We start from the raw sequence: 57,671 nt of genomic DNA, 5'->3' as shown, positions 1-57,671 counted from the left end.
CTGGCTATCATCTGCAGGCAGAAAACGCTGAACAATGTGCCCGGCGCCGAATACATTTACAGCAACACCGGCTATACCCTGATGACCATCATCGTGCAGCGCGTGTCCGGCAAAGAAATGAAAGACTTTTCACGGCCGGCCATTTTCGATCCCGCCGGCATGCAGCAATCCATCTGGCGCTCCAGCTACAAGCTGATGGTGCCGGGCAGGGCGATGGCCTATTCCACCATCGGCCCCAAATACCTGAACGACATGCCCAATGAAAGCGTGTACGGCCATGGCGGGCTGCTTACCACGGCCGAAGAACTGCTGCGGTGGACGCAGTTTTATACCACCGGGAAACTGGGCAACCCTTCGCTTTTCCCGAAACAGGTTACCACCCGGCCGCTGAACAACGGCAACCCGCACAATTATGCCGCGGGCCTGGTGGTCACCAAACTCAACGGAAAAGAAGTGATCATGCACAGCGGCGCTACCGCCAGCTACCGCGCCAACCTCGAGTATTTTCCCGAACTGGGGCTCACCTTCGCCTTTCTGAGCAATACCTCGGCGTTCGATCGGGACTCAACCGTTCCGTTTATCCTTGCCCGCAATATTTTTATCCCCGAGCCGAAACCGAAAAAACCGCAGACGGCCGTTCCGCCACTGGCCGTGCCCGAAGAAACCCTCCGGAATTACACCGGCTGGTACCAGTTTTCACGCGACGGGCGGGGACTGAAATTATCCATCAAAAACGGGCAGCTTTACGCCGGCAACAACACGGCGCTGTACCCCCTCGGGAAAAACCGTTTTAAAAACGAACGCGGCGGCGTGTACGAATTTGCTGAAGGCAGCTTTTCGGAAATCACCCCCGAAAAAGATACCCTCCAGTACAAGGCAGTCGACTTTGCAAACATCAATAACGACGGTGCCGCAGCCCGTTACACCGGGGAATATTATTCCGAGGAGGCCGATGCCCGGGTAACTATTGAGGCAGAAGGCACCACCGTGTGGCTGGTGCAGAAAGCCAACTCAAAACTGACGCTCAACCCGCAGTATAAAGACGGGTTTGAAACGCCGTACGGCCCGCTGTATTTCGAGCGGAACGAACAGAATAAAATCTCCGGCTTCAAAATTTCCATTTCCCGCGCCCGGAACGTCAGTTTTACGAAGGTGAAATAACCCATAATTGCGTATTTTTGATGCCTTATGCATCAAACAGATTTCCTGGTAGTAGGCTCCGGGATTGCAGGGCTCACTTATGCACTGAAAGTGGCGGAGCAATGTCCGGATAAAAAAGTGACCATCCTCACGAAGACGCGCGAAGACGAGACGAATACGAAGTACGCGCAGGGCGGCGTGGCCGTAGTGAATGATCTGGAGAACGACAGCTTTGAAAAACATATAGAAGACACCCTCATCGCCGGCGATGGCCTCTGCAACGAAAAGATCGTCGAGATCGTGGTGAAGGAAGGGCCGGAACGGGTGAACGAGCTCATCGAATGGGGCGCCCGCTTTGACAAAGCGCCCGATGGCGAACTCTCGCTCGGGAAAGAAGGCGGCCACTCCGAATTCAGGGTGATCCACCATAAAGACGTAACCGGCCGCGAAATCGAACGCGCACTGCTCGACGCCGTTCGACGCAAAAGCAATATAGAGCTTATCACCCACTGTTTTGTGGTAGAGCTCATCACCCAGCACCATCTTGGTTACCTGGTGACAAAATCCACGCAGGACATAGAATGTTACGGCATTTATGTGCTCAACCTGCAGACCAATAAAATCGAAAAAATCCTTTCGCGTGTAACGCTGCTGGCCACCGGCGGCAACGGGCAGGTGTACCGCACCACCACCAATCCTGTGATTGCCACAGGCGACGGGGTGGCCATGGTGTACCGCGCCAAAGGGCGGATCGAGAACATGGAGTTCATCCAGTTCCACCCCACCGCCCTGTACCAGCCCGGCGAAAGCCCCGCTTTCCTGATCACCGAAGCGGTGCGCGGCGATGGCGGCATCCTCCGCAACAAAAACGGCGAGGACTTTATGCACCGGTACGACGAACGGCTCTCGCTCGCCCCGCGCGACATCGTGGCCAGGGCCATCGACAGCGAGATGAAGATCACCGGTACGGAGCATGTGTACCTCGACTGCCGGCACATGGACCTGGAGAAGTTCATCCATCACTTCCCGAACATTTATGAAAAATGCCGTTCCCTCGGGATCGACATTTCAAAAGATATGATCCCCGTTGCGCCCGCCGCCCACTACAGCTGCGGCGGCATAAAAACGGACGAGCACGGCCGCACCTCCATCGGTAACCTGTATGCGGCCGGGGAATGTGCCAGCACCGGGCTGCATGGCGCTAACCGCCTCGCGTCCAACTCGCTGCTCGAAGCCATGGTGTTTGCCCACCGCTGTTATCTCGATGCCGTAAAAGCCATCGACAGCACCAGCTTTAAGCAGGTGCCCGACTGGGATACGCTGGGCACTACCGCCCCCAAGGAAATGATCCTCATCACGCAAAGCCTCAAGGAGCTGAAGCAGATCATGAGTGACTATGTTGGTATCGTGCGCACAAACGTGAGGCTGGAAAGAGCGATGCGCCGCCTCGACATCCTGCATCTCGAAACGGAGGCTCTCTACCGCGAAACCGCCGTGTCGCCCCAGTTGTGCGAGCTCCGCAACCTCATCACCGCCGGTTACCTCGTGGTAAAAGGCGCGATGTTCCGTAAGGAAAGCAGGGGCCTGCACTACAACACCGATTATCCTTACAAATCAGAATTAGTCCAGAATATCATCCTGTAAAGGTTTAAAGCGAGCGTGGTTCATGTATTACATTCTATTGGCATTCTGTTACAGCATTTCGGTTCTTCCCCTGTGGCTGCTTTACATCATCAGCGACGGGCTCTGTTTTATCCTGTACAACATCGCGGGGTATCGCCGCAAAGTGGTGCTGGAAAATATGCGGCAGGCATTCCCGGATAAAACCGAAAAGGAAATCAGGCAGCTGGCCAGAAAATTTTACCGCAACCTTACGGATATGATGGTGGAAACCATCAAACTGCTCACGATGAGCCGGCGATCGCTGATAAAGCGCTTCGAGTGCGACCTGACGGTATTCCACGAGCTGTATGCAAAAGGCAAAAGCTGCCAGCTGCACCTTGGTCATAATTTTAACTGGGAATGGGCTAACCTGTTTTGTATGCAGGGGGTGGACTATCCTTTCCTGGTGGTATTTATGCCCATTACGAACAAAGCGGTGAACCGGATGTTCCTTCACTTCCGTGAAAAATTCGGCACCAGGCTGATTCCGGCCAACGACATGCGCAACAGCATGGCCCCATGGCTGCGCAAACAATACCTGATCGGGTTGGTGGCCGACCAGAACCCCGGTAACCCGCGGCGCAGCTACTGGTTCCCGTTCCTGAACAGGATGACCGCGTTTTATAAAGGTCCCGAAATGAGCGCCCGGCGCTTCGACATTCCGGTGGTGTTCGGTAAAATCGCCAAGGTGAAAAGGGGCTATTACAAAGCTGAGATCAAACTGGCCTTCGAACATCCCCGCGAGGAACCGGAGGGAAGGATTACCGAGGCTTTCGTGCAGTATCTCGAACAGCATATTCACGAGCAGCCCGAAACCTGGGTATGGAGCCACCGCCGGTGGAAACATGTGTACCGGCCTGAAAACGACGAGCTACGCGGGGGGCGGGCGGAAGAGGAAGGCGAGAATGGGGAATGAAGACATATCTTACTTAAAGCCCACGCTCACCGGAAAAAGCACAAGGAAGCCGGCGTAGATGGACGAACGAATAGCTTTGCGACCGCCATTAACCATGGTGAAACATACAAAAAGGGTGTACCGTTACCGGCACACCCTTTTGTTTTTATTCGTTGGTGAGGATTATGCTGAGGGTATTTTCAGCTTCTGGCCCGGGTGAATTAGATCCGGATTTTTGATCTGGTCTTTATTCGCCTCGTAAATCTGCTGCCAGGTGAGGCCCGGGTAGTTTTTGGCGATTTTGCTGAGGCTGTCGCCCGCTTTTACTTCGTACTCCTGTTCTGCGCCTTCCGCTACTGAAATGTTCAGTACCAGGTCGCCGGAACGCATTTCGGGATCAAGTTTTTCGTAGGTGCTCCAGATCTGGTCTTTGACCGCACCGGAGGGAGCGGTGCCGGTTACATACAGCACGCCTTCCTGTTCAGCCACCTGTAAGCCCGTTACACCGGCGCTGGTAGCCTGGTTTACCAATTCTGCATATTTATCTTGTAATGCCATGATCGTACTTTTTTAAGGTTAATGTTGGAATGAAAAGCCGGTTACTGCAGGGTGAGTTTGTTCACCACCTTTTTAGGTTTGGATTCGTTAGCCGCCTGCATTACTTTTTTCAGGTCTGCTTTCGGAATGGAGCCCGTCAGCGTCACTTCTCCGTTGGCAACGGTCGCGGTTACACCGGTGATGCCGGCTGCTTTGAGCGAAGAATCCACGCTGTTGCGCACCAGGTCGTCCGGGTTGATCACAACCGGGGGCGGCGGCGGAGCGGGTGGGGTTACCATCACGTTGTTGGTCACAGACTTAACTCCTTTAACTCCTTTGGCAGCATCTTCAGCAGTGGTTTTTGCAGCCTCATCCATCACTTCCCCGCTTAACGTGGCCACACCGCCTTTTACTTCGGCAATGACGCCCGGAGCGGCTGTCGCCAGCTTGTCGTTCACCTCTTTCTGGAGTTTGGCATCGCTTGGTTTGCAAGCGCACAATAGAATACCCATCATCATTGCGAGACAGGCGAGTAAAAAGGATTTGCGCTGTTTCATACGATTAAAATTTTATAGGAATTTAGCGAATCCAGCCGGGAATAGCAATTATTTCTTTGTTTAAATAATTGTTACGCAACAAGATATATAGTAAATGAACGCGTAAAAAAATATATGTGTATAAACCAAAAGATATATTCAATGCGCTTTCTGGGGGTTGGGGCAAGCATTTTGAATGCCCGGATAACAGCCGTTATCCGGTTTGTATTATATTAACAGGTTTGGAGCAAGGGTATAACGGGCTTGGCCATACGCTTTTGGAATTAAGCGTTACAACCTGCATTTGCCCTGAAACAAAATCGCCGGCAGCAAAGCCACCGGCGATTCGTATCTAATATGTTGTATCCTTCAACGGGCCTAGTTCAGCACGTTCTTTTCCTGAACCACGGTAATCCCTTTCTGATCTTTCAGTTTGTTGAAGCCGCCGTTCACATTGCGGAGGTTGTGAATACCTTCCTGTTTCATGATGGAACAGGCGATCACGCTACGGTAGCCCCCCTGGCAATGTACGTACAGGTTGTGGTTATCGTCAAAATCCGCCAGCGCACCGGCACGGTCGGTGAGGTCGCCAAGGCTTATGTTGATGGCTTCTTTCACATGCCCGTCCGCATACTCCGCGGGTTTGCGCACGTCTACCACCACCAGGTTTGGATCGTGGGGAATGTCCATGGCCAGCTCATCCGGGTCCACGGAAATGATCAGGTCCCTTTTCTCACCGGCTGCTTCCCAGGCTTCATAACCGCCTTCGAGATAACCTTCCACTTTATCAAACCCGACACGGGCGAGCCTTACGATGGTCTCTTCCTCCTGGCCTGCGGCAGTTACCAGCACCAGCGGCCGGTCGAATTTCAGCAAACTGCCGGCCCATTCGGCAAAGCGGCCTTCCAGCCCGATGCTGAGGGAACCCGGAACAAAACCTTCCGTGAACACATTGGCGTTACGGGTGTCGAGAATCATCGCGCCTTCCTGCACCTTTGCCTTGAATGCCTCGATGGATAAAGGCTTCAGGCTTCTTTCCATCACGGTATGCATGGCGTCGTACCCTTCTTTATTGATCTGCGCATTGATCGGGAAATACTGCGGGGGCGTGCTCAGGCCATCGGTCACCTCGCTGATGAACGCTTCCCTGCTTTCCGCCAGCAACGCGTAGTTGCTGCTTTTTTCTTCCCCGATGGTGCTGTAAGTGTTCGGGCCAAGGTTTTTACCGCAGGCGGAGCCGGGGCCATGAGCGGGGTATACGATTACGCCGTCGGGCAGCGTCTTTATTTTTGTCTGCAGGGAATCATAGAGAAAACCCGCCAGTTCCTCCTTGCTGAGGTTGCCGCTGAACAGGTCGGGACGGCCCACATCACCCACAAACAGCGTGTCGCCGGTAAAAATGGCGTGCGGTTCCCGGTTTTCATCCAGCAACAGGTAGCAGGTCGATTCCAGTGTGTGACCCGGCGTATGCAGCGCGCGTACGGTCAGTTTACCGATGCTGAACTCCTCGCCGTCTTTGGCGATATGCACGGGAAAATTGGTGCTGGTTTCCGGCCCGTAAACGATGGGCGCTTTGGTGGCGGCCGCCAGGTCGAGGTGGCCGGATACGAAGTCTGCGTGAAAATGTGTTTCGAAAATGTACTGAATGGTGGCGTTCCTTTCGCGGGCCAGCTCGAGGTAAGGTTCAATGTCGCGCAGGGGGTCAATCACTGCTGCCACACCCTCGGATTCTATAAAATATGCGGCTTCCGATAAGCATCCTGTGTACAACTGCTTAATGAACATATGGTTTTTGATTTCGACAAAAATACGAAGAAGTTCAGAAGTGACCGCTGACGGATGTCAGCGGCAGGTAAAACCATGACCAGCAACCGGTTATGGCATAAAAAAACTGCCTTCCGTTGGAAGGCAGTCTTATCAGTATGGTGCAGGCACAACAGTGCCACGGAATTGAAAAAGATTGGAGATAAATTATCTTATCCCACCAGCTCTTCGACGAATTTTGCTACTTCGGCAATACGTTGTTTGTTGATGGTATAATGAATAAACTTACCATCCCGCTCAGTGATTACGATGCCGGCCCTTCTCAGGATAGCCAGGTGCTGGGATGCCACAGATTGTTCCAGACGCAGCTTCACGTAAATCTCCGTTACTGTCATGCGCTTATGGTCTTCCAGCAGCTTGATCATCTGCTGACGCAACTTGTGGTTGATTGCTCGCAACACCATCGCGGCCTTCTTAACGGCAATGTAATCCAATTTGATCTGATCTTTTTCATTGTTACCCCTAGAAATAATAAGAGTATTAGAAGAGGTAGTTAATAATTGTTTTTCCATCGCAAAATAGTTTTAAAAAATAAATGAAATGACAGGGATCAACGGACAGTAAAACGCGACTATTAGACAACAATCACGGATATTGATTACACAAAATTATAATATCTGTCACAATAAAAAAAATTTCTATACCTTCTTTTTTAATATATAAATCGGAAACAGCCGCTTTTTCACGTATTTTGACACTCTCATGACACTTTCGGCGGCGAATTACTGTCGTTCAAACCCGTCTCAGATTATAACGCGTTTTGATGCGTAATATGATGCAGGGAAATGCTAAAAATCTGCTAAAAAAATAATGAATGTTAGGGCTTTCCGGGGTGGAAGAAGGCTTTGATGTAATAAGGGGAGAAATAGGCCACATCTTGAAAATCCTTATCTGCAAAGGCTTTCGCGGCCAGGGGGATCATATGTGCAGCGGAAATCTGGTATGAGGGAAATTCAGCATTGGTGCGTTGTCCTAACAATTCATGCCATTTCGGGGCTCCGTCACCGAAAAACAGGGTCTTTTTTTTGGCAATAAATGACGCAAACGAGTCTGTATCCAACACCATCGCCTGTGGTTCGAGCACGGGCTCCAGCCGGTGGTTGTACACCGCGGTGAATACCTCCATCCGCCGTGCATCGATCATGGGAACATAAAATACATCTTCATCTGACTGCCGCATGCCGCAGGCCATCATTTGCAGGGTGGAAACGGCGATGAGGGGTTTCTGCCAGGTATAACAAAGGCCTTTGGCGGTGGCAACGCCTACACGAAGGCCGGTATAAGAACCGGGGCCGGCGCTCACGGCAATGGCGTCGAGCTGGCTGTGATGCAGGTCATGCGTGGTCAGCAGCTGTTGTATGAACAGGGTGATGGTGGCCGCATGGTCGCGCTGCTCCATATTCTGCAGCGTTTGTAATTCTTTGCCGTTGTCTGAAAGCGATACGGAACCGATTGCCGTAGCCGTGTCTATATGAAGTATGCGTGCCAATGTTGTCGTTTTATAATTGCGCTTCGTATTCCGCCTGCAACAGCGGACTGATCTGGTACCGTTCGTTCCCTGTTTCGGCATAAACGGCCTGTAGTATTTCATACACGTTGCGGATGCCGATTTTTCCGCACCATTCGAAGGGGCCGAACGGGTAGTTGGTGCCGAGCTTCATGGAGGTGTCGATGTCTTCCCGGGAGGCGGTGCCTTCCCCGGCGGTAAAATATGCTTCGTTGATGATCATGCACACCACCCGCGGCGTAACCATGCCGGTGGCGGGTTTGATGATGCTGTAAGGCCAACCCAGCTCCTGCATGAGCGGGTCCAGCTGTTTAGTGCCGGCCAGCGTGGCCACCTCCAGCCGCGGCATCGCCATAAAACCGGGCAGAAAATTGCAGCCGTAAATGTGCGGGTATTGCGCCCAGATGTCGGGCGAAGTTTTGACTAGGCAGGCCAGTACGGGAATCTCCGGTTTCATCGTATACAACATGAGATTTTCCGCGCGCTCATCGAGGCTCAGGTCTATGACCAGGTCGGCCCCGCTGTGCTGCGGCTGCAGTTCCTGCTCCCAGCGTACGGTATGCCCGGCAAAATCCCTGCTGCGGCGCAGTTCTTCCCAGCGTTGTACATCGCCTGTAACCAGTACTTCCATACGTTATTTGATGGCGATCATGGAAATCTCCACGTTCACGCCTTTCGGCAGCGCGGCCACCTGAACGGTTTCGCGGGCGGGAAAATAACCGGAAAAGTACTTGCCGTACACTTCGTTGATCTGGGAAAAATCATTCATGTCCGTAATAAAAATGGTGCTTTTCACCACGTCGGAAAAATCCATGCCCGCTTCGCTGAGAATGTTGCGCAGGTTCTGCATCACGCGGTGCGTTTCCACGATCACATCATCCGTTTCCAGCTTGCCGCTTTCCGGGTTCAGGGCAATCTGGCCTGAAATGAACAGCGTGCTGCCCGCTTTTACGGCCTGGTTGTAAGGCCCGATAGGCGCCGGGGCATTGGTGGTGTTGATAATCTGTTTTTCCATATGTGGCAAAAATAAGGTTTTAGGCGCGGCCGGGCAATTGCCGCAAGAATATTGGGGCCGCATATACAAAATGCTTATATTAGTATTCTAGTCAACCAAAGTACCATATCCCGCAAACATTATCTGCCCGATTATGTATGTCAAAACCCTGAATGGTCTTTCTCTCAATGGCGCCTGGACACTGCAGCTTTCGCTGTATGCATGCTGGGTGCTGGGTTTCGCCGCCACCTGGTTTTTCACAGGCGATGCGCTCCCGGAGATTCCCTTCCTGCTTGCCGCTATTTCCCTGGTTTCCCTTGCTGCTGTTATAGTGTACGTACTGGTACGCCGCCAACACGAGTTCAGGCTGGTACCGAGAATCAACATCTCGCTGGAAACTTTTCTCCTGGCTTTTTCCATGGCCCTGGCATTGGTGGTGGTGAAAGATGCGCTGGCGTATATCCTGCCGCTGCCGGCCTGGCCCGAGTTGTCGTTTACCAGCATTCATACCAGCTCCTTCGCGGTCATCCTTGTGTCTGTAGTGCTCGCTGCTTTCATGGAAGAAATGCTCTTCCGGGGCATCATCATGGAAGCGCTGCTGCACCGTTACTCCGGCGGGATAGCGCTGCTGCAAAGCTCGCTGCTGTATATGCTGGCGCATCCGGATCCGGCGCAGATGCCGGGCTCCCTCTTGCTGGGACTGCTGGCCGGGTTCTTTTATCTCCGCCTCCGCGATCTCTGTTCCTGCTTCCTCATCCACCTTATACATAATGTGGCTACGGCAGTAGTGGCGCTGAGCGGCGGTTCGTTGCAGTTCGCTATCAGCGACCCCTACACGTATGTCGCGCTGGTAACCGGCTGCGCGCTGGCATTGGCAGCAGGTTTCTTCATCCTGCGCAACATCACGCCCGCCGGCCACCCGAAAAAGCAGGTCTTACTGGCCAAATAACAGCTTCGCCAGTTTCGCGTCGTGACCGTACACGTCGTCGCGGAAGTTGAGCGTGCCCTCGCTGTTCACCCAGGCGGTGAAGTAGCCGATAAACACGGGCAGCTTATCTTTCAGCGTCACATACTTTTCCTTTCCCGCATTCATCGCCGCGTCGATTTTGGCTTCGGTCCAGCTGGAATCATTCCGGAGCAGCCATTGCGCCAGGCGCTTGGGCTCCGATACCCGGATGCAGCCATGGCTGAACGAGCGCCTCGCCTCATTGAAGAGGCCTTTGGACGGTGTATCGTGCAGGTAGATATTGTATTCGTTGGGGAACAGGAATTTTACACGGCCGAGAGAGTTGGAACCACCGGGTTTCTGGCGCACCACGTACGGGAAGTTGCGCCCGGAATATTTGCTCCAGTTGATGGAGCCGGGAGAAATCGCTTTCCCGCTGCCTCCCACGATTTCCATGTTGTGCCGCGCCAGGTACGACCCGCCGCTGCGTTTGATGCCGGGTATCACCTCGTTGCCGAGGATGCCGGGAGGCACGTTCCAGTACGGACTGAACACCACGTATTTCATCTCGCGGCTGAAGATCACCGTGCTGGTGCCGGGTGTGCCCACCACCACGTTACAGCTCCAGGCCAGTTTACCGGCCTCATAGGCGTGCATTTTGAACTCGGGGATGTTGACGAGGATATAATCGGTCGATACCTCCACCGGCACCCAGCGCAGGCGTTCCATGTTCAGCAGCAGCTGGTGCATGTAATGTTGCAGCGGGCGGTTCAATGCGGCGAGCGTCTGCGGGGTGATGATGCCGTCCGGCTTGTAGCCCATGCGGGCCTGGTAATGCCGGAGGGCGGAATCGAGCACGGGGGTGTATTGAATGGACGTATCCTTGTCCTGCATATCACCGAGCAGTTGCAGGCGTTTTTTCACACCGGCGATCACCACGGAAGAATCTCCTTTTTTGTAGTTTTTCTTTTTGGCTTCGAGCCGCAGCGAATCCCACTGCGGGTTTGCTTTTACGACGGTGGCCAATTTCTGCAGCTCGTCTCGCAGCAGTTTGTACTGGCGGTTCACCGGTTCGTCTTCCGTAATGCCTTTTTGGGGATTGGCGATAACGGTATTGAGCAGGCTTTCCACGTCGATTTTTTTACGGGGGATGAACCACTCCAGGTCACGGGCATTGTCGCTGGTCATGCCGCCCCATACCTTGTTGGCATATACGAAAAACTGCCCCGTAAAGGTCAGCTCGGTGATAGGTACGATGGTGTCGTTTCGGTTGAGGGAGTCGCCCTGCGCCGCCAGTGAATCGTAGAGGGCGAGGGCCCGGCTTTTATCGAGCGAACTGTCTTTGATGCCGCTTTCTTCATCGCTCCGCATCATGTTCATGAAGCCGCCGGCCTGTTCGGTCACGCCCTGTTCGTCGATCCAGGCGTAGTGGAAACCGCGTTTTGCATAAAAATCACGGATAAGCTCCGCGTAGGGGGCAAATTCCGTGTGCTGGGCCAGGAAGGCGCCGATCTGGTTACTGTCTAGCGTACGCGCGATATATTCCTCTTTGGCGTAATGGGTGGTGTCGCGGTTCACCGCTTCGGGAGCGGGTTTCTTTTTGTTGGTCTGGCAGGCGGTCACAAACGCCAGGGCGAGCAGCAGGGGGTAGATTTGTTTATGCATCATAGCGGTATAACAATTTAATGCAGTGTATGTTGCGCAAAAGTAAGCAACAATCCTGCAGGAATAAAAAAAGGGAACAGCGGCGCTGTTCCCTTTCAATATCCTCCTGGTTGTTATAACTTGATTTCTTCGTCGTTGGCATCAAAAAAGCGGTATTCGGTGAGGTGGTAGTTGGAATCTGCTTTGAGCTTGATCCACTTTTTATACGTGAAGTACCACTTCCATTGCCGTGATCCGAGCCAGCCCTTGGTAAGGTACGCATACAGGATGGGGTGCATGCGGATAGTGAGGCCTTTGTGCTGGTGGTTGAGCAGGTACTGGAGGTTCTTTTCAATGTCTTCCACAATGAGCATGGAAGCGCCGATTTTGCCAGTGCCTTTGCAGGCGGGACAATCTTCGGCCACTGAAATGGTGATTTCCGGTTTCACGCGCTGGCGCGTGATCTGCATCAGCCCGAACTTCGAAATGGGGAGTATCGTGTGTTTGGCCCTGTCCTGCACCATGAATCGCTCCATGGCTTCGTACACGGTCTTTTTGTTTTCGGGCAGCTTCATATCGATGAAGTCGATGATGATGATGCCGCCCAGGTCGCGCAGCCGCAGCTGGCGTGCAATTTCGGCCGCCGCTTCGAGGTTGGAGGCGAGGGCGTTCTGCTCCTGGTTGTTGCTCGAACTTTTATAGCCGCTGTTCACGTCTATCACGTGCAGGGCTTCCGTGGCTTCGATGATGAGGTACACCCCGCTGTCGAGGTTCACGGTTTTACCGAAGGATGCCTTTACCTGGCGGGTTACGCCGAAGTGATCAAAAATGGGGGCGCCGTTGTGGTAGTAGGTCACAATGTCCTGCTTCTCGGGCGCTATTTTCTGGATATACGTTTTGGTATCCGTATAAATATTTTTGTCGTTGATCACGATGCGGTTGAAGCTCTCATTGAGCAGGTCGCGCAGGATGCTGGTGGTTTTGGTCTGTTCGCTGAGGATCTTCTGGGGAGCCTGTCCGCTGCGGAGGTTTTCCTGGATGGTTTTCCAGGTGTTCACGAGGGTGGTGAGGTCTTCGTGCAGTTCCGCCGTTTTTTTGCCTTCCGCCGCAGTACGCACGATCACGCCGAAGTTATGCGGCTTGATGGCTTCCACTATCTTCTGCAGCCTTTTGCGTTCTTCCGAAGAATGGATCTTCTTGGAAACGGCCACGATGTTGTTGAAGGGGGTGATCACGATAAACCGGCCGGGCAGGGAGATTTCGCAGCTGAGGCGGGGGCCTTTGGAGGAAATGGGCTCTTTGAGGATCTGCACGAGGATGTTGGGTTTGCCGCCCAGCACTTCGGTGATCTTGCCGGTTTTGATGATTTCGGGCTCGTTTTTGAACTTGGCGAAATCGAAAGACTCGGATTTATCGGAAATGGCTTGTTGGGTAAACTTGAGAATGGAGCGGATGTACGGGCTTAAGTCGGTGTAGTGGAGAAAGGCGTCTTTTTCAAATCCCACATCCACGAAGGCTGCATTCAGTCCAGGAATCAGTTTCTTTACTTTGCCCAAATAAAGGTCCCCCACTGCAAAATTAGGGTTGCCGCTTTCGTGGTGCAGCTCGACTAATTTTTTATCTTCCAGCAATGCTATTTCAACACCGGATGGTGCGGCATTTATAATCAATTCCTTATTCAAGCGTCAAAATTTTGTCCATAAATACTTCACTTTTATGCCGTCCTTTTTCTACAGGCAAAAGTACAGCATGCCCAAATGATACCGGCCTGGTGCCGGCGGTTCACACGAGAGAGGATTGCAAAGGGTTTAGTGATATATACAGGGTGAAGTCCGGATTCTTAAAGGGCCGATCTACGAAACAACCTGCATGATATTAGCAATTTAACGATTAATGCTAAAATCATGCAGGATTGTATAAAAAATTTATCGAGTCCGCCTCCGGCTACTTATACCTGTGCAGTATAAATGGCGGGGAAACAGGAGAATTATTTCTTGCCTTTCTTATGACGGTTCTTTCTAAGTCTTTTTTTCCTTTTGTGGGTTGCGATTTTATGTCTTTTTCTTTTCTTTCCGCAAGGCATACGCTTGTATTTTTTTTAATGTTTAATAATATTACTGAATACTCTTAATATAACCGTCTATTTCCGCCGCCAGGGCCGGGTCTTTGATCAGCTTGCGGCACTGACGGAGCAGTTCCACCGCTTTTGCGTTGTCCCCTTTGCTCTGATGGGCCACCGCCAGCAGAAACAGCGCTTTAGGCTCTTCCGGGTGGCGCTGCAGTACGTTTTCCATCCGCTCGATGGCTTTGTCGAACTGGCCGGAGGTGATACTGAAGTTGGCCAGCGTGAGCTGTGCGTCCAGGAAATCCGGGTTGCGCTCTGCCACTTCCCTCAAAATACCGATGCCCTTCATAGGCTCCCCGGTATTGGCGACCAATACTGCTCCCTTCTTTATCTTCAGTGTGTCATTGTTTGGTTCAAGCGCGATAGCCCTGTCCAGCAATTCTATGGCCGTATTGGCCTGCCACATTCTAACGCCCGCGTCTTGCGTATGCGAGAGATGGTCCAAAAATAAATTGGCTGCAAAGGTGAGGCTTTTTCCGGAATTTTCCAACTTGGCAGATTCCGCGGCATAATAGGCGGCAACGGGAAGTTCGTTGAGGCCGTCCCAGATCGTGTAAAGTTGCTGATAAGCAGCGATTTGCTGGCTTTTGACATCGCCGCGCACAACGGTATTTTCAAGACTGGTGATCTCCACCAGCTTGTCGGCAGGAACTTTTGACTTTGCTTTCTTTAACAGGTCTGAAAAATCAGCAGCGGCGACCGCCTGACCCATTCCCTGCGGCATGGCACCCCCTGGCGCAGCAGCATGTTCATGCTCATGCACCTTTGGCGTAATACGGCCAAACGCAAACAATGCCGTTACTATAACGACAGCCAGGCCAAGAACGAGTAGTTGATTTCTTTGCATCGCACCCTAAAATGTTAGGATGCAAATCTAAGAACTTTTGAGCTTCTTTACTTCGGCAACAAACTCTTTAGATGGCTTAAATGCCGGAATGTAGTGCTCGGGAATTTCCACGGCAACATTCTTCTTGATGTTACGGCCTATTTTGGCAGCCCGTTTCTTCGTGATAAAACTGCCAAACCCGCGGATGTAGATATGCTCGCCATTTGCTAACGCCTCCTTTACTTCCTTGAACATGGCTTCGAGTGTTACTAACACATCTACTTTGGGGATGCCGGTTTTTTCAGCAATGTTGTTAATCAAATCAGCTTTTCTCATAATGAAGCGGAGGATTACTTGTTTTCAAAGTTATTAAAAAAAATTTAATTGCTGAATTTTCAAGCAAATAAAATTTAATATTTTTTGTTATAGATAGAACACTCTAAAAATACGTTTATTTGTGCTCCCGTCAAAGCCTAAATCCCTGCAATTCAGCACGAATAAAGGCTTCCGGGACACGAATATATAGAAAAACATCGACATATATAAATTATTTTGTGCAAATGACCGATACAAAGAGATTTTTTACTGACTGTCTCATGACCTGGAACCGGTTCCAAAACACCCGGACCATGCCCTGGAAAGGTGAAAAAAATCCCTACCGCATCTGGCTTTCCGAGATAATTCTCCAGCAAACCCGCGTAGAACAGGGCTGGCCATATTACGAACGGTTCATCTCCGCCTACCCCACCGTCGAAAAACTTGCCGCCGCGCCCGATGAGGAAGTATTCCGCCTCTGGCAGGGGCTCGGTTATTACGCCCGCTGCAAAAACATGCTGGCGGCAGCCCGTACCATCGCCGGTGCTTATAAAGGGCAATTCCCGCAAACCTACGAGGGCATTACCAAGCTGAAAGGCGTGGGCGCATATACCGCCGCGGCCATCGCCTCATTCGCCTTCAGCCTCCCCCACGCCGTGCTCGACGGCAACGTATACCGGGTACTGGCCCGTTATTTCGGCATCGACACGCCCACAGACACCACTCCCGGCAAAAAACTGTTCACGCAGCTGGCCGGTGAAGTGCTGCACCGTGAACAGCCTGGCGAATACAACCAGGCCATCATGGATTTCGGCGCCGTGGTGTGCAAACCGCAACAGCCGGCCTGTAAAAGCTGCCCGCTGGCTGCCCGTTGCGAAGCCTTCCAGAAAGGGCTCACAGACCTGGTGCCGGTGAAGTCGAAAAAACTCGTCATTAAAAAAAGATACTTCCATTACCTGCTGCTGCACCAGAAAGACCGTTTCTTCATCCGCAAGCGCACGGGGAAAGACATCTGGGAAAACCTGCATGAATTCGTGCTGATCGAAACTTCCGCCCCCGCGGCAGACGAAACCGTGCTGGAATCGGCCGATTTCCGGCGCCTCATCGGCAAATACCCCTACAAAATAACCGCTCCCGCTGTGGAAATAAAGCAGCAGCTCACCCATCAGACCATCCATGCCCGTTTTCTGCAGCTGGCCGTGCCCGCTGCATTCAAAACGCCGGAAGGATACCTGCAGGTATCTGAGGATCAATTAAAAAATTACGCTTTCCCGAAGATCATCGTGGATTACCTGCAACGTTGACGGATGCCGCCGCGTTTGGTACCATACCCTGTATCCCTGTTCGGCAGGGTAAAAATTTGATGTGCTGAATGGAAAAAAATATTAACTTTAGAAAGGTTGACCGTGAGCAGAATAAATTATAATAGGACAGATTAAAACCTACAATTATGAGAGGTGTTAATAAAGTAATCCTGATTGGCAATCTTGGCAGAGACCCCGATGTTCAATTCCTGGAAGGTAATATTGCAGTAGCTAAATTCTCCCTGGCTACGACCGAAACGTTTAAAGACCGCGCCGGCAAGCTCATTTCACAAACAGAATGGCATACCGTTGTACTTTGGAGAGGCCTTGCCGAACTGGCGCAGAAATACCTCCATAAAGGCAGCCTGGTATATATTGAAGGGCGCCTCCGCACCCGCAGCTGGGAAGACAAGGAAGGCAATAAAAAATTTGCCACCGAGGTGGTAGGCGATAACCTGGTGATGCTCGACAAACGGATGGATGTTAATAATGGCGACCACCCGCTTCCACATCACCATCATTCCACCGGCGCCGGCGGCTCCTCCTCTACCCAGAGCCATGGCGAAGGTTATACAGGCATAGAAATTCCGCCTATGAGCGAACCGGCCGACGACCTGCCGTTTTAAAAGGCCGGATAACCCAGGTTTTACAGAGAATATCCGCCCGTAACGGTACATTCTTTATATTTGCATGCGGGAAAGCGATTCAATTATAGCGAACTGAATTTCTTTCCCATTATTTTTGACCAAAGCTTAAATATCTTGGTTCACCTATCGGCTGGTATTTTACCGTTCAAGAGCGTTTTGTTACAAGTGCCGGCATCTCCGTCGCTGAATATTGTGGTGTTTCTCGGCGTTATCTTTATTGTATTGCTGCTCACCTTCATTGTTTCCGGAGCAGAAGTGGCCTTCTTTTCCCTGAATTACAAGGACTTAAACGTGCTCAAGACCCGGCAGAACAACGCCGGCAAGATGATCACGCGGCTGCTGGAAAACCCGAAATCCCTGCTGGCATCCCTGCAGATCGCCAACATCCTCTTCAACATCGCCTTCATCTTTATCACCAACTACCTGATTTACCAGGTGGAAAGCCTGCAGCACCTGGCCTTCGTGTCGTTCGTGGTGCGCATTGCGGTGATTACACTGATATTGCTGTTTTTCGGGCAAATCCTCCCGCGGGTATGGGCCACGCAGAACAATATGCGCTTCGCCACCTACTTCGCGTGGTTCGTGCATATCATTCACGCCACCCTGGAGCCTGTCAGCAACTTTTTTGTGAACCTGAGCGAAAGCATCGAAGCCCGCCTTTTTCACCGCAACACCCGCCCGATCAATTACCAGGAGATAGACGAGGTCATTGAAATGAGCGTGGAACCGGGCGCCTCCCAGGAAGAAAAGAACATCGTGCGCGGCATCCTCAAATTCGGCAATATCGCCGTGAAACAGATCATGCGCACCCGCCTCGACGTGAACGGCCTCGAGTACGACGCTCCGTTCAGTGAGGTGGTCAAACAGGTAGCGGAACTGCATTACTCCCGCCTCCCCGTATATAAAAACAACCTCGACACGATCGTGGGCGTGATCCATACCAAAGACCTGCTGCAGCACCTGGGCAAGGGAGACGCGTTCGACTGGCATGAAGTGCTGCGCCAGCCTTTCTTCGTCCATGAGCACAAGCTGATAGAAGACCTGCTCAACGAATTCCAGACCCGCCACATGCACTTCGCGGTGGTAGTAGACGAATTCGGCGGCACCTCCGGCATCGTGACCCTGGAAGATATCATGGAAGAAGTGATCGGCGATATCAAAGACGAGTTTGACGAGGAAGAATTCAACTTTAACAAGGTCAACGACCATACCTACGTTTTCGAAGGCAAAACCATGCTGAACGACGTTTGTCGCATCCTGAACATCGCCCCGGACACGTTCGAGAGCGTAAAAGGAGAAAGCGACTCCATCGGCGGGCTCATCCTGGAACTGTCCGGCAAATTCCCGGAAGAGAACAGTGTGATCACGTTCGGCAATTTTGATTTTACCGTCCTGGAGGTCACTAAAATGCGCGTCCAGAAGGTACAGGTGACCATTAAATCGGGTGTTGAAACGGAATGAGAGCAGTAATTTATTTTCTCGCAGCGCTGCCCTTCCTGCTGGCTGCCTGCGCCCACCAGGGCTCTGCGCCCAAGCCACGGGGTTACTTCAGGATAGACCTGCCTGAAAAAAAGTACCAGACCTTCAACGAACCGGGTTACCCCTACACGTTCGAATACCCGGTATACGCCAGCATCGTCAAAGACACGTTGTTTTTCGACGAAAAAGCGGAAAATCCCTGGTGGATCAATATCGACTTCCCCGACTTTAACGGAAAAATATACATGAGCTATAAGCAGGTGGGCGCCCAAAACAGCCTCGACAGGCTGGTGAACGACGCTTTCAAACTGACTTACAAGCATACGTACAAGGCAGAATCCATCGAAGAGCAGGCCATCCACACCCCGCACCGCGTACACGGCCTGTTTTATGAGGTGGGCGGCAACGCCGCTTCGGCCAAACAATTTTATGCCACAGACTCAGGGCATCATTTTTTGCGCGGAGCGTTGTATTTTTACGCACCGCCCAATGCGGATTCCCTGGCGCCCCTGAACCGCTTCCTGGAAGAGGATATGTGGCACCTGGTCAAAACCCTGCAATGGAAAGCTAATTGAGCGCAAGATGATAGTGATCGATGATAAATATATCAGTGACGAGGTGGTGGAGAAAAACTTTGTGTGCAATCTCACCGCCTGTAAAGGGGCCTGCTGCGTGGCAGGCGATTGCGGCGCCCCGCTCGAGGAAGCGGAACTGCCCATCCTGAAAAAAATATTCCCCAAAGTGAAGCCATACCTGCGTGAAGCAGGCATCGCCGAAATTGAAAAAACCGGTTTCCATACCTGGGACGATGAGCATGGACATGTAACACCCATCGTGAACGGCGCCATCTGCGCCTACGCCACCATCGACGAACTGGGCGTGGTTGGCTGCGGCATTGAAAAAGCGTACAAAGACGGGGTCATCGATTATAAAAAGCCCATCTCCTGCCATCTGTACCCGATCCGCATCACCAAGTACGAGAGTTTCGAAGCGGTGAATTACGATAAATGGAGCATCTGCAAACCGGCCTGTAAACTGGGTAACCAGCTGCAGGTGCCCGTGTACCGGTTTTTACAGGAAGCCATCACCAGGAAATACGGAGCGGAATTTTACGCCGTGCTGGATAAAATCGCCACCAAACAACACCTGGAAGAAGAAGATATTTGATACGATTTTTTTGTTTACTGATACAATAGCTGCAATCTTTTGCGCGGCAAAACACCCGAACACTTTTTGACTATCTTTACAGGCATATGAACAAGACGGCAAGCACCTTTCTTTCTGAAAGTGAAATAAAAGCGGCTGATCTCGGTCACCGCAATACGATCAACTTCAACATCAGCAAATACAACGCTGCGGTGAAGAATGGCAAGCTGCAGTTTGCCGACCTGGCCACCGCCAGGGAACGCGCGAAGAACGTGAAGTGGAAGGCCATCGAGCACCTCGATAAACATCTGGAAGATTTCGAGATGCACTTCATCAAACGGGGCGGAAAGGTGATCTGGGCCGAAAACGCCGAACAGGCGCGGGAAGAGATACTGGCCATCTGCAAAGCCAAAAACTGCAAAACCGTGGTGAAGAGCAAATCGATGGCCACGGAAGAGATCCATCTGAACGACTACCTGCAGGAAAACGGCATCGAAAGCATAGAAACAGACCTCGGCGAATATATCCAGCAGCTCGACGATGAGCCGCCTTACCACATCGTAACGCCTGCCATGCACAAAAGCAAGGAACAGGTGGCGCAGTTGTTTGCGGAAAAACTGGGATCGGATCCCAAGCTGTCACCGGAAGAACTGACGCTGGTGGCACGTGAAAAACTCCGCCAGAAGTACCTCGAAGCGGAAGTAGGCATCACCGGGGCCAACTTTATCATTGCCGACATCGGCGGCATCGCGGTAACGGAAAATGAAGGGAACGCCCGGCTCAGCACGTCGTTCCCCAAAACCCACATCGCCCTCGTGGGCATTGAAAAGGTGCTGCCTTCCATCAACGATCTCGCCCTGTTCTGGCCACTGCTGGCAACTTACGGCACCGGGCAGCAGATCACTTCTTACAACACCATTCTTTCAGGCCCGCGCCAGGAAGGCGAGATCGACGGCCCGGACGAGATGTATGTCATCTTCATCGACAACGGCCGTACCAACCTGCTGAAAGACGTGGAAGCGCGCGAAGCGCTCTATTGCATCCGCTGCGGTTCGTGCCTGAATGCCTGCCCCGTGTATAAAAACATCGGCGGCCATACTTACAAAACCACCTACAGCGGCCCCATCGGCGCCGTGATCACCCCGCACCTGCAGGGTATCGAAAAATACATGCACCTCAGCTTCGCCTCGTCGCTGTGCGGTAACTGTACGGAGGTGTGCCCCGTGCGCATCAACCTGCACGAACTGCTGCTCCATAACCGGCACAAGGCGGTGGAAGAACATCACACCTCCGGTGGCGAAAAACTGGGCTGGTTCGGATGGAAACAGGCCTGCCTCAGCCGGCGCATGATGAACCTGGTAGGCGGTAAAACCAAAAACCTCGTGATCGGCAAACTCTTCGGGAAAGCCTGGGGGGATGAAGAGAGGGGGCTACCGATATTTGCACCCAAATCTTTCAACCAGCTCTGGAAAGAAAGAAACAAATCATAAAAAAAGGCGTTCCATCCCGGAACGCCTTTTTCTTTACTCCTGCTTCAGCAACAGTAGCGGCACGGTCACTTCGGCCTTTGCCTTTTTACCGCCGGAAGCAGGCACCCATTTAGGGCCTTCGCGTATGATGCGGATGGCGGCCTTGTTAGCCACGTCACCCATTGATTCCAACACATTAAAATTTTTCAGCGTACTGTCCGGCATAACGGTAAAGGACAAACGCACCTGGCCGCTCTTGTTTTCCAACAGGCCTGGAATGACCAGTTTACGCCGCGATTCGAGGTAATTGCTGTAGGCAAACATCGACACGGAAGGGTGCGGCGCCAGTGTTTTACCGGCGGGCAGACGACTGGCCCCGCGGATCATGATCCTGTCGTTGTTGCCGTACGCGACATCTTTCGCTCTACCAACCACTATCACTGTTTCATTCAGCGCCTGGTTATTGGCCGGAAGCTTTATGTTCAACTGGTTGTTATTGGCGGCTACTTCTACATTTGTCTTTTCGTAGCCGATATACTGGAAGTCGAGTTTCACTTTGTTGGCAGGGTCTACCCGGAGCGCAAAATTACCGGCGGTATCGGTTATTGCGCCTTTATTGGTGCCGCTTTCAACAACAGACACTCCCGGCAGGCGGCGGCCGGTTTCCGCGTCCACCACCACTCCACTGATCAGCCGCTCGTCGCGTTCTTCGCGGTGGTTGGGGTATTTATTCGGTGCGCCGCTGATTACGCCCTCCACTTTGCCGGGAGCCCGTTGGAAGGCATAAGTAGTGGAATCCGCTGCATATTTGCCGATGCGGATAGTATCCACCTTCTCCGTATAACTTCCGGACAAGGTCATCCTTTTAGCCGCGGGCGGAGGCGGAGGAGGCGCCGCGGCCACCACTGGCGCGGGCTGCTTTTGGTCCAAACGCGCACGTTCATCGGCCACGTCGTCCTTTGCAAATGCAGGCGCCTGGACGGTTTCTTTAGGTGCAGCGGGCTTTTTAGGATTGACCGGTTTTTGTTCCGCTTCTGCGGCAGGCTCCGTCACCTGCTGATTAGCCGCCATATCCGCGGCTGCGGTATCAGCAGTGGCAGGCGTCGCTGCAGCGGCTACCGAATCGCTGGTAGTACTGTTTTTTTGCTGGGCGATTTCACCGGCGGGCCGCATAGGGCGATTCATGAAGAAGATGGCCCCAGTAGTCACCAGCAACAATACAGCTGCGGCGGCCAGCCATTTGTAATCAAGGCGGCGCACTTTTTTTACAGCGGCCACCCTTTTTTCCAGTCTTGACTGCAGCTCACCGAGCGCTGGCTGCTGATCGGCCGGGTGCAGGGCATAACCTTCCAGCGCCTCGGCCAGGAACGGGTCGTCCAGCGCCTGTTTCTCGAGGGCGTGCATCGTCTTATCGTCCAGTGTACCTTCCAGGTACTGGCGGATAAGCTCCGCGGTAGGTTTAATATGTCCTTGATTATCAGCCATTAATTTTTCTCCATACAGATCTTCAGGTTCCTTTTACCGTTCTGTATATAGCTTTTTACTTTGTTCATTTCATATCCCGTCATTTCAGCCACCTCGCGGTAGCTCTTTTCTTTCAGGTAAAACAGGTCCACGCTCCGTTTTTGTTCTTCCGGCAGCGCTTCCAGGCACTTTTCCATCGCCTGGAGGTTGTTTTCCAGGCTGAATCCGTTATCAGGATGATTATTTTCCCCCGTTTCCATAAAACCGTGCTCGTCGATAGACACTACCCGGCCCTTGGCGGCCCGGATCTTCATGAGGCAATGGTTGCGGGCCAGCACGTGCAGCCAGCCGCGGAAGCTCTGGATCTCGTGCTGTTTCACCTTGTCGATCAGCTCCTCGAAAATCTGCATCACGGCATCTTTGCTGGCCTCTTCATCGAAGTATTTGAGGCACACACCATATACCAGGTTCATATAGCGCTCATATAAGGCCGCGAGATACGACAGTTCCCCCGTTTCCTTGTATGTCCGGATCAACTGCGCATCATCGGCTTCCTTCATCATATGTTGCTGTAAGAATGGCATCTGCGATGGCAATAATACAAAAAAAAGGTATCCCTGTATGAACAGAGATACCTTTCTATATGCCGTAAGTTATTATTAGTGGCGGAAGTGACGCATGCCGGTGATCACCATTACCATCCCGTTTTCTTTGGCATAGGTGATGGAATCGTTGTCGCGGATGGATCCACCGGGCTGGATTACCGCGGAGATGCCTTCTGCTTTGGCGATGCGTACGCAGTCGTCGAAGGGGAAAAACGCGTCCGAAGCCATTACTGCGCCTTCGAGGCTGAACTGGAACTGTTTGGCTTTTTCGATCGCGTGGCGGAGGGCGTCGATGCGGGACGTCTGTCCACAGCCTTTGCCCACCAGCTGCTGATCTTTCACCAGTGCGATTGCATTGGATTTCAGGTGTTTGCACACGATGTTGGCAAACTCCAGGTCGGCTTTCTGGCCCGCGTTGGCAGGCTGTGCGCCGGATTCTTCCCAGGTTTTGAAGCTGCCTTCGTCGTTATCCTGCACCAGTACGCCGTTCAGTACATTTTTGAACATCTGCGGCGTTTTCAGCGGTTGTTTCTGCAGCAGGAGGATGCGGTTCTTCCTGGCCTGCAGAATCTCCAGTGCGGCAGGCTCGAAGCCGGGCGCGATGAGGATTTCAAAGAAAATCTCATTAATGGACTGTGCTGTCGCGGCATCTACGGTTTTGTTGCAAACCAGTACCCCGCCGAAAGCGCTTTCCTTGTCGCCCGCCAGCGCTGCCTCCCAGGCTTCTGCCAGGGTAGCACGAGTGGCGATGCCGCAAACGTTGGTATGTTTGATCACGGCGAAAGTGGTGCCGGTGAATTCAGCGATGAGCTGTACGGCTGCATCCACGTCTACCAGGTTGTTGTAAGAAAGTTCCTTACCGTGCAGTTTGTCGAACATTTCGTTCAGGTCGCCATAGAAAACGCCCTTCTGGTGAGGGTTTTCACCGTAGCGACACACCTGGCCCTGCGGAACAGACAGCTGGAAGTAGTCTTTTTCGCTGTTTTGCAGGAAGTAGCCAGCAATAGCGGTATCGTAGTGAGCGCACACTTCAAATGCCTTTGCGGCGAAGTGCCTGCGTTGCTCCAGCGTGGTAGCGCCGTTGCCTTCCACCAACGCCTTTTCAAGGTCGGCATACTGGTTTTTGGAAGCCACGATCACCACATCTTTATAGTTTTTACCGGCTGCGCGGATGAGGGATACACCGCCGATGTCGATTTTTTCAATGATAGCCTGCTCTTCGGATGTGTTTCTAACCGTTTCCTCGAAGGGATAAAGGTCAACAATCACCAGGTCGATCTCCGGAATTTCGTACTGCGCCAGCTGATCCAGGTCCTGCTGGTTTTCGCGGCGCGCCAGGATACCGCCAAACACTTTAGGGTGGAGGGTTTTAACGCGCCCGCCCAGGATGGAGGGATATGCGGTCAGGTCTTCCACGGCCACACATTTTACACCCTGTTCTTCGATAAACTTCTGCGTACCGCCGGTGGAGTAGATGGTAACACCCTGCTGGCCCAATGTTTTAACGATGTTCTCCAGGTTGTCTTTATAGAAAACGGAGATCAATGCTGATTTGATTTGCTTTTGCATGCAAGGAAATAATTAGAGATTTACAACAAAGGCTCCTTTGTCCGGAACCGAAAAGCAGCGCAAAGGTAGTTTGTTGCAGTCACTTTTCCACTTCCGGAGGAGGAAAGGTGGGCAGGAGGCATCAAAAATTATTTTTTCGTATATGAAAAATTCTTCAAACCGGGAGATATCCCGGGGGGCGCCTTTCGACAGGATAATGTAATCGACCTTTATTTTACGGGACGGCGGAACGGGCGGCAACATGCCTTGCCACAACAGCACGCGTCTCCCATGGCAGTCGATCAGGCCATTGGGGCGGGGTATGAAGGCGGTTTTTGTGATGTTGTAGATGAGATGCGCGGGCGTAGTATATTTTGAAAATGCGGCCAGCGTATCCGGTGCGATCAGCGGCGTTGACGCAATGGCACTGTCGCTCATCAGTACCCCCCTTCCCTGGTGAATGATCTCCACCAACATCTGCCTGTGCGAATTGTAAACAATCAGCGCCGGCTGATTAAACACTTCGAGCCGGTGGACCGTTCCGATCGCGGTAAATGCCAGCAGCGCCCCTAATGCCCACCAGCAGGCCAATTTACGCTGCAGCAGCCACCATACACAGCAGGCGATTGTCAGGACGTAAAGGCATAACAGCTGGGCGAAATTCATGTAGATGTTGGCGGTCACTGCGCCGGGAGCCGCATCTATCCGCTGTATCATCCAGTTCATGCCAGCTATCCCCCATTGCAGCAAAGGCCCGAGCGCCCCACCCAGCCAGGGAACGGCTACCAGCAATATCTCACCATACAGCAATACCGTCGATAGCGGAACGGCCACCAGATTGGCGGCCAGGAAATAATTCGGGAACTGCCGGAAATAGAATAAACACACCGGCCAGGTGAAAACCTGCGCCGCCAAGGATACTACCACCATCTGCCAGATTTTGTCGAGCCATTTATTGCGTATCATCCAGGCATCGTACAGCGGCTTATAACAAAGCACAATGCCCGCCACGGCGAGGAACGACAGCTGGAAACCCGCATCCAGCAAAAAATACGGCTGGTAACACAACAGCAGGAATGCGGCGGCGGCCAGCGTATTGAAAATATTCGAATGCCGGCTGATCATGAACTGCCCGACGGCGATGGTGGTGAACATCACTGCCGAGCGCAACACCGAGGCCGACGCGCCCGTGAGCAGCGAAAAAGCCCACAACACGGCGATCAGCAACAGCGCTTTGCAGATATCCGCGGCCCGGCGCGCGGGCAGCCAACGCAGCAGCTGCAGCAGCGTGATGTAAATGAGGCCGAGGTGCAGCCCCGAAATGGCGATGATATGCACCACGCCTGTATTGGTGTAGGCCTGCACAATGTCCTGATCCAGCTCGTTGCGGTAGCCGATCAGCAGCGCCTGCGCCACGCCATGCTCCTCACGGTGCGGGATATACGCCCTGAGCGTCTGCAGGCAATAGTTTCGCGCCGCCACCAGCCACTTCCCGCCCGTACACCCGTCGTTGCCGGGCAGCTGCCGCCAGTTTGAATTGCCCAGAAATGCCTGGTGATACAGGTTCCGGTAGCTGCAGTACCGGCCGTAATCGAAAGCGCCGAGGTTGCCGCTTCCGCTGATAACGCGGACGGCTGTACGCAGAACGAGGCGGGCGGCGTAGTGAAGCGGCGGTGCTTCGCGGAAGTACAGCAATATCTTCCCGGTGCCGGCCCGGCCATCGGCATTGATCACCTCCGCTTCCACCCTCCACGAATTCGTTTTTTTGACCGGTTCCTCCGTTAGCCTCACTACCAGCGTGGCGGTGTCTTTTACCGCATGCCCGAACCAGTCGGCGCGGTGGCGGATATCTGCTTCGTACTGCAGCCCCATCCCGAGGCAAAACACGGCGCCGGTGACGCATACGCCCCTGGCATAACGCAACCGGAAACGCCATACGAGTGGCAAAAATGCCGGCAGGCACCAACCCGTGCAACAGATTATCCATAACCACCAGGGAAAAATTGCGGTATACAATCCTGTAATGATACCGGCCACCAAGGGTAGCAGCAAACGCAGGAAGGGCGTGGCCTTCCAGAGATTAACAAACATAATTCACAAACAATGGTACATCCTGAAATTAGGTTTTTTTTTGATGAGCGCCTCCAACACCGTAAAAATTGATGCCCAGAAATGATACTATTTTCTCAGCACCCTCATTTTCGCAGTGCCCACCACCATCCCGATAACACAAAAAACGCCAAACCATTATTCATGGGGCACTTCAATGTATTTGTATCCTTTTTGATTATCATATATCAAGCCTATGTTAAGCCTATGTCAAGCCTATGTGAAACCTTCACATAGGCTTGACATAGGCTTTTTACAGGGCATGAACAAGGTTAAAATAGTATTTAGACGTATTTCAAAGGGCTCGTTTATCCGAGGCACATGATGCCGTAAAGAGTCGAGAGAACTGGCGTTGTGGTGGAGCATCCGCATAAAAAAAGGCCGGCCATTCAGGCCAGCCTTTTTCTTCGTTATGTCAACACCTTATTTGCTCAGGTGCATGCTTCTTTCTTTATACAACGTCCGGAAGTACGGGTCGCGCAGGTCTTTGATGAAGCGGATGGCTTCGCCGGTCGACTTCATTTCGGGGCCCAGCGCCTTGTTCACGCCCGGGAATTTGTTGAAGGAGAACACCGGTTCCTTAATGGCAAACCCTTGCAGGTTTTTCTCGATCTTGAAATCGGTGAGTTTGTTGGCGCCCAGCATCACTTTGGTGGCGATGTTCAGGTAGGGAACCTGGTATGCCTTCGCGATAAACGGCGTGGTGCGGGATGCGCGTGGATTGGCTTCGATCACGAATACCTGTCCGTCTTTGATCGCGAACTGGATGTTGATGAGGCCGCGGATATCCAGCGCACGGGCGATTTTTTCAGCGTAGTACTCCATCGTGGTCACGATCAGCTGGCTCAGGTTGAACGCAGGCAGTACGGCATTACTGTCGCCGCTGTGGATACCCGCCGGCTCGATGTGCTCCATCACGCCCATCACATGGAAGTTCTCACCGTCGAAAATGGCGTCGATCTCTGCTTCCTGGCAACGGTCGAGGAAGTGGTCGATGAGGATTTTGTTGCCGGGCAGATGTTTGAGCAGGCTCAGTACAGACTGTTCCAGCTCTTCTTCATTGATCACGATCCGCATCCGCTGGCCGCCGAGTACGTAGGAGGGGCGCACCAGTACAGGGTAACCCACTTCTTTTGCCACTTCAATAGCATCGTCCGTATTATAAGCGGTACCATATTTCGGGTAAGGAATACCGAGGTCTTTCAGCAGGTCGGAGAAACGGCCGCGGTCTTCGGCGATGTCCATGTTGTCGAAAGACGTACCGATGATTTTGATGCCTTTTTCGGTGAGGCGCTTGGCCAGTTTCAGGGCCGTCTGGCCACCGAGCTGCACAATCACGCCTTCGGGTTTTTCCAGTTCGATGATGTCCCACAGGTGTTCCCAGAACACAGGCTCGAAGTACAGTTTGTCGGCCATGTCGAAGTCGGTCGACACGGTTTCGGGGTTACAGTTCACCATGATGGCTTCGTAACCGCATTCCTGGATGGCCTGCAGGCCGTGGGTACAGCAGTAATCGAACTCGATGCCCTGGCCAATCCTGTTGGGGCCGGAGCCGAGCACGATCACTTTCTTTTTATCGGAAGGAATGCTTTCGTTCTGTGTATCGAATGCTGAATAGAAGTAAGGTGTTTTGGCTTCGAACTCGGCACTGCAGGTATCTACCATTTTGTAGGTACGGGTGATGCCGAGGGCTTTCCGCTTTTCATACACTTCATCTTCTTCACAGTTCCCGAAAATGAGGGACAGCTGTTTGTCGGAGAAGCCCATTTCTTTGGCGCTTTTCAGCATGTCTACCGGCACGGATTCGAGGTCGTGCTCCGCCAGTTGTTTTTCCAGGGTCACGATGTCGTTGATCTGGTGCAGGAACCAGCGGTCGATCTGCGTGGCCTGGTGAAGCGATTTCACGGACATGCCTTCCATCAGCGCGTCTTTGATGCGGAAGATGCGGTCCCAGGTGGGGCGCTTCAGTTTTTCCACAAGCTGTTCGCTCTTCATCAGCGATTTGCCGTAGTAGCCGAGGCCGACAGCGTCGTTCTCGAGGCTCTGACATGCTTTTTGAAGGGCTTCCGGGAAGGTGCGGCCGATGGCCATTACCTCGCCTACCGATTTCATCTGGAGGCCCAGCGTATCGTCGGCGCCTTTGAATTTATCGAAGTTCCAGCGCGGCATTTTTACGATCACGTAATCGAGCGCGGGCTCGAAGTATGCCGAAGTGGTTTTGGTAATCTGGTTTTCCAGCTCGTCGAGCGTATAGCCGATGGCGAGCTTGGAGGCGATTTTTGCGATGGGGTAACCGGTTGCTTTGGAAGCCAGTGCGGAAGAGCGGCTTACACGGGGGTTGATCTCGATGGCGATCAGTTCCTCGTTTTCCGGGTTCATGGCAAACTGCACGTTACAGCCGCCGGCGAAGTTGCCGAGCTTGCGCATCATCATGATGGCTTTGTTCCGCATGTCCTGGTAAGCGGTATCGCTCAGGGTCATGGCCGGGGCCACGGTAATGGAGTCGCCGGTGTGGATGCCCATCGGGTCGAGGTTCTCCACGGTACAGATGATCACGACGTTGTCGTTTTTGTCGCGCAGCAACTCCAGTTCGTATTCTTTCCAGCCGAGTACGGCTTTTTCCACGAGCACTTCGTGAACGGGCGAAGCGGTAAGGCCACGGTCGAGTGCTTCATCCAGGTCTTCCTTGCCATGCACGAAACCTCCGCCGGTACCACCGAGGGTAAAGGACGGGCGGATTACGAGGGGGAAGCCGATTTCCTGCGCAAATTCCTTGCCTTCGAGCAGGGAGTTGGCAGTACGGGCAGGCGCCACGGGAATTCCCAGTTCGATCATCCACTGGCGGAACTGCTCGCGGTCTTCGGCCTTGTCGATCGCCTTGATGTCTACGCCGATGAGCCGTACGTTATTTTTTTCCCAAATCCCCAGCTCGTCTACCTCTTTACAAAGGTTGAGGGCCGTTTGGCCTCCCATGGTAGGCAGTACTGCATCGATCTGGTGTTCTTCCAGTATCTGTTCAATACTTTCCACTGTTAAGGGCAGCAGGTAAACCTTGTCTGCCATCATAGGGTCCGTCATGATGGTGGCCGGGTTGGAATTGATCAAAATCACTTTGATTCCCTCTTCCCGCAGCGAACGAGCCGCCTGGGAGCCGGAATAGTCAAATTCACAGGCCTGACCAATAATAATAGGACCGGAGCCGATAATGAGAACAGATTTGATGGAGGTGTCTTTGGGCATCTTTTTTTATTAGCAATTGATAATGAAAAACCATGCGATTTCCCAGCCCGCAGCGAACTAAAAAATCGTGCAAAGCTACGGGAATAATTGGTTTTTACGCGCAGAAAATTTGAAGAGAATAAGATGCCCTGTATAATTATATTTTATATTAAAAATATTCGCAACCTGATCAGGCGTCAGGCAGATGGATTTACCGGTATAAACCCTCGTTTATTCTTCATCACCCGTCGCATAGACATATACGAGCTTCCACCGCCCGTCTACCTTCTGGAATTCAAAGTCCTCCACAGAAGCGGACTCCTCGGTCACCAGCGACATATCATCGTCGTTCAGTGTCTTACGGGCACGGAGCAGACCGTATTTATTACCGAATTCTCCGCTGACAGGCAGTTCGAGGTAGGCATTAAAAAAAGCAGAAAATTCTTCGCGGCCAATGGTCTGCACCGCCGTATCGGTGAGACTCTTTTTCACCACCAGTGGGAATTCCGTGCACTGGCTCAACGCCTGGTAATCTTTTTTAACGATCGCCGTATATAGCTTTTTCCAGAAAATTTCGAATTCCTTCACCTCCGGAGCAGAGGCGCGCTGAGCTTTACCACCCAGCAACAAAAGGCACATTGCCAAAGACAAAAAACAGCTCTTCATGGTATAATAGGGATAATCCTGAAACAAATATATAATATGCTAATATATGTAATTTGTCTTAAACATCCAAGTGGTTCAGGAAGATACGAGCGGAAAAAATTCCCGTATACATAAATGATTTTCCCGATCCGGGATATGAGAAGGAGATGTGGGGTGTAAATTGCAGGGGATTACAATTTGGAATTGCAATATATCATCCTTGACTACTGAGACCCCCCTGGTGCCGTGGCCCGTCAAAGGCCATGGCACTTTTATGTATGCTATGCGCTCCGCTCCTGCAGTTCCTCTTTGAGCCGCGCTATTTCCACGAGCGCCCTGTTATGATCTTCCAGCAGCTTGTAATATTTGTCTTTCCAGCTTTCCAGGTCCATATCCACGCCTCCGTCTTCCAGCTGGCTGCTGCCCATAAATTCCTTCATGCCCACATCCAGTACCTGGCAGATCTTTTTCAACTGGTCGCCGGTGAAAGCCGCTTTGTCGAGCAGGTTGTACAGCGCCCGACGGCTCAGGCCCATGCGTTCGGCCAGTTTCGTTTTGTTCAGGCCCTTTTCCTCTATCAGTTCGTTGAGACGCTGGCCGTAGTGAAAGTCGGACACCGGCTGCAACGGCGTACGGCGCGGATTCGACCATGTATAAAATTCATCCAGGCTGATACCCAATAATGTGCAGAACTCCAATAGCGTGGCTCGCTTGATCGCTTCCTTGCGGAAATAATAATGCGCAATCTGGTTTGAAAAGCCCGCCAGCTCCGCAAAATCAAGGATCTTCATGCGCTTGTCGCGCACGATTTGTTTTAATCGCGCGCCCTCATGAATTATATTTTTGGAGACTGATTCCACTGTAAATAAATTTTGTTATACTTGTACTGACTGTCAATTAAATGTATGATCTTATCTATATCAATATAACATTTCTATTGACATTTTGCGCATTTATTCATTCAAACTGACAAAATTATTCGCAAATGGAATCAAAAAAACTTTCATCCTTCAACCTCCTCTCAGACATCCACACAGAAATGCTTCAGCTGCCCAAATCGTTCAGGGAGTCCGTATGCCAGGAGTGTGGCTGGAGCGAGGCTACTTTTTACCGGAAAACAAAAACCAAAAAGGCGTTCAGCAATGCAGAAAAAGACAAGATTCTGGCGGTGGGCGACAGCCTGCTGAAAAGGCTGCTGGCTCACAGCAATGCTTACAGGCCCCGCTGATGCACAATTGCGTAAACCAATGGGCTGTATCGCACGTTATTAACCCGTTTCATCACCAAAACAACAAGGACCGATGCTACACACCAATGCCTCCAATATGCATGAAGAACAACTCAGAGCGGTCATCACCGGTTTTATCCATCAGTTGCACAAAACCGGCGGCGATGCTATTTCGCATGTGACGGTTACCGTGCACGGAGAACTGAAACACTTTTCTCCCGGGCGCGAGATCAACGCCATTCCGGTTAGCCGGATCAAAGGCGTCAGCCACCTCTCCTACCAGGAAATGCCCATTGACGCACCGCTGGCCAACAGGGTCACGATCATTGCCACGGGCAACGAAGCGCTGACTGCCTGAACTAACCCCCATCAGTAACGGAAAAAGCAAAAAGGAGCAACATCCTTTTTGCTTTTTTGTTATTGATACCATGATGCCTCCTTTCTCCAGACGCCTTTGCCTCTTCCTGTTATTCGCCGCTGCCGCTGCTGTTGCGCAGACCCGGCAAAAACCCGTCGCTCCCGTCCAAAGCCCCCGCACGGATTCGGACACGGTAGTAACCGACGTGGTGGAACGGGTGGAAGACATGACCAAGATGCTGAACCAGGTGAACAATACGCTGCGTCGCGGTTTCGATACCACCGAGATCGCCGCGGAGCTTCCCGCCTCGGAACGCATCGTCAAGGCCCTTCACAACAACATCCTGGAGAATCACCGGGTGATGAACATCCGCAGCCTCTCCGCCCTGCAAGTGATACTGCTCGAAATGGAACAACTGCACAGCAGATGGCAAAAGTCGCTCTTCGCCTACAGCCGCACCATCACGGACATGAGCACGGAAATCAACAATATCCTGCACGACAGTGTGCTGAGCCACCTGCCCGACGACCCGGCCCTGCAATCGCTCTACGTCAACCAGCTGGCACAGCTCAACAAAAAATGGCTCCAGGCCGATACCGCCAACCGTAACAGCCTTATGCGCATCGGCGTTTTGCAGAACAGGGTGGCGATGAATTATATCACCATCACCGATATGCTGGATGAGGTGGACTTCCGGCTCACCAACGCCCAGCAGAATATTTTCAAACGGGAGGAGGAAAACCTCTGGAGCGCCCGCCCGCGGCATTTTATGTCGCCATTCGGCGATGCCCTCCCCCTTTCTTTTCAGGCCGCCGCCCGTGTGCTCAATTATTATTTCCGCTATAACTGGGACATTCATGCACTGATCATTGGCTGTTTCCTGGTATACTTCTTCTGGCTGCTGAACAGCATAGCGCGCATCCGCAAGTCGCACCCCGATAAAAACGGCATTTTCGCCAACGCCCCACACGCCAGCCACCGGCCGCTGCTCACCGCGCTGGTTTTCATTTTTACGCTCGGCCCGTTTTTGTACATGAATCCGCCGGCTGCTTTTCTGGGTATCCTGTGGCTCATCCAGGCGGCCTGCGTCACGATGATTCTCAAGGACAAGAGCTCACGCTGGCTGCAATGGCAGTGGTGGCTGCTGCTGATCCTCTATTCCGGCTTCGCTGTCCTGAACCTGATGCTGCTGTCGACTTTCGTGGAGCGCTGGGCGCAACTGGTGCTGCAAGTGGGCACGCTGGCCAACTGCTGGTGGTTCCTGCGAATGCAAAATAGAAGCTCCAAGCCGATGCCGGCGTTTGTGCGCGCCCTGATCTGGCTTAGTATAGGCATGACCGTTGCCGCCGTGCTCGCAAACCTGACGGGCCGTGTGATGCTGACCCGTTTCCTCGGCATCAGCGCGGTGTTCAGCCTTATCTCCGCGCAGGCACTGATCATCGTCGTACAGGTGCTGTTCGAAACATTTTACCTGCATGTGGAGGCATACAAGACCAACAGCCGCTTCTCCGCTTTCCTCGACTTTAACCGCATCAAACAAGGGCTGCACTCCACGCTTTATTTTCTCGCGGGGCTGGGGTGGCTGGTCATCCTGCTGAAAAATCTTAACATTTACAGCACCATCCGCGACCAGGCGCTCACCTTTCTTGAAACCGAAAGGAAAATAGGCAACACCACCTTTTCATTTTCCAGCATCCTGATTTTTGTGGTGGTCATCTGGCTGGCCTTTCTGATCAGCAAGCTGATGGTGTTTATATTCGGTCATAAACAACCCGACGGCATGGTGAAAAAGAACCGCTGGAACAGCGCCGTGCTGCTCGTCCGGCTGGGCGTGCTGGCGGCAGGCCTGCTGCTGGCCTTTGCCGCGTCCGGCATTCCTATCGACAAACTCACCATCATCATCGGCGCCCTGAGCGTGGGCATTGGCTTCGGGCTGCAGAACATCGTGAACAACCTCGTTTCCGGCGTCATTCTCGCATTTGAAAAACCTGTCGAAATTGGTGATGTGATCAACATCGGGCAGGAAAGCGGCACCGTGCGCGAGATCGGCATCCGGGCCAGCCGGATCGTGACAGTCGACGGCTCGGAGATCATCGTGCCCAACGGCGACCTGCTTTCGCAGCATATCATCAACTGGACCCTCTCCAGCCGCATGCGGCGCGTGGAACTGATCGTCAGCGTGGCTTACGGCACCGACCTCAAAAAAGCGCAGGACCTGCTGCGCGACATCGTGCAAAACCAGGAAGGCGTACAATCCGTGCCAGCTCCGCTGATATTGGTGCATGCGCTGAACGACAGTTCCATCGATTTCAGGATTTTGTTCTGGGGCGACATCGGCAGCTGGATCATCCTGAAAAGCGACATCCTCGCCGCCATCTGCCGTGTGTTCGCCGAAAACAACATCGAAATCCCTTTCCCGCAGCAGGAAGTGCATATCCGGAACAACGACACGCCTCCCTCAAACTAAATTTTTCTTTTTTAAACTAAATCGTTAGTTTTATCATCAGTAAACCGATCCCGCATGAAGAAAATGCTCCTATCCGCCATCGCATTCCTGTGCGCCGTTACCTTGCTTGCACAGGATAATATCGACAAAGCCCTCCTGATGGACTATTTCCAGGAGCAGCAATACGATAAAGCGATCAACTACCTCGAAGAAACAGTGAAGCCCCAACATCCCAACGGTCTCGCCCTGCTGGCCAACGCGTATTATCAGAGCGGGCAACTATCCCAGGCCGAAAAAAATTACCATAGGGTGCTGGAGCTCGATTCCAACCACATTGCCGCCAACCAGAACCTCGGCATTATGGCGCGCAGCCAGAAAAATTCGGCGCGGGCCATCCCCTATTTCGAAAAACTGCTGCAGCTGCGGCCCGACAATGCAGCTTATTACAAACAGCTGGCCTATGCCTGCTCCGAAGCAGTGGGCAAGGCCGACACCGCGTTCTATTACATGAAACAGGCGCACCGCCTCAACCCGAAAGACGTTAATGCAGTAACGTTCCTGGGGTCGGAGTTCATCGACCGGAAAAACTACGCCGCGGCAGATAGTGTACTGAAGACATATTATGCATTCGACAGTTCGCAGGTGTCAGTGAGCTACCTCCTGATACGCTCGGCCTACCAGCAAAAAAAATTCCGCGACGTCACCCTGTACGGCGAGCCGCTCATCACCCGGAAAGAGCTGCATCCTACGGCGCTGATGTTCCTGTCCGTATCCCACTACGCCCTCAAACAATACGACAGCTGCATTCGCGTGCACGACAAAATAATGGTGATGGCGGGTGCCGCGCCGGAAACGGTGAAGTATTATGCCGCGCTTTCTTATGCCGGGAAGATGCGGTACGACAGCAGCAATGTGCTTTTGCAGGAATGCATCGAAATGGCCAAATCGAAAGCGCTGGACGGTTATTACACGGCGCTGGCGGATAATTATGAGCAGATGAAACAATACAAAGCCGCCATCGCGCATTACGACACGGCTTATTTCCTTTTTCACGATCCTATGCGCCAGTACGGCATTGCGCGTATTTACGACCAGCACATGCAGGACCCGGCGAAGGCAAAGCGGTTTTACCAGCAGTTCGTCAAAAACGCGAAGCCGGAGGGGAAAGATGAGATCAACGTACACAATTACGCGAAAGAGCGTATAAAGAACCTTTAAAATTCACTGGTGTTGATACAGGCGGAGGCGGCTCAAATGGGTCGCCATCCGCCGTTTTATTATATTAAATTCAACATTCTTGATAGTAAATTCGATAATCTTCAATCTTTATTCACTAAATTTAAGCCCCGTTTACAAAAACTGTTATAAACTAATAAATCGTTTTGGGAATCATGTCGTACCCATATCAACTCAAGAATTTTGAAGACTATCAGCAGGCCTGGCAGCACAGTGTAACTGACCCGGAGGGATTCTGGGCAAACGTAGCCGATCATTTTTACTGGCGCAGGAAATGGGACAAAGTACTGGAATGGGATTTCAAGCAACCGGATGTGAAATGGTTTACCGGGGCGAAACTCAACATTACCGAAAACTGTCTTGACCGCCACCTGGGTACGCTGGGCAACCAGCCTGCCATCATCTGGGAGCCGAACGACCCGGAAGAAAGGCACCGTATTCTGACCTACCGCGAACTGCACAACAAGGTGTGCCAGTTTGCCAACGTACTGAAGAATAACGGCGTGAAAAAAGGCGACCGTGTTTGTATCTACATGGGCATGATACCGGAACTGGCCATTGCCGTACTGGCCTGTGCCCGCATCGGCGCCATCCATTCGGTGGTGTTCGGCGGTTTCAGTGCACAGTCCATTGCCGACCGCATCCAGGATGCGCAGGCAACGCTGGTGATCACCTGCGACGGTGCGTTCCGCGGCGCGAAGGACATTCCGTTGAAATCTGTGATAGACGATGCCCTGATGGCATGCCCCTCCGTTAAAAAAGTGATCGTATGTACCCGCACCCGCACGCCCGTGAGCATGCTCAAAGGCCGTGACGTATGGTGGGAAGATGAGATCAAACAGGTGGAAACCATGGGCAACCCGCCCGTACCGGCAGAAGAAATGGACGCGGAAGATATGCTCTTCATCCTTTATACTTCCGGCTCCACCGGCAAACCCAAAGGCGTGGTGCATACCTGCGGCGGGTACATGGTGTATGCCAACTATACATTCATTAACGCATTCCAATACAAACCCGGCCAGGTGTATTTCTGCACGGCAGACATCGGCTGGATCACAGGTCACAGTTACATCGTGTACGGCCCGCTGAGCGCAGGCGCCACCACGCTGATGTTCGAAGGCGTACCCACTTATCCCGACGCCGGCAGGTTCTGGGACATCGTGGACAAGTTCCGTGTAAACGTGCTGTACACCGCTCCCACCGCCATCCGCAGCCTGATGGGCTTTGGCCTGGGGCCGGTGAACCACAAGGACCTGAGCTCACTCACCACCCTCGGCACCGTGGGGGAACCTATCAACGAAGAAGCCTGGCATTGGTATAAAGATCAGATCGGCAAAGGGCGCTGCCCGATTACCGACACCTGGTGGCAAACGGAAACGGGCGGTATCATGATAGCCCCCATCGCCGGCGTCACACCGGAGAAACCGGGTTATGCCACTTTGCCCATGCCCGGCATCCAGCCCGTGCTTGTAGATGAAAACGGGAAGGAAATCGAAGGAAACGGCGTGAACGGCAACCTTTGCATCAAGTTCCCCTGGCCCGGCATGATACGGACCACCTACGGAGATCATGAGCGCTGCCGCACCACCTATTTCGCCACTTTCGAAAACCTGTACTTCACGGGCGACGGCTGTTTGCGCGATGAAGACGGTTTTTACCGCATCACCGGCAGAGTGGACGATGTGCTGAACGTGAGCGGTCACCGCATCGGCACCGCCGAAGTGGAAAACGCCATCAACATGCACGCCGGCGTGGTAGAAAGCGCTGTGGTAGGCTATCCGCATGAAATCAAAGGACAGGGTATCTATGCTTTCGTTATCTCCGAAAAACATGTCAAGGATCCGGAGCTGACCAAAAAAGACATCATGCAAACCGTGGCCCGCATCATCGGCCCCATCGCCAAACCGGATAAAATCCAGTTTGTGAGCGGCCTGCCGAAAACACGCTCCGGCAAGATCATGCGTCGCATCCTTCGTAAAATCGCGGAAGGCGAGCTGGACAATCTCGGCGACACCACCACCCTCCTAGACCCTGCTGTGGTGGAGGAAATCAAACATGGTAAGATTTAACATCACCTCTTGTTATAGAAAAAGGCGCCAGTAACGGCGCCTTTTTCATTTTCTCACTTGGGGAACCACGCGTTTTGACAAACAGACAATAAGCCCCCGCTCCCGATTATCGGGAATCAATACACACAGGCTGACTTAATTATTGTGATCGTTAGCCGGCCCGAAGGTCAGCTACGGCAGGGCCTGCCATACGCGCCGGGAGAGGCGGAGAGAGATGGTCATTTTCCAAACGCGCCCACTACGAGGTAAGTCTTCAGGTCGGTGGTGCTCATGATAGTGATGTCGTGCACCACAAAAAATCCGCTATACATCGTCGTCAGGTTTTCGTACGTCATCGTGGATACATTGGAGGCGGTAGCCGTGCCGCCGTTTCCCGTGATTTCAGCCGCAAATATGGCGGCATTGGGCGTTTGCACATACGGCAGCGGATCGCCGGCGGTGGGTGTTCTGCCATCGTGCACATGCGTGGGATACTTCTGCCCGTTGATTGTGTTGGTGAGGGTGACGGTTACCTTGGTGGTATTGTTCGCCTGTTCGTCGAGCCGCACGGTAGCGGTGAGTGTTTTTGCGTGCGTTCCGTTATACGCAGTGCCCGCGCCTACCTGGCCGGTGTTAAAAGCGTAGGTGTACGTTTTGCTGCGCATGGCCGGCGGATCATCGTCTTTACTGCAGCCGGCCACAGTTGTCACCAACGCAATCAGCAAAAAGAATCCCTGCACGCGCCGCGTGAAATAAAATTGCGTTTTCATAATCAATAAGTTTGAGTGTGAATTGATTTACGAGTTACGCGCGCCGGCGGTTTTTTAATTTACAATATTTTTCAGGAAAAGCTCAGGGACGGATCACAACAGGGGTTCCCACTTTCACCACTTCGTACAGCTCGTTCACATCCCCGTTTTTCAGGCTGATGCAGCCGAGCGTCCAGTTGATGCGCTGGTCTACATAGTTATCGCGGATGCCGGAAGCATATTCCACGCCGTGGATGCCGATGCCGCCGCCGATGTCGGCGCCTTTGCGGATAAGGCCGCTTGCCTGGCGCTCGTGAAACCGCTGGTAAGATTCTTCGTTGGGGTAGTCGAGGTGCAGAAAACGGCTCCAGCGGTTATCGTAGCGTTTGGATAAAATGCGGAAGGTACCGTTGGGGGTGCGGCGGTCGCCCTGTATAAATTTGTCTGAAACGTCGCGGTTACCGAATACGACTTTGTATATCTTTATAAGCGTCACATCTTCATAAAGATACATCCGGTAATCGCTTTTATCTATCAGCAGAAACACTTTGTCCGCATCAATCCTGGCCGGGTTCAGCCTGACGGTGTACAGATCGTTGTAGTTGTGCTCAAATGCAAAAAGCGGTAATAAGACGATCAAACAGCAATAGCGCCACATTGTAACATAGGTGATTTTCGACTAGATAAACGGAGAAGGAAACGTGAATATTGTGTTAAAAAAAAGAAGGGAGCGCAATTCAATTGCACTCCCTTCATTATTATGCTGTTGTGTTGTTTAGTAGCCGAATATTTCATCGAGCGACACCTTCTGCACCTCGCCATATTGCTTCAGATCGTCGAGCTTCACGCGTTTCTCGGAAGCCAGGATACAATAGGAATACGGCTTGCCTGCGATGTTCTGCTCATGCAGCTTTTTCACGTCGGAGAATTTCAGTCCGTCGATGCTTTCGTACACGTTTTTCCGGATGTCTGTATCCAACCCGAGTTTCTGCGCATTCAGGTAGGAGAAAATAATCCCGTCCTGCGTGATGCGCTCGGTTTCGATATCTTTTTTCATGCTGCTGCGGGCCGTTTCGAAAGCTTTTTCCGACTCGGGGATCACCGTGAGCAGTTCGTTCATACCGGCAATGGCTTCATTCATTTTGTCCGCCTGGCTGCCCACATAGGCAAGCACGGCATACCGGTCTGTTTTTTTGTTGGGCGCGGCGTAAAACGCATAGGTGGAATACGCCAGGGCCTTGGATTCGCGGATGGTCTGGAATACGATGGATCCCATGCCGCCGCCGAAGTAGTTATTAAAGAGATTCACCACCGCGGTGCTGGAAGGATCATACAGGTTACCGTTGCGCACCCAGTTCACTTCAGCCTGCACCATGTCATAATCGGCAAACAGTACTTTACTGGCCGCCTGCTGCACTTTTTCGAACTGTTTGTTGCCCTCCGTTGCTTTGAATTCGGCGGGGAGGCGGTGCAGGCGCTGAATGCCGGCGGTTGCCTTGTCCAGCGTTTCAGGACCGTAATAAATCACGGTATGTTTATACGTTGGCAGCGCATGCAGTAAATCCACCAGTTCACCGGCGGTCAGCGCGTTCAGCTCATCGTTGCTCAGTTGATTATTAAACGGATTTTTAGCCCCGTATGTTGCGTAAGAACGCAGGCCGCTCATAATCTGCCCTTTGTTCAGTTTATTGTCCGCACGGGCTTTCTGCAGCCTGTTTTTCATGCCTGCCAGCACCTGCTCGTCTGCCTTGCAGTTGTTGATCAGGTGATCGAACAGTTCCACCGCCTTGTCGAAATTCTCCTGGAGGCCTGAAATGGAGATGGTGGTTTCTTCGGCGCCAGGCGCCACGTTGAAATTGCAGGCGATGTTATAAAATTGCTTGCTGATCTCTTCAGAAGAGTATTTGTCCGTACCGAGGTATTGCAGGTACTGTGCGGCGAGCGGCAGCTTTTTATTGCCCCAGCTACCCACGTCGAAGCGGTAATACAGACGGAACAGGCCGTTGTCTTTATTCTGCACGTAGAGCAGGTCGGTGTTGCCTACTTTTCCTTTGGTGATGTCTTTGTTATAATCGAGCCATTGCGGCTTTACGGCTGTTTCGGGCATGTCGGCCACGGTTTTCAGGAAACGCGACTGTGCATCGCGGTTCACTTCCACCGGTGTGATCGGCGGTTTGTCGACTTTAACGATGCTCTTGTCTTCCCCTTTTCTTTTGTACAGCAATACATAGTTGTTCGCCAGGTATTTGTTGGCGAAATCCACGATATCCTTTTTGGTCACTTTGCTCATATCGTCGATGTACGCCACATCGTACTGCCAGTTGCCGCCCTTGTGTTTGATGAAAGCGTCCATCAGGCTGTTGGCGCGGTTGCCGTTGCTTTCCAGGCCCTGCACTTCGTACAGCTTGAAGTTGTTGACGATGGCGGTGATAAGGCCGGCATCGAAATCCCCTTTGCGGAGAATGTCCAGTTGCGCGAGCAGCAGGTCTTTCACTTCGTCGAGCGACTGGCCCTGTTTGGCCCTGCCGCTCAGGGCGAATACGGTATAATCTTTCCAGGGGAGGGTGCTTACACCGGCGCCCAGGAGCTTCTGCTGTTTGTTGAGGTTGAGGTCGAGCAGGCCGGCCTTGCCGTTGGACAGTACCTGCGACAATACGGTAAGAATGACGGCGTTTTTGGTGTCCAGCGCGCCGGGCATACGGTAGGCGATGTTCACGTTTTCCGCATCGGGGCCGAACACTTCTTTCACGATGGGGCCGGCGATCGGTTTTTCAACGGGGCCTTTGTATTCGTTGACGGGTTTGGTTTTCATATAACCAAACTGGTCGTCGATGCGTTTGATCACATAGTCCGGGTCGAAATCCCCTGCAAACACGATGGCCATGTTATTGGGTACGTAGAATTCGTTGTAAAACTTCCGGATGGCTTTCAGCGAAGGATTTTTCAGGTGCTCGACGGTTCCGATGGTAGACTGCTGCCCGTAATTGTGGGTGGGGAACAGCGTGGCCAGCATGGTTTCGTACATCTTGCGGCCGTCATTATCGAGGCCACGGTTCTTTTCTTCATACACTGCTTCCAGTTCGGTATGAAAGATACGGAACACTGGGTCGCGGAAGCGCTCCGCCTGAACGGCCAGGAACTTGTCAACAGCCGTGGAGGGGATATCTTCTTCATACACCGTTTCTTCCACCCAGGTATGCGCATTGGTGCCCTGCGCACCCATGCCCGTCATCATTTTATCATACTCGTTGGCGATGGCGTATTTCGCCGCAACGCCAGACACACTGTCGATCTGTTTGTAGATCGCCTTGCGTTTTTCGGTTCCGGTGGTTTTATTGTAGGTATCATATAATTGCTCCACCTGGTCGAGGTAAGGTTTTTCCTTCGCCCAGTCGAGCGACCCGTATTTTTGCGTGCCTTTGAACAGCAGGTGCTCCAGGTAGTGGGCCAGCCCCGTATGGTCTTTCGGGTCGCTGTTGCTGCCGGCACGCACGCCGATCAGGGTCTGAATGCGGGGATCCTTTTTATTGACGCTCAGAATAACCGTCAGGCCGTTTTTCAGGGTGTAAAAGCGGGCCTGCATGGGGTCACCGGATACGTAGCGGTATTTGTAACCGCCCGACGTGGCTTCTTTCCATGCATGTTTATTTTGGGCATACACCTGCAGCGAACCTGCAAGCAAAAGGCATAGAAACAGGTTAATAACTCTCATACAGTTGGTTTAAAAATTATTGTTTCCAAATATAAATATGTCCGGGCGATATTCCGGGGGAAACCATGATATTTTACAACTGGAGAGGATTAACGGCTAAAATCAGCGATACAGCAGGTTGGTGGCCACTATGCGGCTTCTCACCACGGGCCCCTGCGGGGTCAGGAATGAAGAGTCGGTTTTAACGTACAACACATGATAGTGGTTGGTCACGTAGAGGTTATGATCTCCGCGGTACGACTGGAAAAGGCTATCGGGCATATAAACGAGCGCCTCGGTGGCCTCCGGCGCCGGTAATTTCGGGCTGCTGCCAGGGATCGCCAATTCTGCGGCCCCGCTCTTTGCGTTGAAAGGAGTTGGGTTATCAGGTAATTTTATTCCACTTGCATGCATCAGCACAATTCCACACACCACTACAAGAAAGGTCAAAATAGATCGCATACTCATTTGTTTGTGTGTACAGTTTTATATAGGATAAATAGCAGCATGATTTTGTTACCGGGGTTACCGGGTTTTATTTTCCCTGCGAACGGACTGCAAAGTTACAGGTTAGAATCCATTAAACCGAAAACCGACTGAAAAAGGATATTGCTCGAGCCCATATTCATGCAGGGGGGTGAGGGCGAAATTGCTGTACAATTTAACCGGCCCGTAGCCCACTTCCCCTGTCAGCGCGAGGCGCCATTTATTCAGGTTGAAGTCGTCTGCACGCCTGATTTTGCCTCTTTCCTCGCTTACCTGTTTGGTACGGGCTTTCAGCAGGTAACCTCCTGACAGGCCCATGCTCATTTTAAAGGAGCGGCCGGGGCGGGCGGGATTGGAGGTATAATTCAGCATGACGGGGATGGTCAGGTATTGCACGAACAGTTTGTTTTTGGAGAACTCCACCGAATCGCGGATAACCGAAGGATGGTAACCCGGAATGTATGTGATATTGCGGGCGAAGCGGTAATTATTCATTTCCAGGCCGGCGGCATATATCAGGTTGAGCTTGTGCTTATAGAGGTTCAGCCGTTGCATAATCACCCACACATTGAAGTTGACGGACTTGCCCGTGATCACCTTGAATTCGGCCTGCGTCAGCGGTTCGCTTGCCATGCGGGGCGCAAACCTGTTCAATGCCTGGCCGGAATAGTCGTAGCTTTTTTCGACGGTGGGCAGGGTGAAGATGGGAGCACCCTGGTTCAATGAGCTGTTGGCGGGGTACAGCGACATGATCATGGCATCCGAGTAATTGCTTCTGTCGCGGTAGTTATTGAAGCCCAGGTCTACCACCAGCCATTTGGTATGCAGGTTCTTTTTCAGCTTCTGGCGGGCATACGTTGTATCCTGGTAGGCCTTGAATACATTTTTCCCCTGGGCGTTTTTCCCTTTCAGAATAATCAGTCCCTTGATCTGTATGGTATCTATCGCAGCCTGTTGGGCGGAAGCGCCCAAAGCAAGTGTGACGGCCAGCAAGGTGAGTAAAATTTTATGCTTCATATCAATTATGTGATTCACCGGTTACGGCCGGTTATTTATTTCTTTTTCTTGCAAACAATCGTGCCACATTGGTCACCTTATCCAGCACCTTGCTTTCGATGCCGTTGCCGGTAACCGACATAATGAGCTCACCTGGCGGGTTGGTCGGCGGTGGAGCGGTAGCCAGCGCCGCTTCTGGTGGGTTGGCCACTGAAAGCGGAAGGTTGGCGGCCGTTGTGGAGGTCTGTTCAGGAACTTTCTGCACTTCGGCGGTCAACCCGGCATCCACAGCCGTCTGCGATGTGGTAGATTCCGTTGGAATGCTTGTCAGGTGCATCGCCGCAGCCTTTGTCGGCTCGGTGGTCTCCTTTCTGGCAGGCCGGTTGTCGGCCAGCAGCGGGGCGGAGGCCGCATTTCGCTGCGGAACGGTTTTCGGAGTGGTGGAGGCTTCGGCAGCAGGGGCGGTTTGTTCCGCTGTACTGTTTGCCTCAGGAGCCGTCTGCTCCGTCACAGCGGGGCCGGCAGATTGCGGGGTCGGTGCCTGTGACGGTTCCACTTTTGCAATGGCCGGGTCAGGTACGGTACGGTCTGCGGGGAGAATGAAAAAGAGCGCACCGGCCACCACGGCGGCAGCGGCGGCCCACCAGTAGGCGGGGCGCATCCGGCGTACGTTGGTGGAGTGGCGGTAAAGGGCTGCTTTGCCGTCGAAACGGATGGACATATCCGGTTGCAGGCGGGTGGCCTTCCAGATATCCAGCTCTTTCTGAATGGCAGGATGGGCGGAGGTGAAGCGTTCTACCTGGGCGGCTTCGCTACCGGTCAGCTCACCGTCGATATAATTGATCAGGAACGGTTCGTAGTTCTGCAGATCGATGGTGGAGCCGCGGTAAAGGGAGGCTTTGGCATCGAACTGAATGTCCTCATCGGGCGTCAGGCGGGCGGCCATCAGCAAATCAAGCTCCTGCCTGATCTGCGGGTGCGCTTCCAGGAATGCTTCCAGGGCTGCCGTTGCTGCTGCATCCAACTCCCCGTCTACATAACTGTAGAGGAACTCTTCGTAGTTTGATATGTGAATGTCGATTGACATAATTAGCTGATTTTGAATACCTTTTTCATTTAAATCACGTTTTCCATCTTCACCAGGTATTCCTTGAGGTGGGCCCGTGCCCTGTGCAGATAAACCTTCACCTGGGAGGGGTTCAGCTGCATAATCTCCCCGATTTCCTCGTAACTGTAACCTTCGTAATCTTTCAGCAGTATCAGCGACTTCTGTACATCGCTGAGCCTGTTGAGGGCTTTTTCTATGATACTGCGCGCGTTATGGATTTTTTGCTCCGAAACCCGTGCCTCTTCTTTGAATTCTTCTACCAGCGACACCCTTTTCACCTTCCGCACATGATCGATCATATTATGGTAAGCTACCGTAAAAAGATAGCTCTTGGCCTTTTCAAAAGGCACATCATTACAATGTTTCCATAATATTTCAAACGCATTCTGTACCACATCCCTGGCATCCTCCGTATGTTCAAGATTTTTCACAATAAACCGGAAGAGGTTATCGCTATACAGATCCACGCATTTGTTGTACTCCTTTTCCGTCATCCGGGCGATAGGTGTTTTGAAGTGCTAATTTCCGACATTTTTTAATGAAACCGCTATTATCTGCCTGCCAGTGCAGGGGATCCCACAGCGAATTGTCATTAGCTCATTGACAATACCTTCAAAGCACGCTTAGGAAGCCGGATATGGGGCAAGCTCCCACCAGCAGAGAAACACTGGGGTGGAGCAGGGAGAAATCCCCGACCGGCCGCCGGTAAATCACCGGAAAACCGAGCGTACAGTACTTTTCGTCATTATCTCACCGTCTATGATAATCGTATGACGCAAACCGGCAGATAAATGTTACACATCCGTCAAACTTTTTACAATTAAGGCATTTGCCACAGGGGCCAATCACATTCCTCGATACTTTTAATACCCTAACTTTGTTATACTGAGCTAAATACGTCCTGATATGAATCAAAATTTCATCAAAAGATTACAAGAGGAGCTGGATGAAATCGAAGCCGCCGGCTTGTACAAGAACGAACGGATTATCACATCCGGGCAGGGAGCGGAAATTACGGTAGGCGGCAATACCGTTATTAACCTTTGCGCCAACAACTACCTGGGCCTGTCGTCCCACCCTAAAGTGGTGGCCGCTGCCAAGGAAACGATTGACACGCATGGTTACGGGATGAGCAGCGTTCGCTTCATCTGCGGTACGCAGGACATTCACCGGGAGCTGGAGCAGAAAATCTCCAAATTCCTCGGCACGGAAGACACCATCCTCTACGTGGCCGCCTTTGACGCCAACGGCGGGGTATTCGAGCCCCTCTTCGGCGAACAGGACGCCATCATCTCCGATGCCCTCAACCACGCCTCCATCATCGACGGCGTGCGCCTTTGCAAAGCCCAGCGGTTCCGCTACGAACATAACAACATGGCCGACCTGGAAGCCAAACTGAAGGAAGCGGCCGGCGCCCGCAGCCGGATTATCGTGACAGACGGCTCCTTCAGCATGGACGGCACCATCGCGCAACTCGACAAAATCTGCGACCTGGCGGATAAATACGATGCTATCGTAATGAGCGACGAAAGCCACTCTTCCGGCTTCCTTGGGAAAACAGGCCGCGGCACCCATGAATACCGTGGTGTAATGGGCCGGGTGGACATTATCACCGGCACCCTGGGCAAGGCCCTGGGCGGCGCTTCCGGCGGTTTCACCAGCGGCAGCAAAGCCACCATCGACATGCTGCGCCAGCGCAGCCGGCCCTACCTGTTCTCCAACTCCGTAGCCCCCAGTATCGTAGGCGCGTCTATCGCCGTGCTCGATATGCTCAGCGAAACCACCGAATTGCGTGATAAACTTGAGTTTAACACCCGCTATTTCCGCGACAAGATGACCGCCGCCGGCTTCGATATCAAGCCCGGCGACCATCCCATTGTACCGGTAATGCTCTACGACGCCAAACTCAGCCAGCAGTTTGCCGACAAGCTGCTGCAGGAAGGCATTTACGTGATCGGGTTCTTTTACCCCGTGGTGCCCAAAGGGCAGGCCCGCATCCGGGTGCAGCTCAGCGCGGCCCACAGCCAGGAACACCTCGACAAAGCCATTGCCGCCTTCACCAAGGTGGGTAAAGAGCTGGGCGTACTGAAAACAACCGCCACCGCATAAACGAAAAAAATATACCTGAAAAAGGAGCGCTCTTACCCGGAGGCTCCTTTTTTATTTGCTTACTTTTGCACATCAATCATAAAAAACTCAGATGAAAACGTTCGGCCTGATGCTGCTGACTGCCACAATCTGGCTCAGCGCCTGCTCTCCCAACAATGTGAAAGAAGCGAAGAGTTGGGAAAAACATTTCACCAAACACAAGCTGGAAGGCTGCTTTATGCTGTTCGATAACGGGCAGGGCACCTTCAGGGTGTATAACATCGACCGCGCCAAACAACGTTTCCTCCCGGCCTCTACCTTTAAAATATTCAATTCCCTCGTGGGCCTGCAAACCGGCATCCTCAGCGATACCAACATGGTTATCCGCTGGGACAGCGTGCCCCGTTCCAACCCGGAATGGAACCAGGACCTGACCCTGAGCAAAGCCTTCCGGTTGTCGTCAGTTTCCCACTTCCAGGAAATTGCCCGCCGCATCGGCCGCGATACCATGCAGCGCTGGCTCGACTCCCTGCAGTACGGCAATCGGAAAATCAGCCGGATCGACACCTTCTGGCTGGATAACTCCCTGCAGATATCGCCCGACGAACAGCTGGGACTGGCCAAGCAGTTGTATTTCAATCAGTTACCTTTCCAGCGCCGTGTGCAGGAGCTGGTGACCGGCATGATGTTGCAGGAGCAAACGCCCAAATACAAACTGGCCTTCAAAACCGGGCTGGGTATCAGCGGCCAAAAACGCATCGGCTGGATGGTGGGCTGGATAGAAGAAAACCTGCACCCCAGCTTTTTTGTGCTGAACTTCGAAACGGAAGATCCCAATCTCGACATTCCCGCAGTGCGACAGGAGATTATGCGCGGCATCCTGGCCGAAGAAGGCTTTTTTAAAGGCGAGCGTTAAACGCCCCTGTTAAAAAACTTGTTAAACCTTTTGAAGCACGCTTGTAATACGTTATAAAAAAATTATTTTTGAACTGGTACCCCGGCGCCGACCGGGGTACGCCGTTTTAACCATGTTAAGATTTCAACACACTGAATACCTCTGGGCATTCGTCCTGCTGATCGTACTCGCACTCGCTTTCGCCTGGGTAACCTGGTGGAAACGCCGGTCTATCCGCCGTCTGGGCGACCCAACGATGGTCGAAAAGCTGTTCAGCGGCTATTCCCGCCGACTGTTCACCATTAAATTCCTCTTACTGTTCATCGCCTTCTTTTTTGGGGTGATCGGGCTGGCCAACCTGCAAAAGGGCAGCCGGGTGGAAAAAATCACCCGCAAAGGGGTGGACGTGATCATCGCGCTCGACGTGAGTAAAAGTATGCTGGCCACCGATGTGAAACCAGACCGTCTCACCCGCGCCAAACAGGTGGTGGCCAGGCTGATGGAAAAACTCGATAACGACCGCCTGGGCCTGGTGGTGTTTGCCGGCAACGCATACCTGCAGATGCCGCTCACCGTAGATTATTCCGCCGCCAAAATGTACCTGAACAGTATTTCGCCCGACCTCATTCCCCGGCAGGGCACGGAAATCAACGAGGCCATCCGCGTGAGCGACGAAGCCTTCAACCGCAAGGAACGCAAACACAAAGCCCTCATCATTATTTCCGATGGGGAAGATCATAACGAAGGGGCCGTTTCCGAAGCCAAAAAAGCGCTCGAAAACGGCGTGGTGATCAACACCATCGGCATCGGCTCCCCCACGGGCTCCCCCCTTCCCGATCCGGAAAGCGGCGGCATGAAGAAAGATAAAGACGGCAACCTCGTGGTGTCCAAACTCAACGAAGAGGCCCTCAAATCGCTCGCATCCACCGGTAAAGGCATGTACCTGCACCTGATGAACAATACAGACGAAGTGGTGGAGGCCCTCTCCGACAAGATCCATAAAATGGAGCAGAAAGAATTCGGGGAAAACGTATTTACAGATTACAACAGTTATTTTCAATATTTCCTGGCCATCTGCCTGCTGCTGATTGCGCTGGAGTTCTTTGTGCCCGAAGGCAAAAAGAAACCGGCCGATGCGGACGAACTGCCGGGACTTAAAACAACTTCGAAAGCCGCATGAGGAAGAGCATTTTTCATATCGCCGCTGCCGGTTTGCTGCTGTTATGCGCAGCCGGGGAAGGCCTTGCGCAGGAAGGCACCAGCAAACTGATCCGCCAGGGTAATGCCCAGTATAAAAAACAACAATACGCCGATGCCGAAGCCAGCTACAAAAAAGCGCTGGAGCGCAATAACAAATCGGTGGAGGGCAATTACAACCTCGGCAATTCCTTTTACGAACAGAAAAGGTACGATGCCGCGCGCCAGCAGTACGCCAACACAGTGAAAATCAGTCCCCGCAAAGACGTGAAAGGCGACGCTAACTACAACATCGGCAACACTTTCATGGAAGATAAAAAATGGCAGGAAAGTATCCAGAATTACAAGGCAGCGCTCAAAGCCAACCCGTCCGACGAAGAGGCCCGCTACAACCTCGCCTATGCACAGGCCATGCTGAAAAAACAACAGGGCGACGACAACAAGAACAATAAAGACAAGGACAAGAATAAAAAAGACAAGCAGAAAGACAAACAGGACCAGCAGGATCAACAGGATAAAAAAGACCAGCAGGACAAAAAAGATCAACAGGATCAGCAGAAAGACCAACAGGACAAAGAAAAGGAACAACAGCAGCAACCACAGCCCAAGCCCAGCAAACTGACACAGGATGAAGCCAAACGGCTGCTCCAGGCGCTGGCCCAGCAGGAGAAAAAACTGCAGGAAGACAAGATGAAAAAGGTGAAAGGCACGCCCGGTACGGTGGAAAAAGACTGGTAAACTCCCTTACATAAAAAAGCCGCCTGTTCAGTCATACAGGCGGCTCGTCCTAACTTTTCTTACTTTTTACTTTCTTACTTTCCTTTCCCTAACACAAAGCGTTTTCTCAAACGCATAAAAAATACATGGTTTCCGTTTAGACGAAGTGTAAAATTAACACCCATTTTGTGCCCTGATTTGGACAAATGGGCGATTATCTGGTATTATTTGAACATTGTTTCCCTGAATTCCTGCGGAGAGGCCGCGGCGTGGTGCCGGAAAAAACGGCTGAAATAGGCCGGATCTTCAAACCCCAGCTCGTAACAGATTTCTTTAATGCTCCGGTGGCTGAACGCCAGCTGCCTTTTGGCCTCCAGCACCAGCCGGTCGTGCACCATATCCGTCACCGTTTTACCGATGGCGTCGCGGGTGATTTCATTGAGTCGCTTGGCAGTAAGGGCAAAGTGGCCGGCATAAAAGGCCGCCTGGTGCTCCGTCCGAAAGTTGAGTTCCACCAGTCTTCGCAGCTGGATGATGCGGGCGTCGTGATTCAGGAAATCCGGTGAATTGGCGGCGTTGTGTTTCTTTTCCCTTTCCGCCAGCAGCAAAAAGGCATTCAGGTAATGTTTGATGACGCTGCTGCCGGTTTCGAACTGCACCGCCAGTTCCTGCCGCATTAGCCGGATGATGAGGCCGAAGCTATCGGCCGCGGCCTGTCCGATGCGGATGGGCGCATATTCCTGGGAATCGTCGAACAGGGTGGTGAAATCGTATAAAGTTTCCCGGTCGTGTTTATTCGTGAAATAGAATTTTTCAGTGAAAGTGATGCTGAAACCGTAAAAGCCGGTTTTGGGAAGCTGGTGTACCTGCCCGGGCCTGAGCAGGAAGATGGAATTATCCGTCATCTGGTAAGTCACAAAATCGACGATATGCTCGCCGGATGCCCTGGTAAACCACAAAATCTGGAAATCGTGGTGCCGGTGGGGCAGGCCCGCCAACTCCGTATCAAAGCTCTCCACTTCGAATACACTGAACTGTCCCTTCAAGGGTAATTGCTGATAGGGTATGGTATCCACAGTATAAATGTTACATATAGTTCGGTTACAAACAAACTGTTACGCAGTTATGCCTAAAGCTACTCAATTAATCGCCAGGAGCGATTACCGTTCATAAAAAATATCAAAATCCCGGGCGGAGCGAACGCAGAATTATTTCCTAATTTTGTCTTTACATCTATATAAAAAATTTCATGCAATTATATTGCCCATCGCTGACTGAATATAAACGCCTGGCCACTCTGGAAGTAAAAGTGGGCGACCTGACCATCGGGAATTTTAACCCGGTGCGCATTCAAACCATGACCACGACAGACACGATGGACACGGCCGGTACGGTTGCCCAGGCCATCCGCTGTATCGAGGCCGGTGCAGAGCTGGTGCGCATCACGGCCCCCAGTAAAAACGAGGCCGAAAACCTGCTCCCCATCAAAAACGAGCTCCGCCGGCAGGGATACACCACTCCCCTGGTGGCCGACATACATTTTACGCCCAACGCCGCCGAGGTGGCCGCCCGCATCGTGGAAAAGGTGCGGATCAACCCCGGTAACTACATCGATAAAAAGAAGTTCGAACTGCTGGAGTATACCGACGCCGAATATCAGGAAGAGATCGACCGCATCCGCGACCGCTTCACCCCGCTGGTGAAAATCTGTAAGGAATACGGCACCGCCATGCGCATCGGCACCAACCACGGTTCGCTCAGCGACCGTATCATGAGCCGTTATGGCGATACGCCCATGGGCATGGTAGAAAGTGCCATGGAATTCCTCCGCGTAGCGGAAGACCTCCAGTTCCGGAACATCGTGCTCAGCATGAAATCTAGCAATCCGCAGGTGATGGTACAGGCCTACCGCCTGCTCGTCAATACCATGCAGCAGGAACTGGGGCATTGTTACCCGCTCCATCTCGGGGTAACCGAGGCCGGCGACGGGGAAGACGGCCGCATCAAATCCGCCGTAGGCATCGGCACGTTGCTGGAAGACGGCGTGGGCGACACCATCCGCGTTTCCCTGACGGAGGATCCGGAATTTGAATTGCCTGTTTGCCGCGACATTATAAAACGTTACACGCACCGTATTTCACACCCACCGATTCCCGCTCTGCCCGATACCGGCAAACTGCCGTACGATCCTTTCAATTACAAGCGCCGTGAAACCGGTACGGCGGAAAACATCGGCGGCAAGCAGGTTCCCGTTGTGGTAGCCGATTTCAGCCATCTGCCGCTGATTTCCCATCACGACCTGCAGGCGATCGGTTATGCGTACGATGCGCCTACGGATAAGTGGAACATCGGCGATGCGGCAGCCGATTTTATTTTTACCGGCAACCATATGCTGAGCTTCGCCCTGCCCGGTACCCTGCGGGTGATTGTGCAATACCATACCTGGCTGCATGTGGAAGATAAGGAAAAATACCTTCCCTATTTTGACGTGGAAGGTTACCTCGCCGCTGCCGCGCAGGGCCATACAGGCAGCCATCTCAATTTCGTTGCCGTGAATGCCGACGACCTCGGCACCCCGCATTTCAGCGCTTTCCTAGAGGCGCTGGCCGCAGGCGGCAACATTGTACCGGTGGTATACTCCAACTCCCCGCACGCGATGGCGGCGGTGAGGCGCGCATTGGCCGAACTGATGCTGCAGCGTGTAACCCAACCTGTTATACTCCGCAGCAACAGCCATGAAGCACACACAGCCGATGAAACGCTGGCGCACTTCGCCATTGAAACCGGCGCATTGCTGCTCGATGGTTTTGGCGACGGACTCTGGCTGAAGGGCCGCCCCGAGCCGGCGCAACTCAACAACATTGCGTTTGGCATTTTGCAGGCAACCCGCACCCGCATCTCCAAAACAGAATATATCTCCTGCCCTTCCTGCGGCCGTACCCTGTTCGACCTCCAGGAAACCACCGCCCGTATCCGCGCGGTCACTAATCACCTCAAAGGCGTCAAGATTGCCATCATGGGCTGCATCGTCAACGGCCCCGGCGAAATGGCCGATGCCGATTTCGGGTACGTTGGCAGCGGTGTGGGGAAAATTACCCTCTACCGTGGCAAAGAAGTGGTAAAACGTGGCCTCAGCAGCGATGTGGCCGTAACCGAGCTGATCAACCTCATCCGCGACAACGGGATGTGGGTAGATGTGAAATAATCTGCCGGATCTGGGCAGCGTCTGTTTATCACGAACAGGCTGCAACAGCCAAAAAACAAACAGAGGCGCTACGGGAGCGCCTCTGTCAAAACGTAACTGGGGTTAACTTACAGTGTGTACCTTAACTTTTTGTGACTCGAATTGTTTTTTGGGGTTAAATGCAATTCCTAAGCATAACACAAATGTACTACCCATTAGAGGGTAGGGCAAGCGTAGTTTTACGCAACTTTCTGCGTGTTTTCCCTGTAAATCAATTCCTTCTTTTTGAACAATTCTGGTCCTTTTGGTATTAAGCTTGTGATAACCTTCAAAAGCTTCGATCATGAAATACCTGCCACTCGCGTTATTCATCATTGTACTGATGGCCTGCGGCCCCAATAGTTCGCAAATGGGCGACAAATCAAAAGACCCGGGTGATTCAGCCACCAACGCACCAACAGCTTTGACAGTACGGCCGATAGAAGGGTACTTTGTAAAAAATACCATCAAACAAAACGACAGCGTTACCTGCTGGCTGATCAGCAGTGTTGTGGAGCAGGACAGTATCCTGGGCATGGCGAAAACTATGACCAATACCATCGATACCATTGATTTCTCCCGCGAAATCATAGCGGCCGTAGTGCTCCGGCCTTCGGAACTGACGCAAAGCATCCGGCTGGCATCCAGCGAAATCACCGACGACGAGGTGCGGCTTCACTTTGCGATAAAGGCGGACACGCCTAAACGCACCTTCACGGCCGCCGCACTCTGGATGGCCGCCTTCCCCAAAACGCCGGCTGTAAAAGCCGTTAAGTTTTACAATGGCGACAAACTTATGCGAACCCTCGATGTAGCCAAATAAAAAAGGCGCTCCATAAACGGAGCGCCTTGCATTCGTTTATACAGCACTGTTACATATCGTATTCCAGGTTGGGGCGCAGCCAGCGCTCCGCTTCCTCCAGCGGCCAGCCCTTCCGCTGTGCATAATCTTCCACCTGGTCTTTTTCAATCTTGCCCAGGCCGAAGTATTTCGACTGCGGGTTGGCAAAATACCAGCCACTAACACTTGCAGCGGGATACATCGCCAGTGACTCCGTCAGCGTGATACCCGTCGCTTCGGTAGCGCTCAACAGGTCGAACAGCTTGTATTTTTCGGTATGTTCCGGGCAAGCCGGATAGCCGGGCGCCGGGCGTATGCCAAGGTATTCTTCTTTGATCAGTTGCTCGTTGCTGAGGTGCTCATCCGTGGCATAGCCCCAGAATTCTTTTCTCACACGCTCGTGCAGGAGTTCCGTAAATGCTTCGGCGAGGCGGTCGGCCAAGGCTTTCAGCATAATACTGCTGTAATCGTCGTGGTCCTTTTTGAACTTTTCGAGCCATTCTTCGATGCCCTCTCCTGCCGTTACTGCAAAACCACCAATGTAGTCCTGTTTGCCCGTGGAAGCAGGGGCGATGTAGTCGGACAGGCTGATATTGGGTTGACCAGGAGCCTTTTTGATCTGCTGGCGCAGGAATTCCAGGGGCACCTCCGCACCGTCGATAGCCGTTACATGCACCGTGTCTTCGCCGTTGGAGCGGGCCGGGAACATGCCGATCACCGCGCGGGCGCGCAGCCACTTTTCGCTGATGATGCGCCGGAGCATTTCCTGGGCATCATTATAAAGGCGGGTGGCTTCTTTGCCCACTACTTCATCGCTCAGTATCTGGGGGAATTTGCCGTGCAGTTCCCAGGCAATGAAGAAAGGCTGCCAGTCGATGTATTTCGCAATTTCCCCCAGGTCGTAGTTGTCGAACACCTGCGTGCCGAGTACTTTCGGCTTAACCGGCTGAAACTCGTTCCAGTTGACAGGCACTTTATTGGCACGTGCGTCCGCAAGCGGCAGGTATTGTTTTACCGGCTTTTTGTTGCGGAAGGCATCGTTCAGTTTTACATATTCTTCTTTTACTTCCGCGAGGAAGTTTTTGTGCAGCGCTTTGTTCAGCAGGTTACCGGTTACGGTTACACTACGCGATGCATCGAGCACGTGCACCACGCCGTTTTCATATTCAGGCGCAATTTTCACAGCGGTGTGCGTGCGTGAAGTGGTGGCGCCGCCGATCAACAGCGGGATATTGAACTGCTGCCGTTTCATTTCGCGGGCGATGTGCACCATTTCGTCGAGGCTGGGGGTGATGAGGCCGCTGAGGCCAATCACGTCTACCTGCAGTTCGCGGGCCTGCTGCAAAATCTTTTCCGCAGGCACCATCACACCGAGGTCTATGATGTCGTAGCCGTTACAGCCCAATACCACGCCCACGATGTTTTTACCGATATCATGTACGTCGCCCTTCACCGTAGCCAGCAATATTTTACCGGCCGATTTTATTTCACCGCCGTTCAGGGCTACGAATTGTTTCTTTTCTTCTTCGATGAAGGGGGTTAGTACCGCCACCGATTTTTTCATCACCCTGGCGCTTTTCACTACCTGGGGCAAAAACATCTTTCCGCTGCCGAAGAGGTCGCCCACCACATTCATGCCGGCCATCAGCGGGCCCTCGATCACTTCGAGCGGGCGTGCATATTTCTGGCGCGCTTCTTCGGTGTCTTCATCAATGTAGTCGGTAATCCCGTTCACCAGGGCATGGCTGAGCCTTTCTTCCACCGTTCCTTTGCGCCAGGCCTCGTCTTTTTCCACCACTTTCCCTTTGGCCTTCACTGTTTCGGCGAAGTTCACCAGGCGCTCGGTTGCGTCGGGTCGGCGGTTCAGGACGGCATCCTCGCACAGTTCGCGGAGCTGCGGCTCAATTTCGTCGTAAATCTGGATCATGCCCGCATTCACGATGCCCATATCGAGCCCCGCTTTGATGGCATGCAGGAGAAACACGGAGTGCATGGCCTCCCTCACCACATCGTTGCCGCGGAAAGAGAAAGACACGTTGCTGACACCACCACTGATCTTGGCCAGTGGCATCAGTGCTTTGATCTGGCGGCAGGCCTCTATGAATTCTACCGCGTAATTATTATGTTCTTCGATGCCGGTGGCAATGGCGAAGATGTTGGGATCGAATATGATATCCTGCGGTTCGAAGCCTACTTTTTCGGTAAGAATCTTGTACGCGCGGTGACAAAAGCTGACACGCTTTTCGAGCGTATCGGCCTGGCCCGATTCATCAAAAGCCATTACCACCACCGAAGCACCGTAGCTCTGGCAGATGACGGCGTGCTCGATGAATTTTTCTTCTCCTTCCTTCAGGCTGATGGAGTTCACGATACATTTGCCCTGCAGACATTTAAGCCCCGCCTCTATGACGCTGAACTTGCTGGAGTCGATCATGACTGGGATGCGGGAAATATCCGGCTCGGATGCGAGCAGGTTGAGGAAAGTGGTCATGGCCTTTTCGCCGTCGAGCAGCGCATCGTCCATATTCACATCGAGAATCTGCGCACCGCTTTCCACCTGCTGGCGGGCAACGGACAAAGCTTCTTCGAACAAGCCTTCACGAATGAGCCTTGCGAATTTTTTGGAACCGGTTACGTTGGTACGCTCCCCGACGTTGATAAAGTTGGTCTCCGGCCTTACCACCAGCGGCTCGAGGCCGCTCAAACGCAGGTAAGGCTTAATGGTGTTGGTAGTGTTCATGCTTTGACTCCTGTGTTCTTATGCCAGTGTAGTTTCCACCACCGGCAAGGGACGGGGGGTGATGGATTTCACATGATCGGCAATGTGGCGGATATGGTCCGGTGTGGTACCACAGCATCCGCCTACAATGTTTACAAAACCCTCGCGGGCAAAATCTTCAATAATGTGCGCTGTTTCGTGGGGTTGCTCATCATACTCTCCGAAGGTGTTGGGAAGGCCCGCATTCGGGTAGCAGCTCACATAACAGTTGGCGATCTGCGACAGCTCTTCCACGTACGGCCTCATCTGGCTGCCGCCCAGTGCGCAGTTAAGTCCTATCGAGAAGGGCCTTGCGTGCATCACCGAAATATAGAAGGCCTCCAGCGTCTGGCCGCTCAGGGTTCTGCCTGAAGCATCCGTGATCGTGCCGGATATCATGATCGGCAATTCAGGTTTGCCGGTATCGCGGAAGTATTTTTTGATGGCGAAAATCGCGCCTTTGCAATTGAGGGTGTCAAAAATTGTCTCGATCAGGAGAATGTCCGCGCCCGCTTCTGATAAAGCCTTTACCTGATCGTAATAAGCATCCACCACTTCGTCGAACGTCACGGAACGGAAACCGGGGTTATTCACATCCGGTGAAATAGACAGGGTTTTGTTCAACGGGCCGATGGCACCGGCTACAAAACGCGGCTTGTCCGGGTTGCGGCGGCTATAGTCTGCGGCAGCTTTTTTTGCGATGGTAACGGCAGCCGTGTTCATCTCAAATGCAAGGTGCTGCATGTCATAGTCCGCCTGGGCGATCACGGTGCTGCTGAAGGTGTTGGTTTCTATGATATCCGCGCCGGCCTCAAGATATTCCCGGTGAATCGCTTCAATGATATCAGGCTGGGTGATAGACAGCAAATCGCTATTGCCTTTCACATCCGTGTGATAGTCTTTAAAACGTTCCCCTCTGTAATCGGATTCCTGGAGTTTATAGCGTTGGATCATGGTGCCCATAGCACCGTCAATTATTAAAATGCGCTCGCGGGCGCATTGTGCTAATGATTTCATGGC

At 52.6% G+C, this 57,671-nt stretch carries 50 protein-coding genes (1 of these 50 running past the window's edge); 22 read left to right on the top strand and 28 right to left on the bottom strand.

Translation table 11 applies throughout. The features are described from left to right. The 3 genes in view from EGT74_RS09800 to EGT74_RS09790 are tightly spaced (at most 27 nt apart) and all read left to right on the top strand, a layout consistent with a single transcriptional unit that may run on beyond the window. Window positions 1–1,161, top strand: the 3' portion of a protein-coding gene (locus tag EGT74_RS09800) for a serine hydrolase domain-containing protein (RefSeq protein WP_158618076.1). The gene continues 465 nt to the left of window position 1, outside the view; only the last 1,161 of its 1,626 coding nucleotides appear in the window; its start codon lies off the left edge, out of view; its stop codon occupies window positions 1,159–1,161. 27 nt (window positions 1,162–1,188) lie between these two features. Further along, on the top strand, window positions 1,189–2,784 hold the full coding sequence (gene nadB / locus EGT74_RS09795) for an L-aspartate oxidase (protein ID WP_123846324.1): 1,596 nt from the start codon (window positions 1,189–1,191) through the stop codon (window positions 2,782–2,784). A 22-nt stretch (window positions 2,785–2,806) separates the two neighbouring features. Further along, a complete protein-coding gene (locus EGT74_RS09790) occupies window positions 2,807–3,718 on the top strand; it encodes a lysophospholipid acyltransferase family protein (protein ID WP_123846323.1) in 912 nt (303 codons plus the stop codon). A 162-nt stretch (window positions 3,719–3,880) separates the two neighbouring features. On the opposite strand, the gene EGT74_RS09785 is transcribed toward EGT74_RS09790, so the two are convergent. Both EGT74_RS09785 and EGT74_RS09780 read right to left on the bottom strand, forming a co-directional pair. Beyond that, window positions 3,881–4,255, bottom strand: a complete 375-nt coding sequence (locus tag EGT74_RS09785; RefSeq protein ID WP_123846322.1) for a LysM peptidoglycan-binding domain-containing protein — start codon at window positions 4,253–4,255, stop codon at window positions 3,881–3,883. A gap of 41 nt (window positions 4,256–4,296) precedes the next feature. Further along, window positions 4,297–4,791 (bottom strand): BON domain-containing protein, encoded by a 495-nt coding sequence (locus EGT74_RS09780; RefSeq protein ID WP_246008165.1) that lies wholly within the window; start codon window positions 4,789–4,791, stop codon window positions 4,297–4,299. A gap of 116 nt (window positions 4,792–4,907) precedes the next feature. Between EGT74_RS09780 and EGT74_RS09775 the strand changes: the two genes are divergently transcribed. Beyond that, the gene (locus EGT74_RS09775; protein ID WP_123846321.1) at window positions 4,908–5,126 is read left to right on the top strand and encodes a hypothetical protein; all 219 of its coding nucleotides are present in this window, start codon (window positions 4,908–4,910) and stop codon (window positions 5,124–5,126) included. Window positions 5,127–5,148: 22 nt separating this feature from the next. On the opposite strand, the gene EGT74_RS09770 is transcribed toward EGT74_RS09775, so the two are convergent. The 5 genes from EGT74_RS09770 to EGT74_RS09750 all read right to left on the bottom strand — a co-directional run bounded on the left by EGT74_RS09770 (window position 5,149) and on the right by EGT74_RS09750 (window position 9,116). Then, a complete protein-coding gene (locus EGT74_RS09770) occupies window positions 5,149–6,555 on the bottom strand; it encodes an MBL fold metallo-hydrolase (protein ID WP_123846320.1) in 1,407 nt (468 codons plus the stop codon). Window positions 6,556–6,746: 191 nt separating this feature from the next. Next, the gene (locus EGT74_RS09765) at window positions 6,747–7,106 is read right to left on the bottom strand and encodes an ArsR/SmtB family transcription factor (RefSeq protein ID WP_074241384.1); all 360 of its coding nucleotides are present in this window, start codon (window positions 7,104–7,106) and stop codon (window positions 6,747–6,749) included. Window positions 7,107–7,411: 305 nt separating this feature from the next. Continuing rightward, a complete protein-coding gene (gene tsaB, locus EGT74_RS09760) occupies window positions 7,412–8,083 on the bottom strand; it encodes a tRNA (adenosine(37)-N6)-threonylcarbamoyltransferase complex dimerization subunit type 1 TsaB (protein ID WP_158618075.1) in 672 nt (223 codons plus the stop codon). A gap of 10 nt (window positions 8,084–8,093) precedes the next feature. Then, window positions 8,094–8,732 (bottom strand): 3-hydroxyacyl-CoA dehydrogenase family protein, encoded by a 639-nt coding sequence (locus EGT74_RS09755; protein ID WP_123846318.1) that lies wholly within the window; start codon window positions 8,730–8,732, stop codon window positions 8,094–8,096. A gap of 3 nt (window positions 8,733–8,735) precedes the next feature. Then, the gene (locus EGT74_RS09750) at window positions 8,736–9,116 is read right to left on the bottom strand and encodes a RidA family protein (RefSeq protein ID WP_123846317.1); all 381 of its coding nucleotides are present in this window, start codon (window positions 9,114–9,116) and stop codon (window positions 8,736–8,738) included. A 133-nt stretch (window positions 9,117–9,249) separates the two neighbouring features. Here EGT74_RS09750 and EGT74_RS09745 point away from each other — a divergent pair, with 133 nt between their 5' ends. After that, window positions 9,250–10,044, top strand: coding sequence for a CPBP family intramembrane glutamic endopeptidase (locus tag EGT74_RS09745; protein WP_123846316.1), 795 nt, complete (start codon window positions 9,250–9,252; stop codon window positions 10,042–10,044). Here the strand turns inward: EGT74_RS09745 and EGT74_RS09740 are convergent. The 4 genes from EGT74_RS09740 to EGT74_RS09725 form a co-directional block, all read right to left on the bottom strand. Continuing rightward, window positions 10,030–11,709: a L,D-transpeptidase family protein gene (locus EGT74_RS09740; RefSeq protein ID WP_123846315.1), complete on the bottom strand. Its 1,680-nt coding sequence runs from the start codon at window positions 11,707–11,709 to the stop codon at window positions 10,030–10,032. The genes EGT74_RS09745 and EGT74_RS09740 overlap by 15 nt on opposite strands. A 110-nt stretch (window positions 11,710–11,819) precedes the next feature. After that, a complete protein-coding gene (locus tag EGT74_RS09735) occupies window positions 11,820–13,367 on the bottom strand; it encodes an Rne/Rng family ribonuclease (RefSeq protein WP_123846314.1) in 1,548 nt (515 codons plus the stop codon). 432 nt (window positions 13,368–13,799) lie between these two features. Next, window positions 13,800–14,657, bottom strand: a complete 858-nt coding sequence (locus EGT74_RS09730) for a tetratricopeptide repeat protein (RefSeq protein ID WP_123846313.1) — start codon at window positions 14,655–14,657, stop codon at window positions 13,800–13,802. A 27-nt stretch (window positions 14,658–14,684) separates the two neighbouring features. Beyond that, window positions 14,685–14,972 carry an HU family DNA-binding protein gene (locus tag EGT74_RS09725; protein ID WP_029464490.1) on the bottom strand — a complete coding sequence of 96 codons (288 nt, stop codon included), beginning with the start codon at window positions 14,970–14,972 and terminating at the stop codon, window positions 14,685–14,687. Window positions 14,973–15,196: 224 nt separating this feature from the next. Between EGT74_RS09725 and mutY the strand changes: the two genes are divergently transcribed. From mutY to EGT74_RS09695, 6 genes are all read left to right on the top strand, one after another. Beyond that, window positions 15,197–16,255 carry an A/G-specific adenine glycosylase gene (gene mutY, locus EGT74_RS09720; RefSeq protein ID WP_123846312.1) on the top strand — a complete coding sequence of 353 codons (1,059 nt, stop codon included), beginning with the start codon at window positions 15,197–15,199 and terminating at the stop codon, window positions 16,253–16,255. 146 nt (window positions 16,256–16,401) lie between these two features. Further along, window positions 16,402–16,881 (top strand): single-stranded DNA-binding protein, encoded by a 480-nt coding sequence (locus EGT74_RS09715; RefSeq protein ID WP_123846311.1) that lies wholly within the window; start codon window positions 16,402–16,404, stop codon window positions 16,879–16,881. 186 nt (window positions 16,882–17,067) lie between these two features. Beyond that, the gene (gldE, locus tag EGT74_RS09710) at window positions 17,068–18,363 is read left to right on the top strand and encodes a gliding motility-associated protein GldE (protein ID WP_246008200.1); all 1,296 of its coding nucleotides are present in this window, start codon (window positions 17,068–17,070) and stop codon (window positions 18,361–18,363) included. After that, a complete protein-coding gene (gene gldD / locus EGT74_RS09705; RefSeq protein ID WP_123846310.1) occupies window positions 18,360–18,956 on the top strand; it encodes a gliding motility lipoprotein GldD in 597 nt (198 codons plus the stop codon). Before gldE ends, gldD begins: the two co-directional genes overlap by 4 nt. A gap of 7 nt (window positions 18,957–18,963) precedes the next feature. Next, entirely contained in the window at window positions 18,964–19,548 is a 585-nt protein-coding gene (locus EGT74_RS09700) for a DUF3109 family protein (protein ID WP_123846309.1), read from the top strand. 86 nt (window positions 19,549–19,634) lie between these two features. After that, window positions 19,635–21,017 carry a LutB/LldF family L-lactate oxidation iron-sulfur protein gene (locus EGT74_RS09695; protein WP_123846308.1) on the top strand — a complete coding sequence of 461 codons (1,383 nt, stop codon included), beginning with the start codon at window positions 19,635–19,637 and terminating at the stop codon, window positions 21,015–21,017. 33 nt (window positions 21,018–21,050) lie between these two features. Here the strand turns inward: EGT74_RS09695 and EGT74_RS09690 are convergent, their stop codons facing one another. From EGT74_RS09690 to EGT74_RS09660, 7 genes are all read right to left on the bottom strand, one after another. Beyond that, a complete protein-coding gene (locus tag EGT74_RS09690) occupies window positions 21,051–22,481 on the bottom strand; it encodes a carboxypeptidase-like regulatory domain-containing protein (protein WP_123846307.1) in 1,431 nt (476 codons plus the stop codon). Beyond that, window positions 22,481–23,023, bottom strand: a complete 543-nt coding sequence (locus EGT74_RS09685; RefSeq protein WP_246008163.1) for an RNA polymerase sigma factor — start codon at window positions 23,021–23,023, stop codon at window positions 22,481–22,483. Before EGT74_RS09685 ends, EGT74_RS09690 begins: the two co-directional genes overlap by 1 nt. A gap of 96 nt (window positions 23,024–23,119) precedes the next feature. Beyond that, window positions 23,120–24,634 (bottom strand): bifunctional phosphoribosylaminoimidazolecarboxamide formyltransferase/IMP cyclohydrolase, encoded by a 1,515-nt coding sequence (purH, locus tag EGT74_RS09680; RefSeq protein WP_123846305.1) that lies wholly within the window; start codon window positions 24,632–24,634, stop codon window positions 23,120–23,122. 12 nt (window positions 24,635–24,646) lie between these two features. Further along, window positions 24,647–26,704, bottom strand: coding sequence for a ComEC/Rec2 family competence protein (locus EGT74_RS09675; RefSeq protein WP_123846304.1), 2,058 nt, complete (start codon window positions 26,702–26,704; stop codon window positions 24,647–24,649). Window positions 26,705–27,145: 441 nt separating this feature from the next. Continuing rightward, on the bottom strand, window positions 27,146–29,962 hold the full coding sequence (gene carB, locus EGT74_RS09670; protein ID WP_123846303.1) for a carbamoyl-phosphate synthase large subunit: 2,817 nt from the start codon (window positions 29,960–29,962) through the stop codon (window positions 27,146–27,148). 210 nt (window positions 29,963–30,172) lie between these two features. Continuing rightward, the gene (locus tag EGT74_RS09665) at window positions 30,173–30,580 is read right to left on the bottom strand and encodes a hypothetical protein (RefSeq protein WP_158618074.1); all 408 of its coding nucleotides are present in this window, start codon (window positions 30,578–30,580) and stop codon (window positions 30,173–30,175) included. Between the two features lie 287 nt (window positions 30,581–30,867). After that, entirely contained in the window at window positions 30,868–31,446 is a 579-nt protein-coding gene (locus tag EGT74_RS09660; protein ID WP_394338028.1) for a helix-turn-helix domain-containing protein, read from the bottom strand. Between the two features lie 125 nt (window positions 31,447–31,571). Between EGT74_RS09660 and EGT74_RS09655 the strand changes: the two genes are divergently transcribed. The 5 genes from EGT74_RS09655 to acs all read left to right on the top strand — a co-directional run bounded on the left by EGT74_RS09655 (window position 31,572) and on the right by acs (window position 37,923). After that, entirely contained in the window at window positions 31,572–31,814 is a 243-nt protein-coding gene (locus tag EGT74_RS09655; protein ID WP_123846300.1) for a hypothetical protein, read from the top strand. Window positions 31,815–31,887: 73 nt separating this feature from the next. Then, window positions 31,888–32,172: a hypothetical protein gene (locus EGT74_RS09650; RefSeq protein ID WP_123846299.1), complete on the top strand. Its 285-nt coding sequence runs from the start codon at window positions 31,888–31,890 to the stop codon at window positions 32,170–32,172. A gap of 70 nt (window positions 32,173–32,242) precedes the next feature. Further along, window positions 32,243–34,639 carry a mechanosensitive ion channel family protein gene (locus EGT74_RS09645; RefSeq protein ID WP_123846298.1) on the top strand — a complete coding sequence of 799 codons (2,397 nt, stop codon included), beginning with the start codon at window positions 32,243–32,245 and terminating at the stop codon, window positions 34,637–34,639. Between the two features lie 54 nt (window positions 34,640–34,693). Further along, window positions 34,694–35,836 carry a tetratricopeptide repeat protein gene (locus EGT74_RS09640; protein ID WP_123846297.1) on the top strand — a complete coding sequence of 381 codons (1,143 nt, stop codon included), beginning with the start codon at window positions 34,694–34,696 and terminating at the stop codon, window positions 35,834–35,836. A gap of 173 nt (window positions 35,837–36,009) precedes the next feature. Further along, on the top strand, window positions 36,010–37,923 hold the full coding sequence (gene acs, locus EGT74_RS09635; RefSeq protein ID WP_123846296.1) for an acetate--CoA ligase: 1,914 nt from the start codon (window positions 36,010–36,012) through the stop codon (window positions 37,921–37,923). A gap of 218 nt (window positions 37,924–38,141) precedes the next feature. Here the strand turns inward: acs and EGT74_RS09630 are convergent, their stop codons facing one another. The 7 genes from EGT74_RS09630 to EGT74_RS09600 all read right to left on the bottom strand — a co-directional run bounded on the left by EGT74_RS09630 (window position 38,142) and on the right by EGT74_RS09600 (window position 45,426). Continuing rightward, window positions 38,142–38,672: a hypothetical protein gene (locus tag EGT74_RS09630; protein ID WP_123846295.1), complete on the bottom strand. Its 531-nt coding sequence runs from the start codon at window positions 38,670–38,672 to the stop codon at window positions 38,142–38,144. An 82-nt stretch (window positions 38,673–38,754) separates the two neighbouring features. Beyond that, the gene (locus tag EGT74_RS09625) at window positions 38,755–39,291 is read right to left on the bottom strand and encodes a L,D-transpeptidase family protein (RefSeq protein WP_158618073.1); all 537 of its coding nucleotides are present in this window, start codon (window positions 39,289–39,291) and stop codon (window positions 38,755–38,757) included. A 135-nt stretch (window positions 39,292–39,426) separates the two neighbouring features. Continuing rightward, a complete protein-coding gene (locus tag EGT74_RS09620; RefSeq protein ID WP_123846293.1) occupies window positions 39,427–42,363 on the bottom strand; it encodes a M16 family metallopeptidase in 2,937 nt (978 codons plus the stop codon). 102 nt (window positions 42,364–42,465) lie between these two features. Continuing rightward, on the bottom strand, window positions 42,466–42,804 hold the full coding sequence (locus tag EGT74_RS09615) for a hypothetical protein (protein WP_123846292.1): 339 nt from the start codon (window positions 42,802–42,804) through the stop codon (window positions 42,466–42,468). A gap of 108 nt (window positions 42,805–42,912) precedes the next feature. Then, entirely contained in the window at window positions 42,913–43,845 is a 933-nt protein-coding gene (locus EGT74_RS09610; protein ID WP_123846291.1) for an outer membrane beta-barrel protein, read from the bottom strand. A gap of 31 nt (window positions 43,846–43,876) precedes the next feature. Beyond that, the gene (locus tag EGT74_RS09605; RefSeq protein WP_123846290.1) at window positions 43,877–44,911 is read right to left on the bottom strand and encodes an anti-sigma factor family protein; all 1,035 of its coding nucleotides are present in this window, start codon (window positions 44,909–44,911) and stop codon (window positions 43,877–43,879) included. Between the two features lie 29 nt (window positions 44,912–44,940). Beyond that, window positions 44,941–45,426: an RNA polymerase sigma factor gene (locus tag EGT74_RS09600; protein ID WP_123846289.1), complete on the bottom strand. Its 486-nt coding sequence runs from the start codon at window positions 45,424–45,426 to the stop codon at window positions 44,941–44,943. Window positions 45,427–45,838: 412 nt separating this feature from the next. On the opposite strand from EGT74_RS09600, the gene kbl reads away from it, so the two are divergent. The 4 genes from kbl to EGT74_RS09580 all read left to right on the top strand — a co-directional run bounded on the left by kbl (window position 45,839) and on the right by EGT74_RS09580 (window position 49,850). Next, window positions 45,839–47,041 carry a glycine C-acetyltransferase gene (gene kbl / locus EGT74_RS09595; RefSeq protein WP_123846288.1) on the top strand — a complete coding sequence of 401 codons (1,203 nt, stop codon included), beginning with the start codon at window positions 45,839–45,841 and terminating at the stop codon, window positions 47,039–47,041. Window positions 47,042–47,132: 91 nt separating this feature from the next. Beyond that, entirely contained in the window at window positions 47,133–47,936 is an 804-nt protein-coding gene (blaOXA, locus tag EGT74_RS09590) for a class D beta-lactamase (RefSeq protein ID WP_123846287.1), read from the top strand. A gap of 112 nt (window positions 47,937–48,048) precedes the next feature. Further along, complete coding sequence (locus EGT74_RS09585; protein ID WP_123846286.1) at window positions 48,049–49,095, top strand: VWA domain-containing protein; 1,047 nt, start codon at window positions 48,049–48,051, stop codon at window positions 49,093–49,095. After that, entirely contained in the window at window positions 49,092–49,850 is a 759-nt protein-coding gene (locus EGT74_RS09580; protein WP_123846285.1) for a tetratricopeptide repeat protein, read from the top strand. The genes EGT74_RS09585 and EGT74_RS09580 overlap by 4 nt, the downstream gene beginning before the upstream one ends. A 203-nt stretch (window positions 49,851–50,053) precedes the next feature. On the opposite strand, the gene EGT74_RS09575 is transcribed toward EGT74_RS09580, so the two are convergent. Continuing rightward, window positions 50,054–50,905, bottom strand: a complete 852-nt coding sequence (locus EGT74_RS09575; RefSeq protein ID WP_123846284.1) for a helix-turn-helix domain-containing protein — start codon at window positions 50,903–50,905, stop codon at window positions 50,054–50,056. Window positions 50,906–51,078: 173 nt separating this feature from the next. Here EGT74_RS09575 and ispG point away from each other — a divergent pair, with 173 nt between their 5' ends. Both ispG and EGT74_RS09565 read left to right on the top strand, forming a co-directional pair. After that, window positions 51,079–53,034 (top strand): (E)-4-hydroxy-3-methylbut-2-enyl-diphosphate synthase, encoded by a 1,956-nt coding sequence (gene ispG / locus EGT74_RS09570; RefSeq protein WP_123846283.1) that lies wholly within the window; start codon window positions 51,079–51,081, stop codon window positions 53,032–53,034. Window positions 53,035–53,356: 322 nt separating this feature from the next. Next, window positions 53,357–53,875 carry a hypothetical protein gene (locus EGT74_RS09565; protein WP_123846282.1) on the top strand — a complete coding sequence of 173 codons (519 nt, stop codon included), beginning with the start codon at window positions 53,357–53,359 and terminating at the stop codon, window positions 53,873–53,875. A gap of 49 nt (window positions 53,876–53,924) precedes the next feature. Here EGT74_RS09565 and metH read toward each other — a convergent pair whose 3' ends face one another. Together metH and EGT74_RS09555 are read right to left on the bottom strand one after the other, a co-directional pair. Further along, window positions 53,925–56,633 carry a methionine synthase gene (metH, locus tag EGT74_RS09560; RefSeq protein ID WP_123846281.1) on the bottom strand — a complete coding sequence of 903 codons (2,709 nt, stop codon included), beginning with the start codon at window positions 56,631–56,633 and terminating at the stop codon, window positions 53,925–53,927. Window positions 56,634–56,651: 18 nt separating this feature from the next. Beyond that, entirely contained in the window at window positions 56,652–57,668 is a 1,017-nt protein-coding gene (locus EGT74_RS09555) for a homocysteine S-methyltransferase family protein (RefSeq protein WP_123846280.1), read from the bottom strand. Between the last annotated feature and the right edge of the window lie 3 nt (window positions 57,669–57,671).

Source organism: Chitinophaga lutea (assembly GCF_003813775.1).
GTDB classification, from domain to species: domain Bacteria; phylum Bacteroidota; class Bacteroidia; order Chitinophagales; family Chitinophagaceae; genus Chitinophaga; species Chitinophaga lutea.
This window is presented reverse-complemented; position numbering and strand designations above follow the sequence as displayed.

Bases quoted from the DNA above. Each gene is read 5' to 3' on its own strand.
- nadB (WP_123846324.1), top strand. From the start codon at position 1,189: ATGCATCAAACAGATTTCCTGGTAGTAGGCTCCGGGATTGCAGGGCTC.
- EGT74_RS09790 (WP_123846323.1), top strand. From the start codon at position 2,807: ATGTATTACATTCTATTGGCATTCTGTTACAGCATTTCGGTTCTTCCC.
- EGT74_RS09785 (WP_123846322.1), bottom strand. From the start codon at position 4,255: ATGGCATTACAAGATAAATATGCAGAATTGGTAAACCAGGCTACCAGC.
- EGT74_RS09780 (WP_246008165.1), bottom strand. From the start codon at position 4,791: ATGAAACAGCGCAAATCCTTTTTACTCGCCTGTCTCGCAATGATGATG.
- EGT74_RS09770 (WP_123846320.1), bottom strand. From the start codon at position 6,555: ATGTTCATTAAGCAGTTGTACACAGGATGCTTATCGGAAGCCGCATAT.
- EGT74_RS09765 (WP_074241384.1), bottom strand. From the start codon at position 7,106: ATGGAAAAACAATTATTAACTACCTCTTCTAATACTCTTATTATTTCT.
- EGT74_RS09755 (WP_123846318.1), bottom strand. From the start codon at position 8,732: ATGGAAGTACTGGTTACAGGCGATGTACAACGCTGGGAAGAACTGCGC.
- EGT74_RS09750 (WP_123846317.1), bottom strand. From the start codon at position 9,116: ATGGAAAAACAGATTATCAACACCACCAATGCCCCGGCGCCTATCGGG.
- EGT74_RS09745 (WP_123846316.1), top strand. From the start codon at position 9,250: ATGTATGTCAAAACCCTGAATGGTCTTTCTCTCAATGGCGCCTGGACA.
- EGT74_RS09740 (WP_123846315.1), bottom strand. From the start codon at position 11,709: ATGATGCATAAACAAATCTACCCCCTGCTGCTCGCCCTGGCGTTTGTG.
- EGT74_RS09730 (WP_123846313.1), bottom strand. From the start codon at position 14,657: ATGCAAAGAAATCAACTACTCGTTCTTGGCCTGGCTGTCGTTATAGTA.
- EGT74_RS09725 (WP_029464490.1), bottom strand. From the start codon at position 14,972: ATGAGAAAAGCTGATTTGATTAACAACATTGCTGAAAAAACCGGCATC.
- mutY (WP_123846312.1), top strand. From the start codon at position 15,197: ATGACCGATACAAAGAGATTTTTTACTGACTGTCTCATGACCTGGAAC.
- EGT74_RS09715 (WP_123846311.1), top strand. From the start codon at position 16,402: ATGAGAGGTGTTAATAAAGTAATCCTGATTGGCAATCTTGGCAGAGAC.
- gldD (WP_123846310.1), top strand. From the start codon at position 18,360: ATGAGAGCAGTAATTTATTTTCTCGCAGCGCTGCCCTTCCTGCTGGCT.
- EGT74_RS09700 (WP_123846309.1), top strand. From the start codon at position 18,964: ATGATAGTGATCGATGATAAATATATCAGTGACGAGGTGGTGGAGAAA.
- EGT74_RS09695 (WP_123846308.1), top strand. From the start codon at position 19,635: ATGAACAAGACGGCAAGCACCTTTCTTTCTGAAAGTGAAATAAAAGCG.
- EGT74_RS09690 (WP_123846307.1), bottom strand. From the start codon at position 22,481: ATGGCTGATAATCAAGGACATATTAAACCTACCGCGGAGCTTATCCGC.
- EGT74_RS09685 (WP_246008163.1), bottom strand. From the start codon at position 23,023: ATGATGAAGGAAGCCGATGATGCGCAGTTGATCCGGACATACAAGGAA.
- purH (WP_123846305.1), bottom strand. From the start codon at position 24,634: ATGCAAAAGCAAATCAAATCAGCATTGATCTCCGTTTTCTATAAAGAC.
- EGT74_RS09675 (WP_123846304.1), bottom strand. From the start codon at position 26,704: ATGTTTGTTAATCTCTGGAAGGCCACGCCCTTCCTGCGTTTGCTGCTA.
- carB (WP_123846303.1), bottom strand. From the start codon at position 29,962: ATGCCCAAAGACACCTCCATCAAATCTGTTCTCATTATCGGCTCCGGT.
- EGT74_RS09665 (WP_158618074.1), bottom strand. From the start codon at position 30,580: ATGTGCCTTTTGTTGCTGGGTGGTAAAGCTCAGCGCGCCTCTGCTCCG.
- EGT74_RS09655 (WP_123846300.1), top strand. From the start codon at position 31,572: ATGGAATCAAAAAAACTTTCATCCTTCAACCTCCTCTCAGACATCCAC.
- EGT74_RS09650 (WP_123846299.1), top strand. From the start codon at position 31,888: ATGCTACACACCAATGCCTCCAATATGCATGAAGAACAACTCAGAGCG.
- EGT74_RS09645 (WP_123846298.1), top strand. From the start codon at position 32,243: ATGATGCCTCCTTTCTCCAGACGCCTTTGCCTCTTCCTGTTATTCGCC.
- EGT74_RS09640 (WP_123846297.1), top strand. From the start codon at position 34,694: ATGAAGAAAATGCTCCTATCCGCCATCGCATTCCTGTGCGCCGTTACC.
- acs (WP_123846296.1), top strand. From the start codon at position 36,010: ATGTCGTACCCATATCAACTCAAGAATTTTGAAGACTATCAGCAGGCC.
- EGT74_RS09630 (WP_123846295.1), bottom strand. From the start codon at position 38,672: ATGAAAACGCAATTTTATTTCACGCGGCGCGTGCAGGGATTCTTTTTG.
- EGT74_RS09620 (WP_123846293.1), bottom strand. From the start codon at position 42,363: ATGAGAGTTATTAACCTGTTTCTATGCCTTTTGCTTGCAGGTTCGCTG.
- EGT74_RS09615 (WP_123846292.1), bottom strand. From the start codon at position 42,804: ATGCGATCTATTTTGACCTTTCTTGTAGTGGTGTGTGGAATTGTGCTG.
- EGT74_RS09610 (WP_123846291.1), bottom strand. From the start codon at position 43,845: ATGAAGCATAAAATTTTACTCACCTTGCTGGCCGTCACACTTGCTTTG.
- EGT74_RS09605 (WP_123846290.1), bottom strand. From the start codon at position 44,911: ATGTCAATCGACATTCACATATCAAACTACGAAGAGTTCCTCTACAGT.
- EGT74_RS09600 (WP_123846289.1), bottom strand. From the start codon at position 45,426: ATGACGGAAAAGGAGTACAACAAATGCGTGGATCTGTATAGCGATAAC.
- kbl (WP_123846288.1), top strand. From the start codon at position 45,839: ATGAATCAAAATTTCATCAAAAGATTACAAGAGGAGCTGGATGAAATC.
- blaOXA (WP_123846287.1), top strand. From the start codon at position 47,133: ATGAAAACGTTCGGCCTGATGCTGCTGACTGCCACAATCTGGCTCAGC.
- EGT74_RS09585 (WP_123846286.1), top strand. From the start codon at position 48,049: ATGTTAAGATTTCAACACACTGAATACCTCTGGGCATTCGTCCTGCTG.
- EGT74_RS09580 (WP_123846285.1), top strand. From the start codon at position 49,092: ATGAGGAAGAGCATTTTTCATATCGCCGCTGCCGGTTTGCTGCTGTTA.
- ispG (WP_123846283.1), top strand. From the start codon at position 51,079: ATGCAATTATATTGCCCATCGCTGACTGAATATAAACGCCTGGCCACT.
- EGT74_RS09565 (WP_123846282.1), top strand. From the start codon at position 53,357: ATGAAATACCTGCCACTCGCGTTATTCATCATTGTACTGATGGCCTGC.
- metH (WP_123846281.1), bottom strand. From the start codon at position 56,633: ATGAACACTACCAACACCATTAAGCCTTACCTGCGTTTGAGCGGCCTC.
- EGT74_RS09555 (WP_123846280.1), bottom strand. From the start codon at position 57,668: ATGAAATCATTAGCACAATGCGCCCGCGAGCGCATTTTAATAATTGAC.